At 49.0% G+C, this 57,671-nt stretch carries 55 protein-coding genes and 1 other annotated feature (2 of these 56 cut by a window edge); of the genes, 46 read left to right on the top strand and 9 right to left on the bottom strand.

Annotation, left to right across the window (positions count from 1 at the left end; translation table 11 throughout):
• From P9B68_RS08165 to P9B68_RS08130, 8 genes are all read left to right on the top strand, one after another.
• The coding region annotated (locus tag P9B68_RS08165) for a class II fructose-bisphosphate aldolase (RefSeq protein ID WP_277668826.1) crosses the window boundary (this coding region is incomplete at its 5' end): on the top strand, positions 1–115 show 115 of its 184 nt. 69 nt of the annotated region lie to the left of the window's left edge.
• A 44-nt stretch (positions 116–159) separates the two neighbouring features.
• Positions 160–1,677: a phosphohexomutase domain-containing protein gene (locus P9B68_RS08160; RefSeq protein WP_135660530.1), complete on the top strand. Its 1,518-nt coding sequence runs from the start codon at positions 160–162 to the stop codon at positions 1,675–1,677.
• A gap of 83 nt (positions 1,678–1,760) precedes the next feature.
• Entirely contained in the window at positions 1,761–2,225 is a 465-nt protein-coding gene (gene rpiB, locus P9B68_RS08155; RefSeq protein ID WP_135660363.1) for a ribose 5-phosphate isomerase B, read from the top strand.
• 28 nt (positions 2,226–2,253) lie between these two features.
• Complete coding sequence (gene tpiA / locus P9B68_RS08150) at positions 2,254–3,066, top strand: triose-phosphate isomerase (protein ID WP_277668825.1); 813 nt, start codon at positions 2,254–2,256, stop codon at positions 3,064–3,066.
• The gene (locus P9B68_RS08145) at positions 3,063–4,340 is read left to right on the top strand and encodes a RuBisCO large subunit C-terminal-like domain-containing protein (RefSeq protein ID WP_135660367.1); all 1,278 of its coding nucleotides are present in this window, start codon (positions 3,063–3,065) and stop codon (positions 4,338–4,340) included. Before tpiA ends, P9B68_RS08145 begins: the two co-directional genes overlap by 4 nt.
• A gap of 97 nt (positions 4,341–4,437) precedes the next feature.
• Positions 4,438–5,886: an NAD(P)/FAD-dependent oxidoreductase gene (locus P9B68_RS08140; RefSeq protein ID WP_277668824.1), complete on the top strand. Its 1,449-nt coding sequence runs from the start codon at positions 4,438–4,440 to the stop codon at positions 5,884–5,886.
• Position 5,887: 1 nt separating this feature from the next.
• Positions 5,888–7,156 (top strand): NAD(P)/FAD-dependent oxidoreductase, encoded by a 1,269-nt coding sequence (locus P9B68_RS08135; protein ID WP_135660371.1) that lies wholly within the window; start codon positions 5,888–5,890, stop codon positions 7,154–7,156.
• Positions 7,153–7,518: a DUF1667 domain-containing protein gene (locus P9B68_RS08130; protein ID WP_135660373.1), complete on the top strand. Its 366-nt coding sequence runs from the start codon at positions 7,153–7,155 to the stop codon at positions 7,516–7,518. Before P9B68_RS08135 ends, P9B68_RS08130 begins: the two co-directional genes overlap by 4 nt.
• A 24-nt stretch (positions 7,519–7,542) precedes the next feature.
• Here P9B68_RS08130 and P9B68_RS08125 read toward each other — a convergent pair whose 3' ends face one another.
• Complete coding sequence (locus P9B68_RS08125) at positions 7,543–8,352, bottom strand: DeoR/GlpR family DNA-binding transcription regulator (protein WP_243113017.1); 810 nt, start codon at positions 8,350–8,352, stop codon at positions 7,543–7,545.
• A gap of 340 nt (positions 8,353–8,692) precedes the next feature.
• On the opposite strand from P9B68_RS08125, the gene P9B68_RS08120 reads away from it, so the two are divergent.
• From P9B68_RS08120 to P9B68_RS08025, 20 genes are all read left to right on the top strand, one after another.
• Positions 8,693–9,421, top strand: coding sequence for a class II aldolase/adducin family protein (locus tag P9B68_RS08120; protein WP_135660375.1), 729 nt, complete (start codon positions 8,693–8,695; stop codon positions 9,419–9,421).
• A gap of 53 nt (positions 9,422–9,474) precedes the next feature.
• On the top strand, positions 9,475–9,927 hold the full coding sequence (locus P9B68_RS08115) for a PTS sugar transporter subunit IIA (RefSeq protein ID WP_135660377.1): 453 nt from the start codon (positions 9,475–9,477) through the stop codon (positions 9,925–9,927).
• Between the two features lie 78 nt (positions 9,928–10,005).
• Entirely contained in the window at positions 10,006–10,308 is a 303-nt protein-coding gene (locus tag P9B68_RS08110; RefSeq protein ID WP_135660379.1) for a PTS sugar transporter subunit IIB, read from the top strand.
• Between the two features lie 100 nt (positions 10,309–10,408).
• On the top strand, positions 10,409–11,833 hold the full coding sequence (locus tag P9B68_RS08105) for a PTS transporter subunit IIC (RefSeq protein ID WP_135660381.1): 1,425 nt from the start codon (positions 10,409–10,411) through the stop codon (positions 11,831–11,833).
• A gap of 200 nt (positions 11,834–12,033) precedes the next feature.
• Entirely contained in the window at positions 12,034–13,752 is a 1,719-nt protein-coding gene (gene ptsP / locus P9B68_RS08100) for a phosphoenolpyruvate--protein phosphotransferase (protein WP_243113018.1), read from the top strand.
• A gap of 15 nt (positions 13,753–13,767) precedes the next feature.
• Positions 13,768–14,046, top strand: coding sequence for an HPr family phosphocarrier protein (locus P9B68_RS08095; protein ID WP_135660383.1), 279 nt, complete (start codon positions 13,768–13,770; stop codon positions 14,044–14,046).
• A 48-nt stretch (positions 14,047–14,094) separates the two neighbouring features.
• Positions 14,095–14,673 carry a YcxB family protein gene (locus P9B68_RS08090; protein ID WP_135660385.1) on the top strand — a complete coding sequence of 193 codons (579 nt, stop codon included), beginning with the start codon at positions 14,095–14,097 and terminating at the stop codon, positions 14,671–14,673.
• Positions 14,674–15,098: 425 nt separating this feature from the next.
• Positions 15,099–16,307, top strand: coding sequence for an MBOAT family O-acyltransferase (locus P9B68_RS08085; protein ID WP_330566993.1), 1,209 nt, complete (start codon positions 15,099–15,101; stop codon positions 16,305–16,307).
• A 106-nt stretch (positions 16,308–16,413) separates the two neighbouring features.
• A complete protein-coding gene (locus tag P9B68_RS08080) occupies positions 16,414–17,511 on the top strand; it encodes a DHHW family protein (RefSeq protein WP_167875215.1) in 1,098 nt (365 codons plus the stop codon).
• Between the two features lie 147 nt (positions 17,512–17,658).
• On the top strand, positions 17,659–19,290 hold the full coding sequence (gene ptsP, locus P9B68_RS08075; protein WP_277668823.1) for a phosphoenolpyruvate--protein phosphotransferase: 1,632 nt from the start codon (positions 17,659–17,661) through the stop codon (positions 19,288–19,290).
• 599 nt (positions 19,291–19,889) lie between these two features.
• Positions 19,890–20,807 (top strand): ABC transporter permease, encoded by a 918-nt coding sequence (locus P9B68_RS08070; protein WP_135660393.1) that lies wholly within the window; start codon positions 19,890–19,892, stop codon positions 20,805–20,807.
• Between the two features lie 17 nt (positions 20,808–20,824).
• Positions 20,825–21,883 carry an ABC transporter permease gene (locus tag P9B68_RS08065; RefSeq protein WP_407932273.1) on the top strand — a complete coding sequence of 353 codons (1,059 nt, stop codon included), beginning with the start codon at positions 20,825–20,827 and terminating at the stop codon, positions 21,881–21,883.
• A gap of 11 nt (positions 21,884–21,894) precedes the next feature.
• Positions 21,895–22,905 (top strand): ABC transporter ATP-binding protein, encoded by a 1,011-nt coding sequence (locus P9B68_RS08060; RefSeq protein ID WP_135660395.1) that lies wholly within the window; start codon positions 21,895–21,897, stop codon positions 22,903–22,905.
• Complete coding sequence (locus P9B68_RS08055; protein ID WP_135660397.1) at positions 22,902–23,870, top strand: ABC transporter ATP-binding protein; 969 nt, start codon at positions 22,902–22,904, stop codon at positions 23,868–23,870. Before P9B68_RS08060 ends, P9B68_RS08055 begins: the two co-directional genes overlap by 4 nt.
• Positions 23,871–23,936: 66 nt before the next feature.
• Positions 23,937–25,589, top strand: a complete 1,653-nt coding sequence (locus P9B68_RS08050; protein ID WP_135660399.1) for a peptide ABC transporter substrate-binding protein — start codon at positions 23,937–23,939, stop codon at positions 25,587–25,589.
• A 357-nt stretch (positions 25,590–25,946) separates the two neighbouring features.
• Positions 25,947–27,116 (top strand): ABC transporter substrate-binding protein, encoded by a 1,170-nt coding sequence (locus P9B68_RS08045; protein WP_135660401.1) that lies wholly within the window; start codon positions 25,947–25,949, stop codon positions 27,114–27,116.
• A 106-nt stretch (positions 27,117–27,222) separates the two neighbouring features.
• On the top strand, positions 27,223–28,104 hold the full coding sequence (locus P9B68_RS08040; protein ID WP_135660403.1) for a branched-chain amino acid ABC transporter permease: 882 nt from the start codon (positions 27,223–27,225) through the stop codon (positions 28,102–28,104).
• Positions 28,105–28,107: 3 nt separating this feature from the next.
• Positions 28,108–29,130 carry a branched-chain amino acid ABC transporter permease gene (locus P9B68_RS08035; RefSeq protein ID WP_207669572.1) on the top strand — a complete coding sequence of 341 codons (1,023 nt, stop codon included), beginning with the start codon at positions 28,108–28,110 and terminating at the stop codon, positions 29,128–29,130.
• Between the two features lie 3 nt (positions 29,131–29,133).
• Positions 29,134–29,895, top strand: coding sequence for an ABC transporter ATP-binding protein (locus P9B68_RS08030; RefSeq protein ID WP_135660406.1), 762 nt, complete (start codon positions 29,134–29,136; stop codon positions 29,893–29,895).
• A 1-nt stretch (position 29,896) separates the two neighbouring features.
• The gene (locus P9B68_RS08025; protein ID WP_135660408.1) at positions 29,897–30,610 is read left to right on the top strand and encodes an ABC transporter ATP-binding protein; all 714 of its coding nucleotides are present in this window, start codon (positions 29,897–29,899) and stop codon (positions 30,608–30,610) included.
• Between the two features lie 150 nt (positions 30,611–30,760).
• Here P9B68_RS08025 and spoIID read toward each other — a convergent pair whose 3' ends face one another.
• On the bottom strand, positions 30,761–31,789 hold the full coding sequence (spoIID, locus tag P9B68_RS08020; protein WP_277668822.1) for a stage II sporulation protein D: 1,029 nt from the start codon (positions 31,787–31,789) through the stop codon (positions 30,761–30,763).
• A gap of 432 nt (positions 31,790–32,221) precedes the next feature.
• Between spoIID and P9B68_RS08015 the strand changes: the two genes are divergently transcribed.
• The 10 genes from P9B68_RS08015 (at position 32,222) to P9B68_RS07970 (ending at position 43,376) form a co-directional block, all read left to right on the top strand.
• Positions 32,222–33,595 (top strand): citrate/2-methylcitrate synthase, encoded by a 1,374-nt coding sequence (locus P9B68_RS08015; protein WP_135660412.1) that lies wholly within the window; start codon positions 32,222–32,224, stop codon positions 33,593–33,595.
• Between the two features lie 15 nt (positions 33,596–33,610).
• Positions 33,611–34,612 carry a hypothetical protein gene (locus P9B68_RS08010; RefSeq protein ID WP_135660414.1) on the top strand — a complete coding sequence of 334 codons (1,002 nt, stop codon included), beginning with the start codon at positions 33,611–33,613 and terminating at the stop codon, positions 34,610–34,612.
• Between the two features lie 87 nt (positions 34,613–34,699).
• Entirely contained in the window at positions 34,700–35,719 is a 1,020-nt protein-coding gene (gene gap, locus P9B68_RS08005) for a type I glyceraldehyde-3-phosphate dehydrogenase (RefSeq protein ID WP_277668821.1), read from the top strand.
• A gap of 269 nt (positions 35,720–35,988) precedes the next feature.
• On the top strand, positions 35,989–37,947 hold the full coding sequence (gene glgB, locus P9B68_RS08000; protein WP_277668820.1) for a 1,4-alpha-glucan branching protein GlgB: 1,959 nt from the start codon (positions 35,989–35,991) through the stop codon (positions 37,945–37,947).
• Between the two features lie 21 nt (positions 37,948–37,968).
• Complete coding sequence (locus P9B68_RS07995) at positions 37,969–39,192, top strand: glucose-1-phosphate adenylyltransferase (protein ID WP_135660442.1); 1,224 nt, start codon at positions 37,969–37,971, stop codon at positions 39,190–39,192.
• On the top strand, positions 39,192–40,307 hold the full coding sequence (gene glgD, locus P9B68_RS07990) for a glucose-1-phosphate adenylyltransferase subunit GlgD (protein WP_277668819.1): 1,116 nt from the start codon (positions 39,192–39,194) through the stop codon (positions 40,305–40,307). The genes P9B68_RS07995 and glgD overlap by 1 nt, the downstream gene beginning before the upstream one ends.
• Positions 40,308–40,349: 42 nt before the next feature.
• A complete protein-coding gene (gene glgA, locus P9B68_RS07985; RefSeq protein WP_135660446.1) occupies positions 40,350–41,780 on the top strand; it encodes a glycogen synthase GlgA in 1,431 nt (476 codons plus the stop codon).
• A gap of 42 nt (positions 41,781–41,822) precedes the next feature.
• Complete coding sequence (locus tag P9B68_RS07980) at positions 41,823–42,233, top strand: hypothetical protein (protein ID WP_135660448.1); 411 nt, start codon at positions 41,823–41,825, stop codon at positions 42,231–42,233.
• 252 nt (positions 42,234–42,485) lie between these two features.
• The gene (locus tag P9B68_RS07975) at positions 42,486–42,680 is read left to right on the top strand and encodes a hypothetical protein (protein WP_135660450.1); all 195 of its coding nucleotides are present in this window, start codon (positions 42,486–42,488) and stop codon (positions 42,678–42,680) included.
• Between the two features lie 483 nt (positions 42,681–43,163).
• Positions 43,164–43,376 carry a hypothetical protein gene (locus P9B68_RS07970; protein ID WP_277668818.1) on the top strand — a complete coding sequence of 71 codons (213 nt, stop codon included), beginning with the start codon at positions 43,164–43,166 and terminating at the stop codon, positions 43,374–43,376.
• 61 nt (positions 43,377–43,437) lie between these two features.
• Here P9B68_RS07970 and P9B68_RS07965 read toward each other — a convergent pair whose 3' ends face one another.
• Positions 43,438–44,142 carry a helix-turn-helix domain-containing protein gene (locus tag P9B68_RS07965; protein WP_135660454.1) on the bottom strand — a complete coding sequence of 235 codons (705 nt, stop codon included), beginning with the start codon at positions 44,140–44,142 and terminating at the stop codon, positions 43,438–43,440.
• 167 nt (positions 44,143–44,309) lie between these two features.
• On the opposite strand from P9B68_RS07965, the gene P9B68_RS07960 reads away from it, so the two are divergent.
• The 5 genes from P9B68_RS07960 to P9B68_RS07940 all read left to right on the top strand — a co-directional run bounded on the left by P9B68_RS07960 (position 44,310) and on the right by P9B68_RS07940 (position 49,281).
• Positions 44,310–45,014, top strand: coding sequence for a histidine phosphatase family protein (locus P9B68_RS07960; RefSeq protein ID WP_135660456.1), 705 nt, complete (start codon positions 44,310–44,312; stop codon positions 45,012–45,014).
• 57 nt (positions 45,015–45,071) lie between these two features.
• Positions 45,072–45,313, top strand: a binding site (T-box leader).
• Between the two features lie 92 nt (positions 45,314–45,405).
• Positions 45,406–47,127 (top strand): 2-isopropylmalate synthase, encoded by a 1,722-nt coding sequence (leuA, locus tag P9B68_RS07955; RefSeq protein ID WP_135660458.1) that lies wholly within the window; start codon positions 45,406–45,408, stop codon positions 47,125–47,127.
• The gene (gene leuB / locus P9B68_RS07950; RefSeq protein ID WP_277668817.1) at positions 47,114–48,187 is read left to right on the top strand and encodes a 3-isopropylmalate dehydrogenase; all 1,074 of its coding nucleotides are present in this window, start codon (positions 47,114–47,116) and stop codon (positions 48,185–48,187) included. Before leuA ends, leuB begins: the two co-directional genes overlap by 14 nt.
• 54 nt (positions 48,188–48,241) lie before the next feature.
• Positions 48,242–48,961, top strand: coding sequence for an AzlC family ABC transporter permease (locus tag P9B68_RS07945; RefSeq protein WP_135660462.1), 720 nt, complete (start codon positions 48,242–48,244; stop codon positions 48,959–48,961).
• Positions 48,958–49,281: an AzlD domain-containing protein gene (locus P9B68_RS07940; RefSeq protein WP_135660464.1), complete on the top strand. Its 324-nt coding sequence runs from the start codon at positions 48,958–48,960 to the stop codon at positions 49,279–49,281. The genes P9B68_RS07945 and P9B68_RS07940 overlap by 4 nt, the downstream gene beginning before the upstream one ends.
• 109 nt (positions 49,282–49,390) lie before the next feature.
• On the opposite strand, the gene P9B68_RS07935 is transcribed toward P9B68_RS07940, so the two are convergent.
• Positions 49,391–49,879 carry a deoxycytidylate deaminase gene (locus P9B68_RS07935; RefSeq protein ID WP_135660466.1) on the bottom strand — a complete coding sequence of 163 codons (489 nt, stop codon included), beginning with the start codon at positions 49,877–49,879 and terminating at the stop codon, positions 49,391–49,393.
• Positions 49,880–50,056: 177 nt separating this feature from the next.
• Between P9B68_RS07935 and rsmA the strand changes: the two genes are divergently transcribed.
• Together rsmA and P9B68_RS07925 are read left to right on the top strand one after the other, a co-directional pair.
• Positions 50,057–50,914 carry a 16S rRNA (adenine(1518)-N(6)/adenine(1519)-N(6))-dimethyltransferase RsmA gene (gene rsmA / locus P9B68_RS07930; RefSeq protein ID WP_135660468.1) on the top strand — a complete coding sequence of 286 codons (858 nt, stop codon included), beginning with the start codon at positions 50,057–50,059 and terminating at the stop codon, positions 50,912–50,914.
• 15 nt (positions 50,915–50,929) lie between these two features.
• Positions 50,930–51,160, top strand: coding sequence for a hypothetical protein (locus tag P9B68_RS07925; protein WP_135660470.1), 231 nt, complete (start codon positions 50,930–50,932; stop codon positions 51,158–51,160).
• A gap of 794 nt (positions 51,161–51,954) precedes the next feature.
• Here the strand turns inward: P9B68_RS07925 and P9B68_RS07920 are convergent.
• From P9B68_RS07920 to P9B68_RS07900, 5 genes are read right to left on the bottom strand one after another with little or no spacing between them, the layout of a single operon-like run.
• Positions 51,955–53,181, bottom strand: a complete 1,227-nt coding sequence (locus P9B68_RS07920; protein WP_277668816.1) for a homocysteine S-methyltransferase family protein — start codon at positions 53,179–53,181, stop codon at positions 51,955–51,957.
• A gap of 30 nt (positions 53,182–53,211) precedes the next feature.
• Positions 53,212–54,906 carry an arginine--tRNA ligase gene (argS, locus tag P9B68_RS07915; RefSeq protein ID WP_277668815.1) on the bottom strand — a complete coding sequence of 565 codons (1,695 nt, stop codon included), beginning with the start codon at positions 54,904–54,906 and terminating at the stop codon, positions 53,212–53,214.
• Positions 54,875–55,339 carry a YwiB family protein gene (locus P9B68_RS07910; RefSeq protein WP_135660476.1) on the bottom strand — a complete coding sequence of 155 codons (465 nt, stop codon included), beginning with the start codon at positions 55,337–55,339 and terminating at the stop codon, positions 54,875–54,877. Before P9B68_RS07910 ends, argS begins: the two co-directional genes overlap by 32 nt.
• Positions 55,340–55,374: 35 nt before the next feature.
• On the bottom strand, positions 55,375–56,187 hold the full coding sequence (gene murI / locus P9B68_RS07905) for a glutamate racemase (protein ID WP_277668814.1): 813 nt from the start codon (positions 56,185–56,187) through the stop codon (positions 55,375–55,377).
• A 22-nt stretch (positions 56,188–56,209) separates the two neighbouring features.
• Positions 56,210–57,283, bottom strand: a complete 1,074-nt coding sequence (locus P9B68_RS07900; protein ID WP_135660480.1) for a D-alanine--D-alanine ligase family protein — start codon at positions 57,281–57,283, stop codon at positions 56,210–56,212.
• Between the two features lie 200 nt (positions 57,284–57,483).
• Here P9B68_RS07900 and P9B68_RS07895 point away from each other — a divergent pair, with 200 nt between their 5' ends.
• Positions 57,484–57,671 carry the beginning of a DUF7674 family protein gene (locus P9B68_RS07895; RefSeq protein ID WP_407932272.1) on the top strand. The gene runs 613 nt beyond the window's last position, so the window shows 188 of its 801 coding nt (coding positions 1–188); it begins with the start codon at positions 57,484–57,486; its stop codon lies off the right edge, out of view.

Here is a 57,671-nt window from a genome sequence, read left to right as displayed (position 1 = left end):
GGAAAATCCGAGCCATTTTGACCCAAGGCAGTATCTCGCCCCCGCGCGCACAGCCATTAAAGATATGGTTGCCCATAAAATCCGGTGCGTGCTCGGTTGCGAGGGAAAAGCGTAGGCGGTATTATGCAGCCGCGTACTACGACAGATAAGGAGATTGCGATGCTCACAAAATACTGGAACCAATTCAAAAGTGGAACGGATATCCGCGGTGTTGCAAGCAATGGCGTTGCCGGGGAAGAAATCAATCTAACCGATGAAAATATCGAAAAAATGACGGCTGGATTCGTGCTTTGGCTTTCCGGATTCGTGAAAAAAGATGTTTCAAAGCTTACAGTAGCCGTCGGGCATGATTCGCGGATTTCCGCCGGCCGGATCCAAGCGGCGGTTACGCGCACGTTGACCGCCGCGGGGGTACAGGTGCTGGACTGCGGACTCGCTTCCACTCCGTCCATGTTTATGACCACCATTGATCTTGGCTGTGACGGTTCCGTTCAGATTACCGCCAGCCACCATCCGTTCAACCGGAACGGGTTGAAGTTCTTTACGAAGAACGGCGGGCTGGATTCACCGGATATCGAAGCAATTCTTCTGCATGCCCAGAACGGAGACAAACCCGCACCGGGAAAGGGTAGCGTAAAAGCTGTCGATTATATGTCGCAATACAGTACGCATTTGCGCGAAATCATTCAAAAGGGCGTGAACGCAGCGGATTATACCCACCCGTTGAAAGGGTTCCATATCGTTGTTGACGCCGGGAACGGCGTAGGGGGATTTTACGCCCGCGATGTGCTGGAGCCCCTCGGCGCGGATATATCCGGAAGCCAGTTTCTGGAACCGGACGGGCTGTTCCCGAACCATATCCCAAATCCCGAAAATGAAACGGCAATGAAATCCGTCTGTGCGGCGACTGTCAGGGCAAAGGCAGACTTGGGCGTCATCTTTGATACCGACGTGGACCGCGGCGGCGCGGTGGACGAACACGGGAACGAGATCAACCGCAACCGCCTGGTGGCGATTGCCTCGGCCATAGCTTTGGAGGGATACAGGGGCGGAACGGTTGTGACCGACTCCATTACCTCCAGCGGTTTGAATCAATACATAGAAAAAACGCTTGGCGGAAAGCATCACCGCTTCAAGAGAGGCTATAAAAACGTAATCAACGAGGCGGTACGCCTGAATAGCGAGGGGGTTAATTGTCCGCTGGCTATCGAAACTTCCGGCCATGCTGCCATGCGCGAGAACTATTTTCTGGACGACGGCGCCTACCTTGTGACGAAAATCATCATAAAATCGGCCCAACTCCGCGCGCAGGGGAAAAAGCTGGAAGATTTGCTTGAACCCCTGGCGGAACCGATGGAGGCGGTAGAACTCCGTTTCCCCATTCGGAAAGAAAATTTTAAAGAATACGGCCAAAAGGTGATTGCCGATTTAACGGAATATGCAAAACAACACCCAGCGTGGCGGATCGCGACCGAAAATTACGAAGGTCTGCGCGTGTCATTCGGCAAAGAGGACGGCGACGGTTGGTTCCTCCTCCGTCTGAGCGTTCATGATCCGATTATGCCGCTGAATGTAGAAAGCGATTCCGCAGGAGGAGTTCGGAAAATTCTGAATCAGTTGTGCGGTTTTCTAGATACCTGTGAGGGACTTGATCTAACCTCGCTTAAAAGATATTGATACAAGCGTGATGGGAAGCACCCTTCACTCTGTATATTGCTAACCGTAAGTGGGTTGAACTTAAACATTAGGAGGAAAAAAGAATGGATCGTAATACGATTGTCATCGGCTGCGACAACGCAGCGGTTGATATGAAAAACCTGGTTGCCGAATACCTCAAAAGCAAAGGGTATACCATTGAAAATATGGGATGTGATGATTCGAGCGACCCCACCAATTATCCGACCATTGCAAAACGTCTCTGCCGGAAGATTATCGAGAGCGGATATAACAAGCGCGGGATTTTAATCTGCGGAACCGGGATCGGCATGGCTATGTGTGCAAACAAATTTAAGGGTATCCGCGCCGCCGTCTGTCACGATGCATATTCCGCGGAACGCTCCGCGCTGAGCAACAATGCAAACGTTATTTGCATGGGCGCGCGCGTAATCGGTCCGGAACTTGCAAAAAAAATCGTTGACGAATGGCTTCCGCTGGAATACAAGGGTGGCCGGTCAACCCCGAAGCTTGAGGAAATCGCAGGAATTGAGAAGGAAAATTTTCAATAAAAACGGTATTCAGTAAAAAGGAGGATCCATGGAACGCAGGAAAAAGATTTACTTAGGAACCAATACCAAGATGTACAAAACGACGGAGCAGACAGTTACGTTTCTGGAAAGACTCAATGAACTGACGCAGGATATTTCCCGCGACAGAATGGAGCTGTTTGTCATACCTTCCTATATAACGCTTCCTGCGGCACGTGCAAGCGTGCCGCAGGAAAGCGTCCTCATAGGCGCCCAGAATATGGGATGGGAAGAAGAAGGTCAGTTTACCGGAGAAATTTCGCCGCTCATGCTGCGGGAAGCCGGTGTGAATATCGTCATGGCCGGCCATTCCGAGCGCCGCCATATATTCCGCGAAACGGACGAGGAAGAAAATAAAAAAGTCCTGTGCGCACTGCAGCATGGATTTAAGCCGCTGCTCTGCGTGGGTGAAACCGCGGGGGAAAAGGATTTTGGAATTGCTGAAGAGGTGCTCCGCATGCAATTAAAAGTGGGTTTTCACAACGTAACGCCGGAGCAGGCAAAAGCGGTTTCGGTCGCTTACGAACCCGTTTGGGCGATCGGCGTGAACGGCGTTCCCGCTACCAAGGAGTACGCCGACCATATCCATAAGGTGATCCGCGATACGCTGGTGGAGCTGTTCGGCGCCGAAGTAGGCGGGGATATCCCGGTTCTTTACGGCGGAAGCGTGAATCCGCAGAACGCAGAAGGGTTGATTGGGATGCCTTACATTGACGGTCTGTTCATCGGCCGTAGTGCATGGGACGCGGACAACTTCCATTCCATTATCCGTATGGTTTTGCCGTTGTTTGAAGAAAAACGCAGGAAGGAGGCTGCCCTATGAAACAAACCCAGCTTTATGCGCTGAATGAATCCATCCGCAGCCTCGATTATGTTCTTGCCACCTATTATATTGAGCTTCCGAAAGAGACCAATGTGGTTGAGAAAGCGGTCGGTATGACCATCGGCCAGACGCTCGGCACATGGGTTCCGGTTCCGGGTATCACGGATGAAATGCGCGATAAGCACATGGGCAAGGTGATTAATATCATTGACCTTCCCCCGTGCGACCTTTCCACACAGGTGCAGACGGATACCGTTTCCTACCTGATTCAGCTTGCTTATCCAACCGCGAATTTCAGCGCGCAGTTCCCGCAGATGCTGGTAACCGTTCTTGGTAACGATGCTTCCACTTCCGCGCAGGTCAAGCTGGTGGATATACAGTTTCCGGAGAGCTTCGTGAAAGAATTCCAAGGTCCGAATTTCGGTATTGAAGGGATTCGCAAATTTACCGGGGTGGCGGAACGCCCCCTGCTTCTGAACATGATTAAGCCTTGCACCGGCTTTACCCCGGATATCGGCGCTAAGATTTTTTATGAAACCGCGTTGGGCGGCGTGGACTTCATCAAGGACGACGAGCTGCTCGGCAACCCGGATTTCTGCCCGGTGGAGCAGCGCGTAAAGGCGTATCAGAAGGCTTCCGACGCCGCGTTTGAGAAAACCGGCCACCGTACCGTTTATATTTGCAATATCACCGATCGTGCGGATCGTATGATCGACAATGCAAAGCGTTGCATCGACGCAGGTGCAAAGGCGATTATGGTCAGTTACGCGGCGGTTGGCTACAGCATGGTGTGCGCCCTTGCGCAGAGCGTGAACGTGCCGATTCTGGGACATTACGCGAGCTCCGGCATGTTCTACGAAGGAATTGTCAGCGGCTTTTCCGCTCCGTTTGCCACCGGCCTTTTCCCAAGGATGGCGGGCGCGGATATGATTATGATGAATACGCCTTACGGCGGATATCCTCTGAAATTCCAGAAATATATTCAAACGGCGCACAAAATGTCCTTGCCGTATTATCATCTCAAGCCTTCCATGCCCATCGTTGGGGGCGGCGTGCATCCGGGCATTACGGAGCGCTATGTGAAAGATTTGGGTAGCGATATTATTTTCGCTGCGGGCGGTTCCGTCCAGGGCCATCCGATGGGTGCTGCGGCGGGTGCGCGCGCAATGCGTCAGGCAATAGACGCCGTGATGTCTGGAATACCGCTGAAGGACGCGGCGAAGGAACATGAAGAACTTCGTGTTGCATTGGAGCGCTTTGGTCTCCACAATTAAGCCGCTCTGAAATTCAATGGAAGCGGAATGCACATACTGCCGCAGCTTTTCAGGCGGTTTGGCATTCGAAACACAAAGATTGATAGAGGTGTTTACTTTGCAGCAATATGACATGATTATCATCGGTGGCGGCATCATGGGCTGTTCCATTGCAAGGGAACTTTCAAAATATAAGCTGAATATTGCCGTATGCGAGGCCGCAGCCGACGTTGCGTCCGGTACCACCAAAGCAAACGGCGGGCTGATTCACGCGGGCGACGACCCGGTCCCCGGAACGCTGAAAGCCTTTTTGAACAGCAAGGGCTGTTTAATGTATCCGGTCCTCTCCGAAAAACTGGGATTCCGGTTCCTGAAAAGGGGCTCTATGGTTGTCGGATTTAATGAAGACGACCTCGCCGTTCTGAAAACATTGCTGGAGCGCGGTCGCCTGAACGGCGCACCCGACCTGGAGCTGATCAGCGGTGGTCGGATTTTCGAGCTGGAGCCGGAAACGAACCGGAAGGCAAAATATGCCCTTTACTCCCCGCATACGGGCTTGGTTGATCCATTTGAGGTTGCCATTGCTTTCTCTGAAAATGCGGTTGCAAACGGCGTGCATTTTTATCTCTCTTCTCCGGTGACAGCGATCCAGAAAACAGAGGACGGTTTTGCCGTAACGCTTCCCAAAGGGCAACTCAACGGGAAATACCTCATTAACTGCGCGGGCGTTCATGCGGATGATGTGGCCCGTTTGGCCGGCGCAGATGAGTTTACGATTCAGGCGCGCCATGGGGATCTGCTGGTTATGGATAAAAACTGCGGCATTAAAGACGTTATGACGCTGTATCCGATCCCGAAGCCGGACTCAAAGGGCGTTGTTTTAATGAGCACCGTTTCGGGGAATATTCTGGTGGGTTCGACCGCCGTTATGAAAGAGAAAGACGATGTTGCGAGCTACCGCGAGGGAATCCATGAATTAATCGCCGGGGCGAACAATCTGATTGAAAAGCTGGACATCCACAAGGTGATCCGCACGTTTGCGGGAAACCGTGCTGTGGTTGTGGGAAACAACAATGATTTTTACATCCGTCCTTCCCGAAAGGTTGCCGGACTGTTTCATGTTGCGGGGATTCAGTCCCCGGGTATTGCTTCCGCTCCCGCTGTTGCGGCCTATGTCGTCCAAATGCTGAAGGGCTGCGGTATTCCGATGGAGGAAAAGAAGAACTTTATCGATACCAGAAAGGCGCCTGTTGATTTCAGCACGCTCTCCACAGAAGAACAGGATGAGCTTATACGTAAAAATCCCGCTTACGGCCGGATTGTCTGCCGCTGCGAATGTGTAACGGAAGGTGAGATTATCGACGCGATGCACAGAAATCCGCAGCCTGTGACGGTCGACGCAATCAAACGCCGCACGCGCGCGGGAATGGGTCGCTGCCAGGGCGGTTTCTGCCAGCAGAAGGTTATCAGTATTATGGCGAAAGAGTTAGGATGCAGCCCCACAGAGATTGAACTTGGCGACAAGGGGTCGCAAATAATCTATTCAAAGCTGAAGGAGGGCTGCTGACATGAACGAATTTCAGTTTGACGTAGCCGTGATCGGCGGCGGTCCCGCCGGAATGGCGGCGGCAATCGAGGCGCGTAAAAACGGTGCAAGCGTCGCCCTGGTGGAACGCAACCCGCATTTGGGCGGTATCCTGTTACAGTGCATCCACAGCGGCTTCGGCTTAAAATGCTTTAAGCAGGAGCTGACCGGCCCGGAGTATGCCCAGCGGTTCGTCAATCAACTGGGTGAAACGGATGTGACCGTTTTACTTTCCACCATGGTCTTGCAGATTACAAAGGACAAAAAAGTCGTCTGCATGAATGAAAAAGGAATTTCCGTGTTAAATGCAAAAGCCGTTGTGCTGGCCATGGGATGCCGCGAACGTACCCGCGGCGAAATTAAAATACCTGGCGACCGCTGCGCGGGCGTTCTGACCGCGGGCCTTGCCCAGCACTATATCAATATAGACAACTACTGTCCCGGCCACAGGTTCGTCATTCTCGGCTCCGGAGATATTGGCCTCATTATGGCACGCCGCCTCAGCTTGGAGGGGATGAAGGTAGAGGGTGTTTATGAACTGATGCCCTACCCGAACGGCTTAAAAAGGAATATTAAGAACTGCCTTGAGGATTTTGGAATTCCGCTGCACCTTTCCACCACCGTGACTCGCGTAATCGGAGAAAAGGGTCGCGTTGCTGCTGTTGAAGTTACAAAAGTAGACGAAAAATTGCAGCCTGTCGATGGTACTTCCAAAATTGTACCCTGTGACACGCTGCTTCTATCCGTCGGCCTTGTACCGGAGAACGAACTGTCCGCCGGGGCCGGTGTTAAATTGAACCCGCGCACACATGGCGCGGTGGTGAATGACAGTTTAGAGACAAGCGTTCCCGGCATCTTCGCCTGTGGGAATGTTCTCCATGTGCATGACCTTGCCGATAACGTAACCGTGGAAGCACGGCATGCCGCTGCCTGTGCCGCGGCTTTTGCAAAAGGCGAACAAAAGGAAAGCAATCCGGCAATTACAGTAAACTGTGAAGATCCAATTGGCTACACCGTTCCGTCCGAAATTTATTCGCGGGAGAAGGCCTCCGTGCTTTTCCGTGTACGCCGCCCTGTTGAAAACGCACGCATGGTGGTTACCTCCGAAGGCAGTATTTTGCTGCAGGGGAGACCGCGCAGCTATATCCCGAGCACTATGGAAGAGCTGGTTCTGCCGTCCGCTGTTCTGCAAAAGGCCGACGGCGAAATCACGCTGAAAATCGAATCTGTTTTAGGAGGGGAAAATCCATGAGTACAAAGGAACTTATATGCACGGTTTGCCCGAATAGCTGTAATGTGACCGTTGAACTGAATAAAAAAGGCGAACCCGTTAAGATAGCGGGGAACCGCTGCCCACGTGGCGAAGCTTTCGCTAAGCAGGAAATCACCTGCCCCATGCGGGTAATTACCAGCACGGTTGTGCTTCGCGGGGAGGACGGAAGAGATGCGCTTCTTCCGGTCCGTTCTTCGGATGCTTTCCCATTGAGCAAACATGCACAGACGATGGAACTGCTTCGGCACATAACGGTGCGCGCCCCTGTAAAAATGGGCGACGTTGTAATCCACAACGTGCTGGATACCGGAGTCGATATCATTGCTTCGCGTGATTCCTGATCCCCTGTAATCTTTCCGGCCAGCTTATTTGGTGCTTTTTTCGTTTGCGGTAGTGCTTTTGTTTTCCGGTGGGTCGTCGTAGATACGGCATCCGTATTTGCTCAGGGATGTGTGCCATTCCTGGGAAAGAGGCCGGTCGGTAAAGATTGCGTTCAGACAGTCATAGCCGCATATGTTGATAAAGGAAGCCTGATTGAATTTTGTATAGTCGGCTACGAGGTAACGTTCCTTGCTGCGCCGGATGATGGTTTTCCGTATTTGCGCCAGATCATCGTTTGAGTCGGTTACCCCTTGTTCGATCGACAGCGTGCGGCAGGAAAAAAACGCTTTGTCTACATAATACTCTTCCAGCGCTTTTTGCGCTTTGCTTCCGTAAAATGCAAGCTCTTTAAGCGAGAAAAAGCCCCCTGTGCAAATTAGGCGCATATTTTCCTTTTGAGACAACAGATTAATAATAGGCAAAGAATTCGTGATGAGCGTCAGTCTCATATCCTGAATCGCCTTAGCAATCGCATAGGTGGTCGTCGAGTTGTCGAGAAATATAACATCGCCGTTTTGAATGATTTGCCTGCACTTTTCCGCAATAATTTTCTTTTCTTCCAAATAGACTGTAGAACGAATGCTGTAATCAATCAGGTTTTCAACCCCTGTTTGCACGAAAGCACCGCCGTACGAGCGCATAAGCACCCCTTCCTTCTCCAAGCTGCGCAGGTCGCGCCGGATGGTTTCGTCCGTTACGTCAAACATCTGTGCCAGTTCCGTAACGGTGGCGCTTTTTCGTTCCAGAATCAGATTCTTTATTTTTTGCTTGCGCGTTACTGATAACATTGCCATTGGCTGACATCCTTTCCTTATGTTTCTTTTTTTGCCGTGATTTTTTGAATTTGTTCAAAATTAATATTAAACCAGGTTTAGTAATATGCGAAAAACCAAAATAGTATTGTATCTCAACGCAAAAAATCAACAAGGTTATTTTGAATAAATATCACAATCAACACAAATCAACATACATAAAATTCGATTTGTTCATATTATATAGTAAAAAAGAGTTTATGTAAATAGTTTTAATAAAAAAACCTGTAAAACTCCCTATAGAGCATTGACATTCCAACATAACAATGATATAATTCAACAGAAATCCAAAAATGCAAAAACAAAAGAACGGAGAGATAGAATGGTTGTCCAAGATCACTACCCGACCGATGACGAAGCAAAAGAAGCAATTGTCAAATACGGACGCGGTTTATATGAACACGGATATGTTGTCTCTAATGACGGCAATATAACGGTTAAGGTTTCAGAGAATGAAATCTGGTGTACGCCGACAGACGTATCCAAGGGAGCTATGACGCCGGAAATGATGACTAAACTCGACTTGGACGGCAATATTCTGGCGGGCGCCGGAAACCCTTCATCCGAAGTGAAAATGCACTTGCGTGTCTATAAGGAAAACCCGGATGTTCGCGCGGTTGTGCACGCGCATCCGATTTATGCGACCACGTTCTCTATTGCTGGTATTGCGCTGGACGAGCCCACTTTAATGGAAGCTTTGATGCAAATCGGCTGTGTGCCGGTAGCCAAATATGCAAAACCCGGTGTGGAAGAGGTTCCGGACAGTATCGCACCCTTCTGCAAGGATTATAACGCGGTTCTCCTATCCAACCATGGGGCGCTCACATGGGGCAATTCCCTCAGCGTGGCATACCGCCGGATGGAAGTCCTTGAGGATTATGCAAAGGTTACCTTCAACCTGCATTTGCTCGGCAAAGCGCGGTTTTTGACGAACGAACAGCTTGCCGGTCTTGACGAACGCCGCCGCCTTGGCGGACTTTCACCCGTTCCCATGCCGGTTGGAGTAAGCCAACCCCAGAATACCACCGATGTTCTGCCGAAAAAAGACTGAATTTTTCAACCGAATTCCTTTTTAAACTCGGAATGAAAAGAGGAAATGCTACAATGTTAAGAAAAGATCTGATACGCCTTGACCTTGATGTTGCAAACCGGGAAGAGGCAATCCGCACCTTGGCAGAGGATTTCGTACAAGCCGGTGTTGTAAAGCCCAGCTTTGTAGATGCGGTGCTTGAGCGCGAGCAGCGTTCCCCCACGGCGCTTCCGGCTATCGCTTACGATATTGCGATTCCCCATACGGTTAGTGCACATGTTATTACCCCCGCAATGAACGTCGCCGTTCTGAAGCATCCGGTTGAATTCCGGCAGATGGGTTCCCCGGAAATTACGCTTTATCCGAAGGTGCTGTTCATGCTTGCGATCAGCGATCCGAAGGATCAGCTTTTCCTGCTGCGCCGGATCATGAAAATGCTGCAGAACAAAGAATTATTGAATCAGGTGCGCGGAGCGCAAACAAAGGACGAGATTTACGATTTTCTCAAACCGGTAATCGATGCCTGATGCCTTATCCGATATTAATACCAAGGCTAACCCCATGGTGTTAAATGAAAATATTTATTTTAAAGGGAGTGCGTTTCTATGGCAACAAAAATTAGGATTCTGTCTATTTGCGGTTCGGGTGTGGTGACCTCATCCATGGTTGCAAGCAAGTTGAGAGACATGTTTGCGGAAAGGGGTTATGACGCGGAAACCGTCGAAGCAAATTCCAGCGAGGTGGAAAGCTACTGCACCCGTCAGCATTTTGACATGATCGCATATGCAAGCCCGATTGGCAACAATTTCGGCGTACCTGCTTTCAATGCGATCGGTCTTATCACCGGAATGGGCGAGGAGGAATTTATGGAGGAGGCGATTGAAGCGTTGCATAAAGCTGGAAAATAACCGGATATGGTTTCTTCCGAGGAATTGTATTGGAAATCTATGAGGGAAAAGGAACGCGCGAGTTCCGCGTTCTGAAAATCAGAAATTGGGAGGATTAACAATGTTTTTTACGGCAATAAAAACCTTCTTCGACACATTTGGATCAGTCGTATTTGTGCCGGTTGTAATCTTCATCATGGCATTAGCATTGAAAGTCCCTGCAAAAAAAGCTTTCATGTCGGCTTTGTCCGCCGGTGTTGGTCTGGAAGGATTCAACCTGGTTATTGGAGCTTACAGCCCTATTATTACCCCCATTATCAACCAGCTTGTTAAGGATACCGGTATTAAACTGAATATCCTTGATATGGGCTGGCAGACCACTTCCATTATCGCTTATTCGACAAACATCGGTATGATCTATCTGGTAATTGCCATTGTGCTTCAGATCGTACTGTTTCTTACACGTTATACAAATGTTTTCCAGGCGGGTGACCTCTGGAACAACTATTCCTACATGGCATGGGGTTCCGTACTGTTCCTCCTTACCGGGAATTTTGCGCTGAGCCTGACCTGCATGATTGTTCAGCAGTTGTACACGCTCTGCTTTACGGAAGTCATCGAAGAAAGATGGTCGAAGTTCTATCATTATCCGAACTGCACAATTGCTTCCTTGCATACTGCCACCGTCGGCGTATATGCAGTCGGCATGAACTGGCTGCTCAACCGCTTAGGCCTGTACAAGGTAAAAGCGGATCCGGACAGCTTCCGCAAGCGCTTCGGATTCCTTGGCGAGCCTATGACGCTGGGACTTCTGCTTGGCTTGTTCATTGGTATCGTCGGCAACATTAAGCATCTGGGCGAACTGAAATCATGGGGAACAATTCTTGTCTGCGGCGTTGCTACTGCTTCCGTTATGGCTGTTTTCCCGAAGATTTCCAGCATTTTCGCCGGTTCTTTCGGCCCGATCACAGAAGCTTCCAAGAAGTCCGTTAAGGGGACAAAGGGTGAGTGGTATCTGGCTGTTAACGATGCCTGCGGCTACGGCGAAACCGCAACGCTGATTTCCGGTATCGTTCTTATGCCGATTGTTCTGATCATTTCCTTCATCCTGCCCGGCAATCAGACTCTACCTATGCTTGATCTTGTTGCTATCCCATATTGCATCCAGCCGTGTGTTGCCTGCTCAAACGGCAACATGCTGAAATCCATTATTTCCGGTGGTATCTTCTGCGTCATCTTCCTGTATTGCTGCACAATGACCGGTAGCGCGTTTACGGAAGTTGCGAAGAGTGTCGGTACCGTAAAGCTGGAGGAAGGCGTTATGATGATCACCAGCTTCATCATCCTTGGCCAGCCTGTCGGTGCACTTATCTTCATGGCGTTCCTTTCCCAGAATCCGATCGCCATTGCAGCAGTTATCATTATTTATGTTGTCTGCTACGTCTTCGTACGCAAGAACCGCGCGAAGATTCATGCTTGGATTGAAGAAGAAGCCCTCAATCCCGGCCATGACAAGGCAAACACAGCTCCTGCTGCTGCACAATAACTTTTACATCCTAGAAACAACTTACCACCGTCCCAATCATACATTCCAGATTCGTCCCAGCATAAAATATAACTGAAGAGGAAAAGGTGCCGCACTGTTTCGGCGGTGTGCCGCCTTTTCCTTTTCTCAAATTCGTTGAAGGATTCCGTGCGCGCTGCGCACACGTCCGGAAAGCTTTTCACGTCAAGGAGGAATTCAAATTGGTATATCAGGGAAATCCCGTGTCCGAAGGTATCGCAGTTGGGAAGATTATGCTGTATGAGCCGTTTGTGCCTGTAGTGGACACGACGGCGCTCCCCAAAGAAGAAATACCGGCGGCGCTAAGCCGTTATAAAAATGCGCGGAACAGCGCAAAGAAGGAATTGGAGGCATTGTATTCCCGGCTTCAGCAGGATGACCCCGGGAAGGCCAAGATCATAAAGGCGCATATGGACATTCTGTTTGATGTAGCCATGGAAGAGGAAATTCAGGACGCGATTTCCGACGGAAAGAGTGTGGAAGCGGCGGTGGATAAAATCTTCCGTAAATACATCCGGATTATCGGAAAATCCGCGGATGAACGGATTCGGGAGCGCGCTTCCGATTTGGAAGACGTAAGGTGTCGCCTGTTACGGAATTGTATGGGTGTGAAAGAAAAAAATCTGGCGGTTTTAACAGATCCGGTTGTCGTCGTGGCAAAGGATTTATTTCCGTCCGATACAGCTTCCATGAACCGTAATAAGGTCCTTGCGATTGTTACCGAAGTGGGAGGCCCTACATCCCATACGGCAATTATCGCGCGCAGCTATGAAATTCCGGCCCTCCTTGGCGTGCCGGATATTCTTTTCCAACTTCAAAATGGCCAAGAGGTTATTGTAGATGCTGTTGATGGTGCCCTGATTACCGACCCTACCGATGAGGAAAAAGAGGCTTATCGGGGAAAGAAGGTTCAGTTCCAGGAGCAGACGGCGGAAACCAAGAAGTATCTTGCAAGTGACGGCGTTACAAAGGACGGGGTCAAAATAGAGGTGGAGCTGAATATCGGTTCCGCCAATGCACAGGAAGTCCATGACATTCAATATACAGACGGCGTAGGCCTTTTCCGCTCCGAGTTTTTGTATATGGGAAGGGATACGCTGCCTTCCGAAGAAGAACAGTATAAGATTTACCGCAAGGTTCTGATGCAAGCGGGCAACAACCCGGTCACCCTGCGTACGCTGGATATTGGCGGGGACAAGAAACTGGACTGCCTGGAACTTCCGAAAGAAGACAACCCGTTCCTCGGCAACCGCGCCCTGCGGCTTTGCCTGCAGCACCGCGATATTTTTAAAACCCAGCTCCGCGCCGCGCTTCGCGCGGGAACCATCGGAAATTTGTGGATTATGTTCCCGATGGTGGGAAGCATGGACGACATACGTAATGCCAAAGCGGTTGTTCGCGAAGTGCAGCAGGATTTGGATCGCGAAAACATCAAATACGGCAAAAACGTGAAATTCGGTATTATGATTGAAATTCCGTCCATTGCCATGATTGCGGATCTGGCTGTAAAAGAAGTCGATTTTGCAAGTATTGGAACAAATGACCTTTGCCAGTATACAACCGCGGTTGACCGCCTGAACCAGAATGTTGCAAAATACTACCAAAGCTATCATCCGGCGATGTTCCGCCTCATCCGTTACACGGTTGAACAGTTCAATAAAGCCGGAAAGCCGATTTGTGTCTGCGGCGAATTGGGCGGCGATAAGCTTGCCATGCCGGTGCTGCTTGGTTTTGGCATGCGCCGCATCAGCATGGGTATCGCTTCCGTTGCCCGTGCGAAAAAGATCATTTCCCGTCTGGATCTGCGCTTTGCCAAAGAAATGGCTGACAAGGTGTGTCAGATGGAAACAGCCGGAGAGATTGAAGCGTATCTGAAGGATTCGCTGAAAGATGTTATTTAAGGAGATACTCTAACTATGTATTCTAAAAAAACCGTAATTGCAAACGCTACGGGACTTCATGCCCGCCCGGCGTCCGATTTTATCGCGGCGGCCGGCAAATTTGAATCCAAAATCAAAATCACCCGTGTCGGTGGAGATCCGGAGGAGGACGTGGCAAACGCGAAGAGCATCATCAGTGTGCTTGCACTTGGCCTTGCACAGGGCGAGGAAGTGGAGCTTTCTGCGGATGGCCCGGATGAACAGCAGGCGGTTGACAGCCTAGTCGCGCTTATTGATTCCAAATTCGGAGAGTAATCTGCTTTTTGAGCGATTTTTTGAAAGCAACAGAGAGGATGGCTTATCATGTACCCTATTGTTTATCATTTTAAATCGACATTGGACGATTACAGGGAGATGACTTTTTTCTCCACTTTTTCATTCCGGAAAGGACAGAATATCGCAATTCTGATTAGCTGGATTGCAGGAACCACAGCTTTTATTCTGGATTTGGCAGATGTGATCCAATTGACGCAAACCATCCATCTTTGCGCGCTGATGGTCGCCGTTACGATGCCGATGCTCTTTGTGAGTTATCTAACCAATGTCCGCCGTTTTAAGGTGAACGGCGCCAGTTATCTTAAAAAGGCCCATACGGTGCTGCTGGGCAATGACGATGTACAGTACAAAGAGAGCGGAAACATTCATACCGGGGTGGACAAATGGGACGACATTGCCTATGCATTTGAAACGGACCATTTGTTTCTGCTGTACCGTACGCCAAACAGCGCCGTTCTTCTGCCCAAAAGATGTGTGACAGAAAAGCAGATCGAGGAGACCCGGATTTGCATGAAGGAAAAGCTAGGCGTGCGTTTCAAGATACGCTGCCGAATAAAACAGGGAAAAACACAAAAAAAACACAGGCTTAATAAAAATTACAACTGAAAACCGGAAACGTTCCCTTCAGCAAGGAGCGTCTCAAAGCAATAAAGGAATTATAAGACTCATTTCTATAAATAAGGTAACATCCAATTCATATAGGGCCCCCTGCAGGGCACAACGGCTCTTTTTCGGAATTGCCGTTGTGCCCTGCTGTTTTATAGAAATTCTTTCAGATTCGGGGAATCCCTTGAAAAAAGGAGTGAGATAACGTAAAATAAAATGTATTATGAACGCAAAGGAACGGTAGAATGATTTTCAGCAGCTTATTTTTCGTGTTTGTCTTTTTGCCCGTAGTATTGGCCGTTTATTTTCTTGTTCCCAGAAGATTCAAAAACCTTTGCCTTTTTCTTTTCAGCCTGTTGTTTTACGCTTGGGGAGAACCGGTATATGTTTTTCTGATGTTGTTTACAACGGGATTTGATTATATTATGGGACATTTTATAGAAAAGTACCGGGGTACGGCAACTTCCCGCGTTTTCCTTATTTTCAGCATTTGTGTAAATCTCGTCTTGCTCGGGTTCTTTAAATATTCCAGCTTGCTGGTACAGACGGTGAATTCCCTTTCGGCCTTGGCTCTGCCAGTGCCTGAGGTGGCGTTGCCCATCGGCATTTCTTTTTATACGTTTGAATCCCTTTCCTATAATATCGATATTTACCGCGGGGAAGCGCCCGCGCAGCGGAATATTATTGATTTCGGTACCTATATCGCCTTTTTCCCGCACCTTGTTGCCGGGCCGATTGTCCGTTACGAATATCTGGCGGATCAGCTCCGAAACCGGCAGGAATCGCTTGAGAAATTTACGGCCGGCGGGAAGCGGTTTTTGGTCGGACTATTTAAAAAGGTTCTTCTTGCAAACAATTTGGCGATTCTGGCCGATAAGGTACAGTATATGGGAGACCCCAGCACGCTTTCCGCGTGGCTTGGCGCGATTGCCTTCACGTTCCAGATTTATTTCGATTTTTCCGGTTATTCGGATATGGCCATCGGCCTTGCGGGTATGTTTGGTTTTCAGATTCCGGAAAACTTTAATTATCCCTATATTTCCCACAGCGTTTCGGAATTCTGGCGCCGCTGGCATATTACGCTGGGTTCCTGGTTCCGGGAGTATGTCTACATCCCGATGGGCGGCAACCGCTGTTCCAGATTGAAAAACGTGCGGAACCTCGCCGTTGTCTGGGTACTGACCGGCATTTGGCACGGCGCGAGCTGGAATTTTGCTTTCTGGGGTGCTTATTACGGCTTTTTGATAATCTGTGAAAAACTGTTCCTGCAAAAGTGGCTGGATCGGATCCCACGGTTTTTCCAATGGCTTTACAGCTTTCTTGCCGCGGTTATCGGGTGGGTTTTCTTTTCCTATTTGGACATCCGGAAAGCGTTCGGCGTGGTGCGCGCCATGTTCGGGTTTGCGCCCGGCGCGGACAATCTCGGCGTGTATTCCCTGATAACCTGCGGGCCGCTTTTAATCGTTGCGGCGCTGTGCAGTTCGACATTGGTAAAGTCCTTGGCGGACAAGTTGCGTAAAAGCGGTACGGCTGGAAAAATAATATGGAGCGCAGGCTTTGCGTGCCTGTTGTTCCTGTCCCTGTCGTTTCTTGTGGGCAATGCGTACAATCCATTCTTGTATTTCCGTTTCTAAAAGTGATAGGTGAAAAATGAAAAATCATCTTCTTAATTTAAAAGGCAAATGCAATCCGGAAAATGCATTTGTCACATCTGTTCTTTTCCTTACAATATTGGGGGGGGTGCTCTATCTTCTTTTTGCCCCGAAAATCGATTTCTCCGAAGAGGAAAACCGTGTGCTGGAGTCCCCTCCGCAGTTTACCGCTGCCTCAATAGCGGACGGAAGCTTTATGAAATCAATTGAAAATTATGTTGGCGACCATTTTATGCTGCGCAAAAATTTTGTGGAACTCAATACCCGCGTACAGCTTCTTATGGGGAAACGGGATTTGGGATCCAATTACGGCCGGATCCCGGCGGAAGGCGGCGTTTATTTTGGCAGCGACGGGCACCTTTATGAGGTGCTGCTGCCGAACCGTACGGATATTTTCGCCCGCAACGCCGCGGCGATCCAGCTTTTTGCGAAAAAAACGGGGCTCCCATTTTATTTTGTCCCTGTCCCTTCCGGGGCGCAGATGCAGGGTGACCGGCTTCCTTATGCTGCGCCTAGCCATGACCAGCGCGAAGAGTTCAACGTAATTAAAGCGGGCGCCGGCGCCAATACGACGGTGGTGGATCTGTTTGATACGCTGAGCGACCGGACGGGAAACGATTATTACTATAAAACCGATCATCACTGGAACACATTCGGCGCTTTCAAGGGCTACGAGGCGCTCATGACGGCCATGCATATACAGCCTACTGCGAAGGAGGATTTTTCATTTGAGAAAGTATCGGATTCCTTCCTCGGCACCTTATATTCCAAAGCAATTTGCAGCAGTCAGGAGCCGGATATTCTCTATCTTCCGTTTTATAAGAAACAGGCGGTTATCACACAGCAAACCGGAAAGAGTACGCGCAGCAATCTGTATTGGAAGGAATATCTCGAAAAGAAAGATAAATATTCCGTTTTTCTCGGGGGAAACCACAGTGTGGATGTTGTGAAAAATCCGGACGCTTCCACAAAGAAAAAGCTCCTGCTGATTAAGGATTCTTACGCTAACAGCATGATTCCCTTTTTATCGACAAATTTTTCAGAAATACACATTATCGATTTAAGATATTACAATCAGGATATTTATAAATATATTCAACAGAATGGAATTACGGAAACGGCCGCAGTGTACAGTATCAAACAACTGTGCGAGGTTTCCGTTGCCAATAAATTAAGTGCGCGATAAGTATTGATTTCAAGACGCGTCAGCGCTTAAATTTTCGCCGTTACGGGCCTGTGAGCCAAGCGGAACGATAATCATATTTACCATAAGGAGGAATAGGAACAGCTTGAGGGATTTCCGCAAAAAAATAAGAAAGAATGGTGAAAAAGAATGAAAATACTCCATGGGATTGGTGCGTCAAAAGGAATTGCAATTGGAAAAATTACGTTATGTTTGAATATTGACAACCATATTGAAAAGAAAACGATTATAGATGTGGAAGCGGAGCTTGCCCGGCTGGACGAGGCGAAAAAGACTTCCGTTGAAGCATTGAATGCGATTTACGCTAAAGCGCTTAAGCGTGTCGGCGAGGCGAACTCCATGATCTTTCAGATTCATATTATGATGCTGCAGGATGAAGATTTTTACGGCGCGATACAAACAGCGATCCGGGAGGAAAAGCTGAATGCGGAATACGCCGTATGGCAGGCGGGCCAGCAATTTTCCGAAATGTTTTCACAAATGGACGACGAATACATGCGCGGGCGCGCTTCAGATGTGATTGATATATCCAAGCGCCTAATCCGGAATCTGGACACCCGGCTTGCCAACGGGCTGGACAGCCTTTCGTCGCCGACGATCGTCGCCGCCGCCGACCTGATGCCAAGCGAAACCGTGCAAATGGACAAGGAAATGGTCTATGCTTTTGTGACTCAGGAAGGTTCCAAAAGCTCCCATTCCGCTATTTTGGCGCGTACTATGGGCATCCCTGCGGTAGTAGGCCTTGCGGATCAGTTCAACGAGCTTTCCGATGGGGCAGAAATCATAGTGGACGGTAATACGGGAGATGTTATCCTTGAGCCGGATGAAGCGACACGGACGGATTACCGCGCAAAGCAGGAGGAGTTTATCAAGCACCAGCAGGAGCTGAAGCTTTTAAAGGGCACGAAGGCGATTACCAAAAACGGCGTGGAAATGGAAATTAACGCCAATATCGGCCATCCGGAAGACGTTGATTTGGCGCTGGAAAATGACGCCGACGGCATCGGCCTGTTCCGCAGCGAGTTCCTGTATATGGAGAGCAACCAGTTCCCGAGCGAGGAAGAGCAGTTTATCGCCTATAAAACGGTTTTGGAGCGTATGGGCGGCAAACGAGTCATTATCCGCACGCTGGACCTGGGGGCGGATAAACAGGTGCCTTACCTCAACCTTCCGCACGAGGAAAATCCGGCGCTTGGCTTGCGGGCGATCCGGATTTGCCTGGATCGTCAGGATTTATTCCTTACACAGCTAAGGGCTTTAATCCGCGCTTCGGCTTACGGGAAGCTGGCGATTATGTTCCCGATGATCATTTCGGTGGATGAAGTGCGGCAGATTAAAGGCTTGGTTGAAAAGGTAAAAAATGACCTGACGAAAGAAAAAATTCCATTTGATCCCCATTTTGAAATCGGGATCATGATTGAGACCCCGGCGTCAGTGATGCTGAGCGACGAGCTTGCGAAGGAAGTGGACTTCTTCAGCATCGGCACCAATGACTTAACGCAGTACACACTAGCGGTAGACCGTATGAACCACAGTATCTCGAAGCTGTTTGATTCCAGGCATCCGGCCGTGTTGCGCATGATTGAAATGGCTGCGCGGAGTGCAAAAAAGGCGGGCATTTGGGTTGGAATTTGCGGAGAGTCCGCGGCGGACACAAGCTTAACCGAATTTTATGTGAAAATCGGTGTCCGTGAGCTTTCTGTAACGCCTTCCGCGGTGTTGGAGCTTCGCAGGGCCGTTCAGCAGATTAACATAAAATAAATTGCTTAGCCGGCTGTCTTCCGAAAGGAAGGCAGCCGTTAATCGTTGGCAGTAAGTTTTCGTGGCGAAGTATTTGTTAATTTTTTCCAATTTGCAATTCGGTTGAAAATGCTCTTTGTGAAAAATATTCATTGAATCTTTATTCACCGTTTTAAATATGCAGGAACATTTTTCACAAATTCATTTTATAAAAATATTTTGCGTTTTTTCTATCACGCCTCTTTGAATGGAAAACTAGTGAATTGCAATAGTTTTTTCAAAAAATGTTTGTTAAAAAATGAGATTGCAAATTTTATATCGGGATTATAGAATGCAATGGAAAAATTTTTGTTATGCAAAAAAATTGTCAAAACACAGAACAAATTACTAATTCGGCTTGAACTTTGAATTCAAAATTGATATAATACTGCAATAGTGCATGTTTTGAGGACACACTCAACGAGTGTGTCCTATATAGCGTTTGCGGGGGTTTTAGCGCGTTAAACCGTTACTGTGTTGGCGTTGTCAATGCCTGATTTTCAGCGCGTCAGGCTGCTTTATTTATCAATCGGCGGTTTAACGGGTTGGTGCCCCGGTATCCAATTTAAGGAGTGGCTAAAGTGATAAAATATGTGATAAAGCGCGTGGGCTACGCACTTTTAACAATTTTCCTCATTTCAATCATCACATTTACACTAATGAACATGATCCCAGGCGGCCCTTTTTTAAGTGAAAAGGCTGTGTCGCCCGAAACAACACAGGCGCTGAAGGTGAAGTACGGTTTGGACAAACCGCTTCCGGAGCAGTACATAACCTTTATGAAGAATTTCATTCATGGCGATCTGGGCCTGTCCATCAAGCAGAAGGGACGAACCGCCAATGATATAATTTTTTCAACGTTTCCCGTTTCGGCCAGACTTGCCGGCATGTCGGTTTTGCTGGCGCTGGTCTTGGGTGTGACGATGGGTTCTGTAGCGGCGCTGAACAGAGGGAAATGGGTCGACAGCTTGCTGATGGTGATTTCAACTCTGGGAATAGCCGTGCCAAGCTTTGTTGTTGCATCTTTTCTGCTGATTACGTTTGGTGTCAATCTGCATCTGCTGCCGACGCTCGGTTTAAAGACCCCGCTGCATTACATCATGCCGGTCGCAGCGCTGTCGTTTTACCCAACGGCGTATATAACCCGTTTGATGCGATCCAGTATGCTGGATGCTTTGAATCAGGATTATATCCGCACGGCGAAGGCAAAGGGCGTGAATAAGTTTGTCATGCTGTTTAAACACGCCATGCGCAATGCGATTATCCCAGTCATTACCTATGTCGGCCCGCTGCTTGCTTACACGATGACCGGAAGCTTTGTCGTTGAGAAAATATTTACCATTCCGGGTTTAGGCCGCGAATTCATCAACTGCATTACCGGCCGCGATTACCCGATGGTTATGAGCACCACAATCTTCCTTGCGGTGCTGTTGGTTTTCATGAATGTAGTGGTGGACATTTGTTACAAACTGGTCGACCCCAGAATTAAATTGAAGTAGAAAGGCAGGTAAAAAAATTGGACAATATAAAGCTCAAGAAAAATCCGTTCAGCTTGCAATTGAACACAGAAGATTTTTTGCCTGCCAGTACGGATGAGAAAGCATCTTTGGTTGTCATGCGTGAAAGCACAACCTACTGGAAGGATGCGGTTCGGCGTCTTAGGAAAAATAAAGTGGCGATGGTGGCGCTAGGGGTCATCATTCTGGTTATGATTTTTGCGTTTATAGTCCCGAATTTTTATCCGTATCGTTACGACCAGCAGATTCGCGGCAGCGAAGATCTGCGTCCAATGCAGTACTCCACAATGGAATTGAAAAGCATTTCTCAGGGCAAAAGCGTCTTCCCGCATATTTTCGGTACGGACAGCTTTGGCCGCGACATTGCAATCCGCGTCATGATCGGCGCGCGGATTTCCCTTATGGTTGGTTTGGTTGCCAGCCTGCTTGTTTTGCTGATCGGAAGCATTTACGGCGCGATTGCCGGATACTTTGGCGGCAAGGTTGATATGGTGATGATGCGTATTGTGGATATTATCTACTCTGTGCCAGATATGTTAATTATTATCCTTTTGCAGGTAACCTTGAAAACGCCGCTGACGAGGTTGTTTGACAGTAACCCCGCTTTTGCGGGCCTGCAAAAAGTCGGAGTCGGTTTGATTAGTATCTTTATTACATTCAGCCTGCTGTACTGGGTTGGTATGGCAAGGATTGTGCGCGGCCAGATTATGACGCTGAAAGAACAGGAATTTGTTACAGCGGCAAAGGCGCTGGGCGCTTCAAACCGTCAGATCATTATGAAGCATCTGCTTCCGAACTGTATCGGGACGCTGATCGTTACAACAACGTTGCAGATCCCTTCCGCAATCTTTACGGAAGCGTTCCTCAGCTACCTTGGACTGGGGGTTGCTATCCCCATGGCAAGCCTGGGTTCGCTTGCGTCCGATGCGCTGGGCGGAATCAGCGCTTACCCGTATCGTTTGATTGTTCCGTCTGTTGCAATCAGCTTGATTATTTTGTCATTCAACCTCTTTGGCGACGGCCTGAGGGATGCGTTTGATCCAAAGCTTAAGAAATAGGAGATTTGAAAATGAGTGCGAATTGCCTTCTTGATATAGAAAACCTTCAAGTTTCCTTTTTTACCCCTGCCGGAGAGGTAAAGGCCGTCAGCGGTGTGTCTTACACACTTAACCACGGCGAGGTGCTTGGAATTGTTGGAGAATCCGGAAGCGGAAAAAGTGTTTCCGCATATACCCTGATGGGTTTGATCGCTAATCCGGGTAAAATTGTAGGCGGCACGGTGGACTTTAACGGCCACCAAGTGCATAAGATGACTGAAAAAGAATTCCGCAAAATGCGCGGAAGCGAAGTCAGCATTATTTTCCAGGATCCGATGACTTCTCTCAACCCTGTGTTCACAATTGGCAGCCAGCTGATGGAAATGCTGCGCCTGCACACGAATAAAAATAAGGAGGAGCGCAAGGCGAGGGCGATCGAGCTGTTGAGGTTGGTCGGCATGAACGAACCGGAAAAGCGCTTAAAACAGTATCCGCATGAATTCTCCGGCGGTATGCGCCAGAGGGTCATGATCGCCATGGCGCTTGCTTGTGAGCCGAAGCTGTTGATCGCGGACGAACCGACCACAGCGCTCGACGTAACCATTCAGGCCCAGATACTGGAACTGATGGTTGAACTGAAAAAGAAAATCAATATGTCGATTATCATGATTACCCATGATCTGGGTGTTGTTTCCGATGTTTGCGACCGCATAGCGGTCATGTACGCCGGGAAGATTGTGGAAATCGGCAGTACGGATGATATATTTTATAATCCGAAGCATTGCTATACCGAAGGGTTGCTGCGTTCCATCCCGAAGCTGCATGAAAAGGGACACGAACGCCTGGTTCCGATTGAAGGCGTGCCGGTCGATTTGCTGTCCCCTCCGGCGGGCTGCCCGTTTGCTCCGCGCTGCGACAAGTGCATGAAAATCTGCCTGCGGCAGATGCCGGAGTATACGGAGATATCTCCGGGCCATAAAAGCGCCTGCTGGCAGCTTCAGAAAGAGCAGTTTGAGAATGCCGAGGGGGGAAACAAGGAATGAGCGAAAAGCTATTAGAAGTTGAGCATCTTCAGCAGTATTTCCCGGTAAGCGGCGGTCTGTTTAAAAAAAATTACGTAAAAGCGGTTGATGATGTAAGCTTTTATATCAATAAAGGGGAAACTTTCGGCCTTGTAGGAGAAAGCGGTTGCGGAAAAACGACAACCGGAAGGACAATTTTAAGATTATATGAGCCTACAGGTGGGAAGATTATATATGACGGCGTGGACGTTACCCATGTCCCCTTTGCACCGTACCGCAGAAAAATGCAGATTGTTTTTCAGGATCCGTACGCTTCCCTCGACGCCCGTATGACCGTCGGTGACATTATCGGGGAGCCGATCGATATACACGGTCTCGCTGCCAATAAAAAGGAGCGCGATGAACGGATCCTCTCCCTTTTGGAAAGGGTTGGCCTGAATTCCGAGCATGCAAACCGATACCCGCATGAGTTTTCCGGCGGTCAGCGGCAGAGGGTCGGCATTGCCCGCGCGCTTGCGGTGCAGCCGGAATTCATCGTCTGCGACGAGCCGATTTCCGCCTTGGATGTGTCCATTCAGGCGCAGGTTGTGAATATGTTCGAAGATTTGCAGCAGGAATTGGGTCTCACCTATTTATTTATTGCGCATGATTTAGCAATTGTTAAGCATATCAGTAACCGGATTGGCGTAATGTATTTAGGTAAGATGGTGGAACTGGCCGACAGCGATATGCTTTACGAGCATCCGATCCATCCCTATACGCAGAGCCTGCTTTCCGCTATTCCGATTCCGGATCCGCATACAAGCAGGACAAAGAAGCGGATTGTTCTGGAAGGCGATGTGCCCAGCCCGCTGAATCCGCCGTCTGGGTGTCGGTTCCGGACCCGCTGCCCGTACGCGACGGAGCAGTGTGCCGTCGAGGTGCCGGAATTCAAAGAATATGAAGCAGGGCATTTTGCGGCCTGCCACCGGATTGGAGAAATTTAGAGGTTTTAATTTGCAGAGCAAATTGAAATAAAAGAATTTTTCGAAAAAACTGGAGGGATTTAATTTATGAGAAAAAGAATAGTTTCCTTGTTACTTGCAGTGGCTCTTTTCTCTTCCGCATTTGTGGGATGCGGAGGCGGTGCGAGCACCTCTACAGCAGAAGGCGTAAGCAGCGAAGCAGCCGGTGCAAAATCGCTGAGCGTCAGCCTTGGCTCTGAACCGCTGACGATGGATCCGGCTTTAAACCAGGCGGCCGATGTTACCACCGTGATGAACCATTTGTTTGAAGGCCTGACCAGGTACTCTTCGGACAAGAAGACGGTGAATGCGCAAGCGAAAGATATTCAAGTTAGTAGTGATCGCAAAACGTATACGATTACCCTTCGTGACGACATTAAATGGTCCGACGGCAAGCCGGTAACCGCAGGCGATTTTGAATATGCATGGAAGAGAGCGGTTGATCCGAAAACCGCATCCCAGTATGCTTATATTTTTGATCCGGTCCTCAATGCAAACGAAATTGTAGCCGGTAAAAAAGACAAGGATACGCTTGGCATAAAGGCACAGGACGATAAGACTCTTGTTGTAACTTTAAGAGCTCCGTGTCCGTATTTTAACGAGCTTCTTTCCTTTACGGCTTATTTCCCGCTCCGCAAGGATGTTGTTGAGGGCAACGAACAGTGGACCCAGAGCCCGAAAACCTATATTTCCAACGGTCCTTTTACGATGAAGGAATGGAGCCATAAGGAAAGCATCACTTTAGCGAAGAACCCGAATTATTACGACAAAGATAAAATCAAGCTTGATACCATTAAATTTGTCTTGCTGGAAGATGACAGCGCAAGGCTTGCCGCTTACCAGAACGGCGAAATCAGCTTCTGCTATGCCATTCCGACCGAAGAAATTCCGTCATGGCAGTCGAAGCCGGACTTCCAGAAAGTACCGGATCTTGGAACAAACTTTGTTGATTTCAACTGCAAGAAGAAGCCCTTCGACGATCCGAAGGTAAGAAAAGCTTTATCGCTTGCGATCGACCGCAGCTACCTTGTGGATACGGTTACAAAGAAAACACAGACCGCCGCAGCCGCATTTGTTCCGGTCGGTGTTCGTGACGTTGAGCCTACACAGGAGTTCCGTAAAGCCGGAAAAGACTTCTATTCCGTTAGCACGGAGGATTACGAGAAGAATGTAGCTGAAGCGAAGAAGCTCCTTGCGGAAGCCGGTTATCCGGATGGCAAGGGATTCCCCACCGTTGAATATGCTACAAACCCTGCTTCTTTGAACAACGCAATGGCGGAAGCCATCCAGAATATGTGGAAGACCCAGCTTGGCATTAACTGCACAATTTCCCAGCAGGAGTGGTCCGTATTTATCGACTCCCGTAACAAAGGAAATTACCAGATCGCCCGTGACGCGTTCGGCGTTGATTTCAACGATCCGGTTTCCATGCTTGACCTGTTTGTTACCGATGGCGGCAACAACAGTTCCAAATACTCGAATCCGGAATACGACAAGATCATTGCACAGGTTAAGTCAACGGACGACAACAAGGTCAGAATGCCGCTTTTGCATCAGGCAGAGGAAATCATTATGAGAGATATGCCGGTTGCTCCTCTCACTTACCGTTCACGCGTTTTCCTGTTGAATCCGAATGTAAAAGGCTATTATGAGAATCCGATGGGCTTTGACTACTTCATGTATGCTACTGTAGAAGGCTGATTGGATATCGTTTTCAAGGCGTTCCCGTCTTTTTCGGGAACGCCTTTTTGTACAAATTCAATAAAAGTATATGAATGAACAGAGTGTGAACAACTTCATAAATGCTGTCTTTATTGGTTTAAAGTGATAATATATCGATCATTTTGCAATATTTATAATACGTTATTTCATTTAATAAATCTACAATGTAAAAAAGTAAATAAAAACTAGTAAAATAAACGATTCTATAAAATATAACGCATAATTACAAATATGAGGTTGCAAATATGCGATATCAGTAGTATAATCAGAAACATTAAATATTTAAAAATCGATATTAAAATGTGTGACGATTTCGAATTTGGGAGGTTAAACACAATGAAAAAGCGTTTATTAGCGGCTGCGCTTGCGGCGACGATGGTTGCAGCCTCTGTGACAGGATGTGCGCAATCGGGAGATTCAAAGGGTACCGGTGATGCTGCGAGCGGAGACACCGTTAAAATCGGCGGGCTTGCTCCGCTGACCGGCAATGTATCCGTTTATGGAATTGCTACAAATAACGGAATTAAGCTTGCTGTCGATGAAATCAATAAAGCGGGCGGCGTTCTGGGCAAGAAGATCGAATATGTGCCCTATGATGAAAAGGGGGACGCCATTGAGGCCGTTAATGCTTATAATAAGCTGGTTCAGGATGACAAGGTGGTCGCGCTGATTGGCGACGTAACTTCCAAGCCGACGATTGCCGTTGCGCAAAAAGCGGTGAAAGACGGTTTGCCGATGATTACCGCGACCGGTACCGCTGCGGATATTACCAAGGCCGGCGAAAACGTATTCCGTGCCTGCTTTATCGATCCGTACCAGGGTGAACTGATGGCGGCTTATGCTGCAAGAAAGCTGAATGCGAAGACCGCCGCGATCATCTATGACAACGGCGACGACTATTCCACGGGTGTGGCAAACGCTTTTGAAGCGGCCGCAAAGTCCGAAGGGATTACCATTACCAACAAGGAAGCGTATCAGTCCGGCGCAATGGACTTTAAAACCCAGCTTACGAAGATTAAGGCAAGCAATCCGGATGTTGTTATGATTCCGGTTTATTACTCCGATGTTGCGCTGATTGCCGTACAGGCGAAAGACATCGGCCTGAAAGCAAAGCTGCTTGGCGCGGACGGCTGGGACGGTGTCCTTGAGAAAATCGACAAAAGCAACCAGGATGCTGTTAAGGGCTGCTATTTCTGCAGCCAGTACTCCGCGGAAAGCACGGATCCGAAGCTTCAGGAATTCCTGAAGAAATACAAGGAAACCTATAAAACCGATCCGAACATGTTTGCTGTTCTGGGTTATGATGCCATGGGCATGATGGCGGCGGCCATTAACAAGGCCGGTTCGACAGATTCAGACAAGATTGTTTCCGCGTTAAAAGCGCTGGAATACAAGGGACTTACCGGTAACACCACATTTGATGAAAACCGCAACCCGGTCAGAGAAGCGGTTATTACGACCATTTCCGACGGTAAGTATAAGTTTGTTGAAAACTTTAAAAAGTAATTCGTTCACTCAGTCAGATATTTTTGAATGAAAAAGAGGGTGAAGTAATTCACCCTCTTTTCGGATTTATTTGAAAAAGGCTTAGAATTGCAGGAGGGTGCAGCTTATGGAATTCTTATCCCAGGTAATCAACGGCCTTGGCATCGGCAGCATCTATGCTCTGGTGGCATTGGGCTACAGCATGGTTTACGGTATCGTACAGCTTATTAATTTCGCGCACGGCGATATTATTATGGTGGGAGCGTATACTGTTTTTGTCATTTTGGTCATGATGAATTTACCGCTCTGGCTGGCAGTGCTTGGCTCTATCCTGTTTTGCGGCGTCGCCGGTGTGCTCATTGAGCGTATTGCCTACCGTCGGCTGCTCGTGCACGAAGCGCCCCGGATTTCGCTGCTGATCACCGCAATCGGCGTCAGCATTTTCCTGCAAAATCTTTACCAACTGCTCTTCGGTTCGGATCCGAAGTCCATGCCGAAGATGTTTGCTTTTGCTCCGCTTCAGTTCGGCGGTGTTCAGTTGACATCTTCAACGATTATAAATATTTCGGTTTCGGTCGTTATGATGGCAGGACTTCAGCTTATGGTCAACAAAATGAAAATCGGAAAAGCAATGCGCGCGACTTCCGAGGACGCGGGTGCCGCAAAGCTGATGGGAATTAATACGAATACAACCATCGCGTTTACCTTTGGCATCGGTTCTGCTTTGGCGGCTGTCGGCGCCGTGCTTTACTGCAATACATATCCGCAGATAAAACCGGTTATGGGTGGGCTTCTGGGATTGAAAGCGTTTGTCGCGGCGGTGCTTGGCGGAATCGGGAGTATCCCGGGTGCTATGCTGGGCGGCTATCTTTTAGGCGTTGCGGAGAGCCTGACGAATGCCTATATCAGCAGCAACCTGACCGATGCGGTGGTTTTCGGGATTTTGATTATTGTCCTTCTGGTCAAACCGACTGGGCTTTTGGGCAAAAATACAAGGGAGAAGGTGTAACGGATGCTGGGTATATCAAAAAAGAAAAGGATTTCCTATTTGGTAAATCTGGCGATCGTATTCCTTATATATTTTGGAATCTCCACCCTGATCGCCCAGAGAGTGATTAACAGCTATTATTCCGATATTATCAATATGATGCTTATTAACATTATTCTTGCTGTCAGCTTAAACCTAGTGACCGGCTTGCTTGGACAGCTTGTTCTGGGACATGCCGGCTTCATGCTGGTGGGCGCTTACTCCGCCGCCCTGTTTACGTTGAATGTTAAGCTTCCGTTTACGGTTTCGTTCCCAATTGCTTTGATTATCGGTGGACTTGCCGCCGCGTTGTCCGGCTTTATTATCGGCGTCCCGGCGCTGCGGCTGCGGGGCGATTACCTTGCGATTATTACGCTCGGTTTCGGAGAAATCATCCGCGTTATCGCGAACAACCTGACGATTACGAACGGCGCCAAGGGCCTTTACGGGATGGAGTCTCTCAATACGCGGCATAACCTTACGGGGATGTTTACCTATATATTCTTTATTGCTGTGTTTGTAATCTTTTTGAATTTTACTTTTGGAACCTCACGCCATGGGCGTGCCGTTATTGCCATCCGCGAGGATGAAATTGCGGCGGAGGCGGCTGGCATACACACAACCTATTATAAACTGCTCGCCTTCGTTCTGGCGGCGTTTATCGCCGGTGTGGCGGGCGGACTTTACGCGCACCAGATCGGTTTGATCGACCCGTCAAAATTCGATTTCAACCGCTCAACGGAAATCCTCGTTATGGTTGTACTGGGCGGTATGGGGTCCATTACCGGGTCCATTCTATCCGCTGGGGTTTTGACCATTCTGCCGGAAGCGCTGCGCGGATTTTCCAATTACCGCATGCTTTTGTATTCGGTCGTATTAATCTGCGTCATGCTGTTCCGCCCGACGGGCCTTTTGGGGCGCAGCGAGTTTTCGCTGACGGGAGCCTTTGAAAAAATCCGCAGTACTGTGGGCGGCAATAAAAAGAATGCCGCAAAAAAGGAGGGTTGACCGATGCCTGTGCTCGAAACAAAAAATTTAGGCATTGCCTTTGGAGGCCTTCAGGCCCTTCAGGATGTTCATTTTTCGATTGAGAAGGGCGAAATTTTCGGCCTGATTGGGCCGAACGGCGCGGGAAAAACAACCGTTTTTAACCTGCTGACCAATGTTTATGTGCCGACAGAGGGCGTTATTTCGCTGGATGGCGTGAATATCGTCGGGAAAAAGACTTATCAGATTACGCAGAACGGGATTGCCCGTACCTTTCAGAATATCCGTCTGTTTAAGGATATTTCCGTTATTGATAATGTTAAAATTGCAATGAACTACCAGATGAAGTATTCCGTCTTGTCGGGAATCTTCCGCCTGCCTTCCTACTGGAAGGAGGAAAAAGCGGTTACCGAGCGTGCATATGAGCTTTTAAAGGTCTTTCATCTGGAAGAGCACGCGGATGATCTGGCGAAGAACCTTCCTTACGGGCAGCAGCGCAAGCTGGAAATTGCCCGCGCGCTTGCGGCGAATCCGAAGGTGCTGCTTCTGGATGAACCCGCCGCTGGTATGAACCCGACGGAAACAAAGGAACTAATGGAAACCATTGCGCTAATCCGTGACAAATTCAAGGTTGCGGTTCTGCTTATCGAACACGATATGAACTTTGTTATGGGAATCTGCGAGCATATCGTTGTTTTGGATTACGGCAGAATTATTGCGGAGGGAAGCGCCGAGGAAGTGCGCAGCAACCCGAAAGTCATTGCCGCATATCTTGGGGGTGAGTAAAATGGGAGTTATGCTGTCCGTTAAAAATCTGGATGTTTACTACGGTTCCATCCATGCAATTAAAAATATTTCCTTTGAAGTGGCGGAAGGGGAAATTGTAACACTAATTGGGGCAAACGGCGCCGGAAAAACAACGACGCTTCATTCCATTTCTGGCCTGGTCAAACCGAAAAGCGGGGAGATTACCTTCTGCGGCAACAACCTGATGGCAGTCGAGCCGCATAAAATCATACGGCTGGGTCTTGCGCAGGTTCCGGAGGGCAGAAGAATTTTTGCGAAAATGACGGTGCAGGAAAATCTGGAAATGGGCGCCTATATCCGGAACGACGGGGGCGCAATAAGCGAAGACTATGAAAAGATCTTTGAACGCCTTCCGCGCTTGAAAGAGCGCCGCAGGCAGATTGCCGGAACACTAAGCGGAGGCGAGCAGCAGATGCTGGCGATTGGCCGCGCCCTGATGTGCAATCCGAAGATGCTGCTTCTGGATGAACCGTCTATGGGGCTTTCCCCGCTGCTTGTAGGCGAAATTTTTGAAATTATTAAGGATGTTAACAAAACCGGCGTGACGGTGCTGCTAGTGGAACAGAATGCGAAGAAAGCGCTCGAAATCGCGGATCACGCCTATGTTCTGGAAACCGGTTCAATTGCCATGCAGGGCGACGCGGACGAACTAGCAAACAATGAAAAGGTGCGAAAGGCCTACCTCGGCGGTTAAAAGTCGATATGCCTGGCGTCGGCGCGTTCCGTTCATAGTCTGCAGAAGAGGCGGAAGCACAGCTTCCGCCTCTTTCCGGCCATAAGAGAATATTTTATGTGTGGAAGCCTTCAAGCACTATTCCCCGCTGGATGTGCTGAATCAGCGGAGTTAATGTAAAGTCGTCAGTATGGTAGTCGGATAGTACCATGCCAGAATCTGTTGGTAAGAAGCACCCTGTGACGCCATATAATTCGCACCGACCTGGCTCATCCCCACGCCGTGCCCGTATCCTTTTACAAGGAAGGTAAAGGTTCCGTTTGCATAGGATATGGAGAAATTTGGGGAACGCAGCGCGAACGCGCTGCGGATGTCGCTGCCCTTTATGTTTACGCCGCCGATCTGTATGTTCTTAATTGTTCCGGAAGCCGTCCGCTGGATATTCCCGACCCATGTAGACGGGTCGCCGGACAGGTTCGCTTTTGGCGCGGTTTTCAGCACCGCCGCTTTAAACTGGGCTGTGCTGAACGTCGCCGTTGTCTGGTAGCCGCTTGCAAACACGTCCCCGGGGCTTGCCACCGCGACAAGGTACTTGCGCTTCCCGCCCCAGATATCCTCCGAAGTTTCCGTATTGCCGGAGGATATCGCGTAATAGGTAGCGTCGGCTAGCTCGCCGTCGCTTTTCAGAACCTTTCCGTAAATGGCGTCTACCACTTTGGTGAGTTTGTTGTAGTAGGTATCAAAATTCGCTCCCCACCGCTGTTTCATCTGCTCTTTGGTAACATAAATCTGCCATCCCTGCGTGTCCGCGGCAAAGTCCGCCCCTTTCAGGGATGCGGTCGGGTTGCTTCTTTGCTGTTCGCGCAGGCGGCTATAATAGGTGTATGCGGCAACGCCCTGCGCCTTGAGCGCTTCCGGATGAAAGTCCGGCGACATTTCGGTGACGATCGCGCCGTAAAGAAAGCTTCGGTCGTCTGCGGTAATCACGGTGTTGCTTTTGGTGTCCAGTATTTTAAAGCCGGAAACGGCGCTTTTCGTGCCGGGGGCGACGCTTTGCTGCTGGGGCTTTGCCAGCGGTACGCTGCTTGCCGCTTTTTTCAACTTGTCTGTCTTGTCCGGTATTTTGGCGCCAATGGATAGGAATGGGACGGTAAACATAATCAAAAACAGAAGAAGTCCAAGGAATGCTTTTCCCTTCATTTCAATCCACCGTTTCTCCGTGCTGCACAGTATTTGATGAATAGGCGTCCAGAATTTCCACGGGAAATATCGGCGGCCCCTTTCCCGCTTCCAGTAGGGAAGCGTTTTGAAAATAGGATCTTTTTGCAGGCTGGTGGCTTTCAACCTGTTCACTTCCTTATTCTGATGATCAATACATTTTACATTCGAACACGATGAAATATTCATTATTTTTAAATATATTTCCTATACGCAGAAATATAAGGAAAATATGAAATTTTTCAAAGATTACATTGCAAATGCAGGGATTTTGTAGCCGTATATTTACTTGACTTTAGGCATGCGCTGATATATATTAAGAATATCAGCATAAAAAAGCTCATGGCGCTGTCGGTTCTGCCACACGGAACAGGGCAGTCTTTTTTAAATTTGTGTGGAGAAATGGTGTGTATCATGGCAGAAATTGTTCTTGAGCAAGATGATCCGGGGCTTCGGGGCTTGTGCGACGAATTCAGAGCCAATAATAAGATTCCCCCGGAAAAATTTGAATTGTATCAGGTGAAGCGCGGCCTGCGCAATCCGGACGGAACAGGCGTTATGGCCGGCCTTACCACGATTTGTAATGTACATGGCTACTTAATCGCGGACGGCGAACGGATTCCGGACGAAGGAAAGCTTACATACCGCGGCATCGACGTGAACGATATTGTTAATGGATGCATTGCGGATAACCGTTTTGGTTACGAGGAGGTTGCATGGCTTTTGCTTTTCGGCGAGCTGCCGAGCAAGGAACAGCTCCAGACCTTTGTCCGCACGCTGAACAGTTATCGTGAGCTCCCCGAATACTTCGCCGAGGATATGATTATTAAAGCGCCTTCAAAAAACATTATGAACAAGCTGGCGCGTTCCGTCCTGGCACTTTACTCCTACGATGAAAATCCGGACGACACATCGCTAGAAAACAATATGCGGCAGGCAATCCAACTGATTGCTCGGCTTCCTACGATTATGACGTACGCCTATCAGGTGAAAAGGCGCCACTTTGATAAAAAGAGCATGTATTTCCATCCGATTGACCCGAAGCATTCCACGGCGCAGTCCATTCTGAATGCGATCCGGCCGGACAGGAGTTTTACGGATGAAGAAGCGAAGCTGCTCGACCTTTGCCTGATGCTTCACGCAGAGCACGGCGGCGGCAACAACTCCACCTTTACCGTCCGCGTCCTTTCTTCAACCGGTACGGACACGTATTCCGCGATTGCGGCCGCAATCGGTTCCCTGAAAGGTCCGCGCCATGGCGGCGCCAACCACAGGGTCATGATGATGATGAGGGACATCATGGAGAATGTGCACAATTGGGAGGACGAAACCGAGCTTTCCCGATACCTTGTTAAAATTGTCCGCGGGGAGGCCGCCGACCATTCCGGCTTAATATATGGAATGGGACACGCGGTTTATACGCTTTCTGACCCGAGAGCCGTTATCCTGAAGAACAAGGCCCGCAGGCTGGCGGAAGAAAAGGATATGCTGAAAAAGTTCGAACTGTTTGAGCGGGTGGAAAAGCTGGCTCCCGACGCGTTCGCCAAGGTAAAGGGCGAGCGGAAGGTCATCTCAGCCAACGTGGACTTTTATTCTGGCCTAGTTTACGAGATGCTGGGAATCCCAAGCGACCTGTACACCCCGCTTTTCGCCATTTCCCGTATTGCCGGCTGGTGCGCCCACCGTATGGAGGAAATGGAAACCTGCGGCAGAATTATGCGTCCTGCGTACCGGTCCCTGTCGAAAAGCAGGCCCTACATACCCCTTGAAAAACGCGACGCGCAGTGATAACGGAAGGAAGATATGATGAAAATTAAAAATGCCTGGATTGTCTTTGCTGTTACATTGCTGATTACCCTTCCGCTCCGGCTGTATCAAATCTGCTTCTTAAGCGAAGAAGGCACAGGATTTTATACCGACGGAATTCGGACGACGGCAATGATTTCCTTTGTGCTTGCGGTTGGGGCCGCCCTGATGCTCATAATGTCTGCTATGGACCGCAGAAGCCGTGCACCCTACAGCCCGATTCGCAGCATTCCGGCCGCGGTTTTCGGGATTCTGACCGGCGTGGGCGTGATTGTGGGATGTGTCATAAGCCTTTTCGGAATTGAAAGCCTGCAAAGCCAGCTTGCCTATACTGCTTTAACAGTTCTTGGCGTTTTCGCAGCGATCGTATTGATTCTTGCCGGCTCCAACTTTGCGGCGGGGAAAAACACCTTTGAAAAACAGCCCCTTCTTGCGTTGGTACCTTCCGTGTGGGGTTGCGCATGCCTTGTCGCCATGTTTATCCGTTTTGTGGCCGTTGTGAATGTGGCGGAAAATATTTACGATACTTTTACAGTAATTTTTATTTTGCTGTTCCTGTTCCATCAGGCAAAGCTGCTTGCACGTATAGATGATGAAAAAAGTGGAAAAATGATTTATATGTTTGGCATTCCGGCGGCGCTCATGGCCCTGTTAACCGGCATCACCGGCACCGTGGAGCAGATAATCCATGTTACCCGCCAGGGACTGTTCCCGTCCGGCTTCTACCCGGCCAATATTCTCTTTGCGCTGTATATTCTTTTCTTCCTTGCGGCGGTTTCCAAAAATTCAGTTGTCCGGGTGTCCGCCGATATTCAGGAATTTGCGCGGGATCCGGCGCAAACGGCAGAAAGTGGAACGGAGGAAGGAGAAACAGAGGAAGAGAATGCCGAACCGATCCAGGAGAGCTGTTTAGAGTATCTTACAAGGACCTACGGCAGCGATATCTGCTTTTTTAATCATACAAGCAGCCCTTTTCTGAAGAGAATTGAAAAAAGCTAGTTAAAATTATATCAAATCACTTGTAAAATGGCGTAGAATGCTATAAAATAGGAAAAGAAACAATAAATTTCAGGAGGTATTTGTTTTATGTCTATTAAAGTTGGCATTAACGGGTTTGGCCGCATCGGCCGCTTAGTATTCCGTGCAGCAGTCGCCCAGCCGGAAACATTTGAAATTGTTGGTATTAACGATCCGTTCATTGATGTAGATTACATGGTCTACATGGTAAAATACGATACCATGCATGGTCATTTCCAGGGCGACGTTAAGGCTGAGGACGGCAAGCTGGTCGTCAACGGCAAAAAGATCGAAGTTTTTGCTGAAAAAGAGCCTTCCCAGATTCCGTGGGGCAAGATCGGCGTTGAATATGTTGTAGAATCCACCGGTGTGTTCTGCACAACCGAAAAGGCTTCTGCCCATATCGCAGCCGGCGCAAAGAAGGTTGTTATTTCCGCGCCTGCAAAGGATAAGGAAACCCCGACATTTGTATGCGGCGTAAACCTCGACACTTACAAGAAAGACATGAAGGTTGTTTCGAATGCTTCCTGCACAACAAACTGCCTTGCTCCTCTGGCTAAGGTTATCAACGACAAGTTCGGCATCGTTGAAGGCCTGATGACAACCGTTCACTCCACAACCGCTACCCAGAAGACCGTTGACGGTCCTTCCATGAAAGACTGGAGAGGCGGTCGTGCGGCAGCAGGCAACATCATTCCTTCTTCTACTGGTGCTGCAAAGGCATGTGCGCTTGTTATTCCGGAAGTAAAGGGCAAACTGACCGGTATGTCCATGCGCGTTCCGACTCTGGACGTTTCCGTTGTTGACCTGACCGTAAGACTTGAAAAGGCAACCACTTATGATGAGATCTGCGCAGCCGTTAAGGAAGCTTCCGAAGGCGAAATGAAGGGTATCCTCGGCTACACCGAAGACGCGGTTGTTTCTTCCGACTTCCTCGGCGATCCCCGCACTTCTATCTTTGATAAGAATGCCGGTATCATGCTGAATGATCATTTCGTAAAGCTTGTTTCCTGGTACGACAATGAATGGGGTTACAGCAACAAGGTTCTCGACCTGATTAAGCACATGAACAAAGTTGACCACGAATAAGATTTGATTTTTCAGTCCCCGCGGTGCAAACCGCGGGGACTTTTTTATACTCTCCCGGTACCACAAAAAGCGACATAAAGAGAATGGTATACTTAGAACAGCCCTGTTTGTTACAGGGTCAAAAGGTATGATTTTTATAACAAAATGACTAAAAATATAGAATCAACTCAATAAATATTACAAATAAATCACCAAAGTATTGCTATTTTGCAGATTTGTGATATGATAAAATCATGACAAGGGAATTAAAACCAGGGGAGTTGTTTAACATGCAAATTACTGCTGCATCCAATGACGGAAATCTGCCGCTTTATTTGTTTCACCAAGGCACGAACATAAAAGCATACGAGTTTATGGGCACACATAAGACTGTAGCAGACGGAAAAGAATGCATGGTTTGCCGCGTATGGGCGCCGAATGCCGAAGCGGTTTCTGTTGTAGGCGATTTCAACGACTGGAAACCCGGGGTTTATCCCATGGAAAAAATCAGCGACGGCGTTTGGGAATGCTACCTTCCGTTTGTTATGGAGCAGTACCAGCCTTATAAATTCTGTGTGGAAAGCGCGGATGGAAAACAAACCTTTAAAAGCGACCCCTATGCCTACCATTTTGAAACACGCCCGGGCAACGCTTCCAAGTATTACGACATAGAAGGCTATCCCTGGGGTGACAGCGCATGGATGAAGCATAAGGCTGCGAAAAAGCATTATAACCAGCCGGTTAATATTTACGAAATACACATGGGCTCCTGGCGCCGTTATTCGGACGGAAATACGTTTTCCTACGATAAGCTGGCTGACGAGCTGGTTCCCTATCTGAAGGAGATGGGGTACACGCACATTGAACTGATGCCGATTACCGAATATCCCTACGATGGTTCCTGGGGCTATCAGGTTACCGGATATTTTGCCCCAACTTCCCGTTACGGCGAACCAAAGCAATTCATGAGTTTTGTAGATAAACTCCACAGGGCGGGGATCGGCGTGATTATGGACTGGGTTCCGGCGCATTTCCCGAAGGATGAATCCGGCCTTGCCCGCTTCGATGGCACGCCCTGCTACGAATATTCCGACCCCCGTAAGGGCGAGCATAAGGAATGGGGCACGCTGGTTTTCGACTTCGGCCGCAACGAGGTAATCAGCTTTCTGGTCTCCAGCGCGGTTTTCTGGCTGGAGAAATATCATATCGACGGGATCCGCGTTGACGCGGTCGCTTCCATGCTCTACCTGGATTACAGCCGCAAGGACGGCGAATGGATCCCGAATAAAAACGGTGGAAAAGAAAATTTGGAAGCGGTTGCTTTCCTGCAAAAGCTGAACGAATCCGTGTTCGAGCTTTTCCCGGACGTTATGATGATTGCGGAGGAGTCCACCTCGTGGCCAATGGTTTCCAAACCGACCTACTGCGGCGGGCTGGGCTTTAATTATAAATGGAATATGGGCTGGATGAACGATATGCTCCATTATATGTCACTTGACCCGATATACCGTCCATTCAACCACGACAATGTAACGTTTTCCTTTTTCTATGCCTTTTCGGAAAACTTCATTTTACCGATTTCGCACGACGAGGTCGTATACGGGAAGCGTTCGTTGCTGAATAAGATGCCGGGGGATGAGGATCAAAAATACGCAGGCGTGCGCGCTTTCATGTGTTATATGATGGCACATCCCGGAAAAAAGCTGATTTTCATGGGCACCGAATTCGGGCAGTGGAACGAATGGAATTATCAAACAGAGCTGGACTGGGGGCTTTTAAATGAAGAAAAACATCGGCAATTACAGTATTTTGTGAAAACGCTGAATCGTTTTTATCTGAATACTGCCCCCTTGTGGGAAATTGATTTTACGTGGGAAGGATTTTCCTGGATTTCCAATGATGATTACACACAGAGCGTAATCGCCTTCCGCCGGATGGATGCAAGCGGGCATGAAATCATCGCCGTTTGTAATTTTCTCCCTGTTAAGCGTGAACACTATTCTATTGGGGTACCGTTTGAGGGGACTTATGCGGAAATTTTTTCTTCGGACCGTGCCGAATTTGGGGGGAGCGGGATTACCAACGGGGACGGAATTCATACCGATCGAAAGGCAATGCATGGTTTTCAGCAGTCGGTTGAATTGACCTTGCCGCCGCTGTCCGTCCTTTTTTTGAAATGTAAAAGGCGAAAAGCAAAAAAGACTGCCAAAACTACTGTGCTCAAGGAGAAATCCAAGAAGAGCAAGTGAATTACTAGGGAGGGTATTAAAATGTTGCCAAGACAAGAGGTAGTTGCCATGCTGCTGGCAGGGGGTCAGGGAAGCCGTTTGGGCGTCCTGACTAAGAATCTGGCGAAACCGGCAGTACCCTACGGAGGGAAATATCGCATTATTGATTTCGCGCTTTCCAACTGCGTGAATTCCGGAATTGAAACGGTCGGTGTGCTGACGCAATACCAGCCGCTTGTTCTGAATGAATATATCGGAAGCGGACAGCCGTGGGACTTGGATAGTATGAATGCGGGGGTGCGCGTGCTGCCGCCCTATCAGCGCAGCCGCAAATCCGACTGGTACAAAGGCACGGCGAATGCAATCTATCAGAATATCCAATACATTGAACGGTATAATCCGGAATATGTCGTCGTGCTTTCTGGTGATCATATTTACAAAATGGATTACTCCAAGATGCTTGCCTACCATAAGGAAAAGGGGGCCGACTGCACGATTGCGGTGTTCGAGGTTCCGCTGGACGAGGCTTCCCGCTTCGGAATTCTGAACACGAACCCGGATGGCTCCATCTATCAGTTTGACGAGAAGCCGAAGGTTCCAAAAAGCAACCAGGCTTCCATGGGGATTTATGTGTTTACGTGGAGCAAGCTTCGCAAGTACCTGGAAATGGACGAAGCGAACCCGAAATCCTCTAATGATTTCGGAAAAGACGTCCTTCCCGCTATGCTCAAGGCGGGGGAGCGCATGTTTGCCTACCGTTTTGAGGGCTACTGGAAGGATGTAGGGACCATTGACAGCCTTTGGGAATCCAATATGGATTTGCTGAACCCCAATGTCCCCTTGGATTTGAACGAAGGCGACTGGAAAATTTATTCCCGCAACCCGGTTATGCCGCCGCACTACATAGCAAGCGGCGCCAAGGTGCAGAATTCTCTCGTTGCAGAGGGCTGCAATGTATACGGGGAAATTGATTTCGCTGTATTGTTCGCCGGTGTTACGATTGCGCCGGGCGCGGTTGTGAAGGATTCCATTATTATGCCGGGCTCCCGCGTGGAGGAAGGCGCGGTCGTACAGTATGCCATCGTGTCGGAAAACACGGTGATCGGAAAGGGGGCGGTTGTCGGCGCGCGCCCTGAGGATATTGCCAATAAGGACGAGTGGGGCGTTACTGTGATTGGGGACGGCTGCAACATTGCTCCCGGCGCCGTCATTCCGCCGAAAGCAATGATAGACGCGGAAACACTAGCAGAGGAGGCGGCGAAATAATGCGCGGAAACAATGTTTTGGGATTGATTTTTTCAGACCTTCATGAGGAAAGGATTCGGGAACTGACCGACAAACGCACAATGGGTTCGGTTCCGTTCGGCGGAAGGTACCGTCTGATCGATTTCCCGCTTTCCAACATGGTGAATTCGGGAATTAACAAGGTCGGTGTCATTACCAAGAGCAACTACCAGTCTCTGATGGATCATCTTGGGTCGGGGAAAGCGTGGGATTTGTCCCGCAAAAGGGAGGGGCTTTCCATTCTTCCGCCCTTCACAAGCGAATGTACGGTTTTTAACAGCCGGATTGAATCACTTGCCTCTATTAATACCTTTTTGGCGAACTCCAGGGAAGAGTTTGTACTGTTGAGCGACTCCGATGTTGTTTGCAATATTGACTTTACCGATGTTGTGTCCTTCCATATGAAGCATGACGCGGATATCACCATCATCTACCGGACCGGGAAACTTCCGGAAAAGATTTGCGACCCGACGGTTTACACGATCGATAAGGAGGATCGCGTGAAGGATATGCTGATCAATCCGCACACGGAAGGCGTTTGCCATTACGGCTTGAGCATGCTTCTGATGAAACGTGAGCTTCTGATGAAAATGATAGCGGACTGTGTCAGCCGGAACTTATATAATTTCAAGCGGGATTTCCTGCAAAGGAATATCGGAACCTACAAAATCTGCGCCTATGAATTCAAAGGCTATACGCAGTCAATCTGCTCGATGAACGCCTATTTTGAAGCAAATATGGCGCTGATGCAGCCGGCGGTACGGGCGGAGCTGTTCAACCCCGACCGGCCGATCTTTACGAAGGTGCGCGACGATATGCCTGCCCGCTATGGGCTTGGCTCCAGCGTAAGCAATTCGCTGATCGCCGACGGATGTGTCATCGAGGGCTCCGTGGAAAACTGCGTGCTTTTCCGAGGCGTGCATGTGGGGAAAAATACAAAGCTGGAAAACTGTGTGGTTATGCAGGATACGGAGATTGGGGCGAACTGTCACCTGAATTATGTAATAATTGATAAAGACGCGGTGATAAAAAACGACCGTTCCCTTTTCGGATTTCATTCCTATCCGGTTTTTATCAGTAAGGGAAGCGTCGTCTGACCTTCCCGTTGCAGCCAAAATTTCAGCTAAGGAGGCTTATCAATGAAAGTTTTATATTGTACCAGCGAGGCGAGGCCCTTTGCCGCAACCGGAGGGCTGGCCGAGGTGGCAGGCTCCCTTCCGCAGGCTCTTCGGCTCCGCCTGATTGGCTGCCGGGTTGTTATGCCGCTGTATGAAGATATACCGCAGGAACTGCGCGACAATATGAAGTTTATCACCAGCCTGTCCGTTCCGGTTTCTTGGCGGCGCCAGTACTGCGGCGTGTTCGAAGCAAAAGCCGGCGGTGTGATTTATTATCTGATTGACAACCAGTATTATTTTAAGCGCCATGGGCTGTACGGACATTACGACGACGCGGAGCGTTTCGCGTTTTTATCACGTGCGGCCCTTGAAATGCTTCCTTATATTGATTTTAGGCCGGATATCCTCCACAGCAATGACTGGCAGACCGCGCTGGTTCCGATCTATTTCAGTATTTTTTATGCAAATAACGATTGGTACAAGGGCATAAAAACCGTTCAGACCATACACAATATTCAATATCAGGGCAAGTATGGAAAGGAACTTGTTGAGGATGTGCTTGGCATTCCCCAATCGGCGATTTCCATTCTGGAATACGACGGGTGCATTAATCTGCTCAAGGGTGCGATTGAATGCGCGAACCGCGTAACAACCGTCAGCCCGACCTACGCAACGGAAATTCTCGATCCGTGGTTCTCGCATGACCTAGATAGCATCCTGCGCGAAAGGACATGGAAGCTGTCCGGGATTCTGAACGGGATCGACACGGTGGATTATGACCCCGCGAACGATCCGGATCTTTACGCCCCGTTTACGCCCGAAGACCGTTCTGGCAAGGCGGTAAATAAAAAGGAACTGCAAAAGCGCCTAAACCTGCGCGAGGAGCCGGAAACGCCGCTGATCGGGATGGTTACCAGAATGGTGCCCCACAAAGGGCTTGACCTTGTGAAAGAAGCGCTTGACCGGCTAATGACGGAAAACAATGTCCAGTTTGTCATTTTGGGTTCCGGGGATTGGGAATACGAGAACTTCTTTAAAGAAATGCAGAATAAATATCCCGGAAGGCTTTGCGCCTGTTTCGGTTTTGTTCCGGAGCTTTCCCGCAAAATCTATGCCGCTGCGGATATTTTCCTGATGCCTAGCAAGAGCGAGCCCTGCGGGCTTGCGCAGATGATTGCGCTGCGTTACGGTGCGATTCCGGTTGTCCGGGAAACCGGCGGCTTGAAGGATTCCATACAGGACAGCGGCGACGGGCAGGGCAACGGTTTTACCTTCCGCAGCTACGATTCCGGCGATATGCTTTATGCCCTGCGCCGTGCGCTGGAGGGTTATCAGAACCGGGGAGGATGGGACATTCTGGTAGAGCGTGCCATGAAATGCGATTTCAGCTGGGGACGATCGGCAAACGAGTATATCCGGCTGTACCGCGAGCTGATCAAGGAAAACGCCTGATCTGCGGGGGTCGATCCGAGAAAATGCAGGAGGAATCAGCATTTGAATATTACAAAAGATGAACAGGAAATCCTGCTCGAAATGAAGCGGGCGAAGCGGTATCCGATTGTGCGTTTGGAACTGCACAATTCGGAAGAACTAGAGCTCGTTTCCATTGCATTGAACTATGTGCGGATTACGGACCCGCAGGATTCAATGGAAACGGTCAAGCAGCGCGGTACTGCGCTGCAAAGCCTGATGGAAAAAGGGCTTGTTTTCATTGACTATACGGTTCGTGTCTGGGTTTCGGGGGACTACGACGTTTATTACAAAAGCAAAATTTACGAGCTGTTGTGCCATACCGTTATGGAAGGCGCCCAGCGGCCGGGGGCGGTCTTTAACCTTCCGTATATGCGCAAAGGTTACGCGTCCCTTACGTCAAAGGGCGAACGGCTTGCGGCGCAGATAGAATAAAACAGGGGCGCGGGGTAGCCTGCGCCATGCCCCAAAAGACAAAAGACGAAGCCATGGAGTTTTCCATGGCTTTTTTGCTATTTTCATACTATTTATAAAAACAATTTAAAAAAGTGTTGCAAATTGCCTCCAAAGTTGTCTATATATTATGAAATCGAAAAAAGGTTTCCATTTTAAGAAAAAGGGGGCGGTACCAATGGGCATATTAACGCAAGTAATATTCAAATCGGAAAAATAAAAGGAGAGTAAAAAATGAAAAACTCTGCAAAAAACGTTATTAGCTTATTTCTAACATTTGCAATTTCTTTGGCGGTTGCAGTACCTGCGTTAGCAGTTGAGAGGGATAAAAACAATCAATTGCTTCAGAATGATAACTCCAAGTTTTCTGTAAGTAGAGTATTAACCTTCAATGAAATCGTGGAGGAAATCGCAAAAGACCATTTCTAAATCGCAAGCGGAAAATCAAGTAATCTCAAGTCTTGAAACTCCAAATAAGAATTCTTATACTTCTGCTAAAGTGTTGGCAGCAAGTTCTACTTATCGTACATTTACGGAGTCATTTACGGTAACAAAAGAATATAAACCGCAATTAAAATTTTACTGTGAAACGTCGGAAGGTGATTATCACTTTTGAATACTTAAGATCCTTAATATAAATATGAACAGGAAATACGGCAATATGTCCAAACAATTTTCCGGTACTGTATATGCCAATTTAGAAGATGCTAGTACAATATTTTATACTGTAGAAGGATTTTTTTTTAATAACGGTACGACAACTGGTGGCGGCGGAGTATCTATTGGAGTAGGCCAATCTGCATCAGTGAATTTTAGTGTATCAGGGTCAACTAATCACTATAGCTATTGCTATGTGGAGGATCGCGCCAGATTCTACTAGGTTCGTTATCAATAATCTTTTCGGAGGTATGAATGAATACAAAAACATCTCGTGCGGTAATTTTAATAACCGGCCTAATTATCGGCATTTTTATCGTTTTTTTGCCCTACATATTAACAAGAAGCTGGTTTCCGAATGATGATTTTCTAGCCGAACTGTATATTACCGATTATATTTTGAAAACGTTGTCACCAGCTATGGGTCTTTTCGTAATTTACGATGCCGTAAAATTCTATTTTAAATAAAGCAACCGGCCTGCTGAATTTCAGCGGGCCGGTTGTAATTTGTTTCATCTATGTTATAATTTTATTTAGTTTGTTTCTTTGCTCCCATGCGCGTTTCGGCGTTTTGAATCAGATTAAAGAGGGACGAAGCGAACAGCGGGTAATCCGCAGAAATTTTTTCGGGGGAAAGCTCCGGGAGCTTGTCCTTATCCAACCCTTTCATGTCTTCAACGCTTTCGCCGTCCGCAACACAACTGGCGTTTGAAAGCGCAATATCCTGCGCTGCGCTGGAGCGCCCGTCGCTCAGCTTCTGCGGGACCGCGAACATCCCCTGCGGGTTTTTCGGATTCGCGGAATAAAGCAGGCGGAAGCTCTTGTAAATGGCGAGATTCAGGTAGGCGGAAATCTCGGTGGTCAGCGATTTGTTCCCCGCCTTCTGCAAAATTCCAAATATTATATTCAATGAATTGGCAATCAGCTTTTTATTCAATACCGGAAGAAGGCTGCCTTTCAATACATTTTCCTTGCCGATAGCGTCCGGCTCCGGAATATCTTCCACCTTAATGGTTGCTCCGCTGCGGTGCGGGGACCTTCCGAGCAGGTAATCGCAGGAGACATCATAAAAGTCCGCCGCCTTTACGACGAAATCCAGTCCGCATTCACGGATTCCCTTTTCATAATGCGAAAGCAATGCCTGGGAAACACCCAATTCCTCGGCGGCTTTTTTCTGGCTGAGTCCGCGTTCCTTACGCAGTAGAGTTATAATTCTCGGAAAGCTGTTATTCATATCTAATTATCCCCTGTCGAATTGTGGAAAAAATTAACACCTTGTAAAGTATATACCTAATATAACGCTTTGTAAAGCCGCTAGATATCGTGTCTAGTTTGAAAATCCCTCCATTATCTTGATCCTGAAGCTATAAATCGATTTTATCATATAAAAGGAGACTTGTTATGAAGTCCTATACAATCCATTTTATCCGTCATGGCCTTACAGAAGGAAACCTTCTGGGACAGTATATCGGCAGTACGGATCTGCCGCTTGCAGACGAAGGAGTCGCGCAGCTTGAAAATTTGAAGCGGCTCTATACGTATCCCAAAGCGCAGCTTTACTATTGCAGCCCGATGCTGCGCTGCATTCAGACCCTCCGCATTTTGTACCCGGAGGCGCAGCCGATGCTGGTGGACGATTTGCGCGAATGTGATTTTGGTGATTGGGAAGGAAAGACCGCGGAGGAAATCGCCGCGCAGGACGAGCACTTTTCCGAATGGATGGAAGGCGGAAAGGCGGTGACTCCGCCGAACGGTGAGTCCGGGGGCGCTTTTATGCAGCGTGTGTGCGCTTCGTTCGAAAGGATTGTGGAAAGCATGCTGCGTTCCGGAATGGACAGCGCTGTTATTGTGACCCACGGCGGCACAATTATGTCAATCCTTTCTACATACGGCCTTCCGAAGGCCAATTTCTACGACTGGATGACGGAGAGCGGATGCGGCTATTCCCTGCGCATTACGCCGGGCCTGTGGATGCGTTCCATGGTTGCCGAAGTGTACGACACCATTCCTCCAAGGGAAGTGCCCACGCCGGACGACGGCAGGATGGTGATTGACCTGGCCCGTGAAGCTGCCGACAGGGCATACGGCAAAAAAGAGGGAAAATAAAAAAGTCCTTGACAACCGGCAAAGCATAAAATATAATAATAAATAATTTAACATGCTACAAAGGCAAAGAAGGGAATAAGACACAGGCGGAAGCATTGCAGAGAACCGGCGGAAAGGTGCGAGCCGGTGCGGAATCTTGTGTGTATAGCTCATCCCGGAGCCTCCGTCTTCGAAAGGAAAGCATTAGAAGCGGACGCAGCGGCAGCGTTACAGGCCGGAGCCTTGTTGGAGGCTTACAGAGGGTTCCTTTTCGGAACTGAATTTGGGTGGTACCGCGGATAAGTTTATTCGCCCCGAGCACAGCTAGAGCTGTGTTCGGGGCTTTTGTTTTCCTGGTTCCCGTTGTTTTTTGTGGTAAACGCGAAGAAAACGAACAAAGGAGTGTTTGACGATGTATGAAGGCTGCAAAAAGTATATTCCGTTCCAGCCGATCCACCTGCCGGACCGCCAATGGCCCGACAAAATTATCCGGGAAGCGCCGGTTTGGTGTAGTGTGGACCTGCGCGACGGCAATCAGGCGCTGATCGATCCAATGAATTTAGAGGAAAAGCTGCTGTTTTTCCAGACGCTTGTTGACATCGGTTTTAAGGAAATTGAAGTCGGATTCCCTTCCGCTTCGGAAACGGAATATGAAATCCTGCGGACGCTGATCGAGCGCGATCTCATCCCGGACGATGTGACCATACAGGTGCTTGTCCAGGCAAGACCGCATCTGATTCAGAAAACCTTTGAGGCGATTCAAGGCGCAAAGAATGTCATTGTGCATTTTTACAATTCCACGTCGACCCTCCAGCGCAAGGTCGTTTTCAAAACGGATATGCAGGGCGTTATTGACATAGCTGTGGAGGGCGCCAAGCTGATTAAGGAACTAACCGAGGCGGAAATCCGGAAAAGCGGGGCGAATATCCGCTTTGAATATTCACCGGAGAGCTTTTCCGGAACGGAAATCGAAAATTCGGTCCTGATCTGTGAAAAGGTGATGGAAGCGCTTGGCTCGACGCCGGAAAACAAGCTGATTTTAAATCTTCCTAATACGGTGGAAATGGCGACCCCGAACTGCTATGCCGACCAGATTGAATATTTCTGCCGCCATCTGAAAAACCGGGAGAGCGCGATCATCAGCATCCATCCGCACAACGACCGCGGAACGGCTACGGCGGCTACCGAGCTCGGAATCATGGCCGGGGCGGAGCGGGTGGAAGGTACGCTGTTCGGCAACGGGGAACGCACCGGAAACGCGGATATCATGGTCGTTGCCATGAACATGTATTCACAGGGCGTTGACCCGAAGCTTGATTTTTTCCATATACATGACATTCGTGAAATATACGAGAAATGCACGAAGATGAAAGTGCATGAGCGCCACCCCTACGCAGGCGACCTGGTGTTTACGGCGTTTTCCGGTTCGCATCAGGACGCGATCAAAAAAGGCGTGGACTATATGACGAAAAGCGGGACGCCATACTGGGAAGTGCCGTACCTTCCGATCAATCCGGCGGATGTGGGCCGCGAATACGAGCCGATTATCCGCATCAACAGCCAGTCCGGAAAGGGCGGGGCGGCGTTCGTTATGCAGCAGTATTTTGGCTACGAGTTGCCGAAAGCAATGCATCCGGAATTCGGCGCGATGGTCAAGACCGCCTGCGACGAAACGGGACGCGAGCTTCGCCCGCAGGAAATTTTCGATATTTTCCGCCGCGCGTATCTGGAAGTCGACTACCCCTATAATCTGAAAAAATATAAGCTGTATGAAGAAAACGATATTAGTGGCAACACTCAGGTGCATTTTGAAGGCGTCATCCGCTTTAAGCATGCGGACCATCCTATCAGCGCCGCGGGAAACGGCCCCATCAGCGCTTTCTTCCACGCGCTGGAAACGGTCGGCATCAAGAATTATCAATTTGTTTCCTACCGTGAGCATGCTATTTCCAGCGGCGCCGACTCGAAAGCGGTTTCCTATATCCATTTGACCGGTCCGGACGGCGAGCCGTTGTTCGGCGTCGGTATCGACAACAATATTAGCCTTGCTTCCATTAAGGGGATTATCTGTGCAATTAACCGCGCAAAGAACGCAGCAAACAATTCTGGAGGGGATACCAATGAAAACGTATAAAATTGTACTGTTAAAAGGGGACGGAATCGGGCCGGAAATCGTAACGCAGGCGGTAAAGGTTTTAAACCGGGCTGCGGAAAAATTCGGCTTTGTGATATCCTACGACGAAGCGCTGCTGGGTGGCTGCGCAATTGATGCGACCGGCGTTCCGCTTCCGCAGGAAACCATTGATAAATGCAAAGCGGCGGATTCCACGCTGCTGGGGGCGGTCGGCGGGCCGAAATGGGATGGCATGCCTGGCAATTTAAGGCCGGAAGCGGGTCTTTTAGGCATCCGCGGCGCGCTGGGCTTGTACGCAAATCTTCGCCCGGCTGTCATTTTCAAGCCGCTTCGAGAGGCTTCGCCGCTGAAAACGGAGATTATCGGGGATAACCTTGACATCCTGGTCGTGCGCGAGCTGACCGGCGGGATTTACTTTGGGGAACACGGCAAAAAGACGGTAAACGGCGCGGAGGCCGCCTACGATACGGAAATATACTCTGTTCCGGAAATTGAGCGTATTGCGCGCGTAGGCTTTGAAATGGCTTCGAAACGCGACGGTAGGCTTTGCAGCGTAGATAAGGCAAATGTGCTGGAATCTTCCCGTCTTTGGAGAAAAACGGTTGCACGGATCGGCAAAGAGGAGTATCCTAATATAGAGTTGTCCAATCTTTATGTGGACAATTGCGCGATGCAACTTGTTCGCAATCCGAAGCAGTTCGATGTGATTGTGACTTCGAATATCTTCGGCGATATTCTATCCGACGAGGCTTCGATGATCAGCGGTTCCATCGGGATGCTGCCTTCCGCAAGCCTTGGCGCCGGAAAGGCGGGGCTGTATGAGCCTGTGCACGGTTCCGCGCCCGACATCGCCGGAACGGGAACGGCAAATCCGCTCGCGACCATTCTTTCCGCCGCAATGATGCTCCGCTATTCGCTGGAAGAATACGAAGCCGCCGACGCCATTGAAAATGCCGTTTGCGAAATTCTGAAAACAGCTCGCACGCCGGACATTTATACCGAAGGCATGCAGAAGGTAACCTGTGAAGAAATGGGCGATCTTGTCTGCAAAATACTTTAATATCTGTATATTATAGCAATAATTATACAAATAGTATTACATTTGGAGAGAAAGATGCAGCAAAATGAGACACTCACCTTTCAAAAAGGGCTGAAAGACGGTTTACCCATCTGCCTTGGCTATATCAGCGTTTCGTTCGCGTTTGGCATGATGGCGACGCAGGGAGGGCTGCCTGTTTGGGTCGCGCTCCTGATATCCATGACCAATCTGACCAGCGCCGGGCAGTTTGCGGGAACGCAGTTGATCCTGACAGGGGGGCTGTACATAGAAATTGCGGTAACAACTTTTGTCATTAATATCCGCTATATGTTGATGTCGCTTTCCTTATCGCAAAAGGTGGACGAAACCATGACGTCCTTACAGCGGTTTGTGCTTTCCTTCGGCGTTACCGACGAGGTTTTTGCGGTTGCCATGCAGCAGAAGGGGAATATCAACGCGCGGTACTTTTCCGGGTTGATCGCTGCACCTTATGCCGGCTGGACGCTCGGGACGTTTTTGGGCGCTGCCGCAACCGGCCTTTTGCCAGGATGCGTGCGCACCGCGCTTGGAATCGCCATTTACGGCATGTTCATCGCCATTATTATCCCGCCCGCAAAAAAGGCGAAGCCGATTGCAAAGGTGATTCTGTTTACCATCGTACTGAGCTGCATTTTCAAGTGGGCTCCGTATTTAAACCGGATTTCCAGCGGCTGGGTAATCATTGTGTGTGCGGTGATCGCTTCGGCCTTTGCCGCTTTGCGCTATCCGGTTCATGAGGCGGAGGTGCAGGAATGAATTATACGAGGATTTTAACCTGCATTTTTATCATGGCGTTTGTAACGTATATCATCCGCATGCTGCCGCTTGCCATTTTTAAGAAGAAAATTAATAACCGTTTTGTGAAGTCCTTCCTGGCGTATGTCCCTTATTCGGTGCTTGCGGCAATGACTTTCCCCGAAATTCTGTATTCCACCGCGAATTTGTATTCGGCATGTATCGGGCTTGCCGCCGCGCTTTTTCTTGCTTACCATGGCCGGGGGCTATTAACGGTTGCGCTGGGCTCCGCCGGTGCGGTTTTTGTTGCGGAACAGATTCTTCATGTTATCGTGAAATAAGCAATAAAATAATTCACGCCGCTGCAAATGCAGCGGCGTTTTTTCAACAGACGGCAAAGTTGTAGGTGCTTTGCATTGACAATAATAATTTCAGCAATTTCTCTATGCACTAATAACCGAATTTTCCAGTCAGCGATTCATCGTTTTCAATCCATTCCTCCACATAGACCGAGGAAAAAGTATTTTTCGTGTTCCGCGCAACAACCCGCGTAATTCCCGCGTTGATAATCATTCGTTTGCACATGGAACAGGGGGAAGCATTTTCTACGTAATTGCCGGTTTTCATGTCGCGGCCCACCAGATAGAGCGTACTGCCGATCATATCGCGCCGGGAAGCGCTGATGATGGCATTGGCTTCCGCGTGGACGGAGCGGCAAAGCTCGTAGCGCTCGCCGCGGGGAATGTTCAATGATTCACGCACGCAGACTCCCGTGTCGATGCAGTTGCGGCGGCCGCGCGGCGCACCGGTGTAGCCGGAAGAAACGATTTCGTCGTGTTGTACGATAATCGCGCCGAAATTCCGACGCAGGCAGGTTCCGCGTTCCAGTACAGTTTCCGCAATATCAAGATAATAATTTTCTTTATCAGTACGAGTCATTCTGATACCTCCCGCTCTTTTATAACCAATTCTATCATATTGTATTTTCAATGGATAATCAATGGAATTGTGCGAATTTATATGATATAATCTTAAATCGAGATAAAAGAGATTTCCTTTCGGAACAGTCAGTAGCTGGCGGGAAGTTTCCGAACTGATAGATACGGAGAAATAAAAATGAATTTATGGGATATGAATACAATAAAGGGTGTGCTGTCGCGCCACGGGTTTCATTTTTCCAAATCACTAGGACAGAATTTTCTCATTAACCCGGATGTTTGTCCGCATATGGCTGCCGAATGCCGTGCGGACGGCGGTGGGGTACTGGAAATTGGCCCGGGGTTGGGCATCCTGACTGTGGAACTGGCAAAAAGAGCTGCCAAAGTCGTGACCGTCGAACTGGATAAGCGTCTGCTCCCGGTTTTGGAAGAAACGCTGGCGGGTTTCAGCAATATAAAAATTATTCTTGATGATATATTAAAAACCGACCTGAAAAGGCTGATAGAAACCGAATTCCCGGGGCAGGAGATCGCCGTCTGTGCCAATCTTCCTTATTATATTACCTCGCCCGTCATTATGCGGCTTTTGGAGGAACGGCTGCCCATTCATTCCATTACGGTAATGGTGCAAAAGGAAGCGGCTCAGCGCTTTTGCGCACAGCCCGGCAGCCGCTCCTGTGGTGCGGTTAGCGCGGCTGTGCGGTATTTTGCGGAACCGGAAATCCTTTTCCAAGTGGGGCGCGAAAATTTTCACCCTCAGCCGAATGTGGATTCCACGGTGATCCGCCTGAATGTCTTGAAGGAACCGCCCGTACACATTGATGATGAAAAGGATTTCTTCCGGGTGGTGAAGGCGGCTTTCGGCCAGCGCCGGAAAACGATCCTCAATTCGTTGTCCTCCGGGCTTGCATTTCAACGGGAGACAATCGCTTTGGCGCTGGAACGGGCGGGAATTGCCCCCAATGCGCGGGCAGAGCAGCTTACAATGGAACAGCTTGCGGCTTTGAGTAATGAATTGTCGTCGGAAAATGAGTGAAACGGAGGAATACGAATGAGCGACGGGAAACTGGCAGTCCTGTTTTTTGAAGTCGGCATGGTGCTGACGCTGATTTCCATGGTGCTTGGCCCGTTCGAAATTACCGGGTGGGCGCTGGCTACGGCCGCGGTTGCCTGTGTTGTAGCCTTTAGTGGGATGTTCCTCGCGTTTGAAAGCTGGAAAGAGCCGCTCGAGGAAGAAAGGCCAAGGGAAATGAAGCAGCCGGAAAACCAGCAAAGAGAATAAAAAAGACCGGTCGGAGCGATAAAACTTCCGATCGATCTTTTTTATAGTAATTTCTCAATTGAAAAAGTATTGCATTATATTCAAAAAAATATGTCATTTTATAATAAATTACAATTTTCCAATTTATCGAGGGGACATACTTAAAATGTCATGAAAAACCATCACCCTTGTATCTTTAATGCTAAGTATGGCTATGATGATAAGCGCTAAGAAAAATAAAAATTTGTCACAAAAAAATGGCATTAGTAGTGCTAAAGCAAGACTGATTGATAAGGCTACTGAAGAAATTATAAACTTAAGAATAAAAAAGATATATGAGACCGTTCTGGCCTTTCTTGATCGGATTCATCAACTGCAACTGCCACTTATGAAGTAGTCGCAAGCATACCAACAGGCATTAAAATGTCGGCTACTAGTACAACTGAAAAAAAGAGGATGTTACCGGAAGACTAAGCATGCTGGAAATAGTGCACGGGCTTTTTCTTCAGCGACAATTCTCTTTAGTAAGAATATCCAGTATAGTATTATATTCTTGTGAATGGGATTTCCTTACTTGGTTTATTGGGGAAGTTTTTTGAAGTTCTTTGCATTCAAATGTCGGTTAATTTTACCTTAATATCAATTTCTGTTATTACATATTGTTTGCTTTTCATTGTTGTGATTCATCACTCAAGAAAGCAGACCGAAAAATGATAGAAATTAATTAGGATATAATTACCTCTCGTTGAAATTTAGTGTGTTCCAATTAAGAATATTTTAAAAGCAGCAGGGCTTTTTCTCTGCTGCTTTCTTAATTAATAAATGATCGCGCCGTATTTTGCGGCGAGCGGTTCCATTAGTTCGGTTTCAATAGAACACGTTGAGTCAATGATGAGCCGCCCTTGGAAGTAACGCAGCGCTGCATCGAGCACCGGAAGGCTGTCACAGTGCACGGCAATCGGCAGGCGCGTCATGGTGCTGTTTTCGCAAAGGAGCATGGCGTCGTCCAGGCTGTTTATTTTCACCAAAGCGGCGTTTGACCGCTCGTCGTCCAAATCAATCAGGTCGTCGCCCAGAGAGCTGGTGCACGAAAGCGGTTCGCTGAACAAAATGTCGTCACCGAGGAAGAACGCTTCGCGCTCATTTGCGGCGGCATAGCAGTCGGGCTCCGGGGACTCGGGCAAAGGTCCGAATTCCTTAACCACTGCGGCAAGGGCTTTGATGTGCTCCGGCGTAGCGCCGCAGCAGCCGCCCACAATCCTCGCGCCCGCCTCCATCATTTTGCGCATGGCACCGGCAAAATCCTCTGGCGTAAGAGGATTCCCGCCGAGAAGGTTCCGCATGGCAGCGCCGGTATTCGGTTTTGCAATCACCGGAACGCTTGCATGGGGAAGGATTTCTTCAATATATTCCAACATGGATTGCGGCCCGAAGGAGCAGTTCAGCCCAATGGCATCGACCCCCATTGCCTGCAGGGTAATTACTGTGGGTAGGAGGCTGCCGCCTGTCAACGTGTGGCCGCTTTCGTCAATCGTGATGGTAACAAATACAGGCAGATTGGTGGTTCGCGCCGCTAAGACGGCCGCGCGCATATCCGCAAGCGAGGTCTGCGTTTCAATAATCAGAAAATCGACGCCTGCTTCGTCCAAAGCACGGATCTGTTCCCGGTAAATATCGTAAATGTCGTCAAAATCCGCATCCCCGAACGGCGGCACGAACAGCCCAGTAGGGCATAAATCCCCGCCAACCAGCACACCGGTTGGTTTTGCTATGCTCAACGAGAGCCCGGCCAGCTTTTTATTCAGTTCAACCGCTTCGTTTTCAAATCCGTAAGCGGAAAGGCAGGCACGGTTCGCGCCGAAGGTGGGCGCGTAAATAGCCTGCGCCCCAGCGGCAATAAAGTCGCTTTGCAGCTTTAACAGCTTCTGCGGGTTTTCCGAAATCCATTTTTCCAGACAAACGCCGCTGGGCATGCCGGCAGCGGTCAGGTTGGTGGCGGTCGCACCGTCCAGCAGCATTGGCAATTTAAAAGGGAAGCTCATTAATTTTCATTGCTCCTATCAATATAACCGTTACATGCTTTCCGGCGCCGATATTTTAAACATAGAAAGCACGTTGCGGATCACAATGGCCACCGCATTACATAAGTACAGCCTTGCGGCGGTTAGGCTTTCGTTTTCGCCCTTTACGCGGCAGGCATTGTAAAATTTGTGGAATAGTGTTGCCAGCGTAATAACGTAACGTGTAATTCGGGCGGGATCATAATCCTGCGCGGCGGCAATAATTTCGCTCGTAAAGGCGGAAAGATGGCGGATGAGCTCGATTTCTTCCGGCGCGGTCAGAAGCGCCAGTTCTTCATCGGTGCAGTCGCGCAGGTGGATTCCCTCGGCAGCGAGCGTTTTGAAGATGCTGCAGATTCTGGCATGGGCATACTGCACGTAATACACAGGGTTCTGGGAATCCTGCTGTACCGCAAGGTCAAGGTCGAAATCCATTTGGGAGGTTGCCTCGCGCATATTAAAGTAGAATCTTGCCGCGTCCACCGGAACTTCGTCCAATAAATCGGCAAGCTGGATTGCCTTTCCGGTGCGCTTGCTCATACGGACCACTTCGCCGGATTTTACCAGACGGACGAGCTGGATTAAAACGATGTCCAGTTTGCTTCCGTCCAGTCCGATTGCGTCCATCGCACCCTTCATACGGGCCACGTGTCCGTGGTGGTCTGCGCCCCAGACGTCGATGCAGCGGTTGAATCCGCGCTTTTGGAATTTATTACGATGATACGCGATATCTGCCGCAAAATAGGTCGGATTTCCGTTCTGGCGGACAAGAACCTCGTCTTTTTCTGCGCCGAACTCAGTCGCTTTGTACCAGATGGCACCGTCTTTTTCGTAGGTAAGCCCCTTATCCTTTAAAATCTGGATGGTTTCCGTTAGCTCGCCGTCGTTGTGAAGGCGGCTTTCCAAAAACCATTCGTCGTATTCGATCCCGTATTTTTTCAGGTCGGATTCCATTTTTTTAATATTTTTCGGCAAAGCAAATTCAACCAGCGCTTTTTCCCGCTCCTTTTGCTCCGCATTTACGTATTTGTCTCCGTAAATTTCCGCAAATTCAGAAGCGCGCTCTTTGATATCGTCGCCCTGGTAGCCGTCCTCCGGGAATTCCACCGCGTTTTCGCCCTTGAAAATCTGAAGATAGCGCGCGGAAAGGGAACTGCCGAATTTTTCAATCTGGTTGCCCGCGTCGTTAACATAAAACTCACGCCATACATCGTAGCCCGCCGCGTCGAGTACGGAGGCAAGGCAGTCACCCAGTGCGCCGCCGCGCGCATTTCCCATGTGCATGGGGCCGGTCGGATTGGCGGACACAAACTCAACCATGATCTTTTCCTTTTTGCCATAATCGCTGCGCCCGTAATTGCTGCCGCTTACCGTAATATCCTTTAACACCTGTGTATAAAAATTTTGGCTCAGAAAGAAATTGATAAATCCCGGGCCGGCAATTTCAAATCGGTCGAAAAAAGTGCCCTCCAGCGCGATGTTGTCCGTAATCACCTGTGCAATTTTTCTCGGCGCAAGGCGGAACGCCTTGGCGGAAACCATGGCGGCGTTTGTGGCCCAATCGCCGTGCGTTCGGTTAGCCGGAACTTCAATGGTAAACTGCGGGATTTCCGTTTCCGGTAAGCTGCCGTCGGCTTGCGCCTTCTCAATCGCGCGCTGAATGGCAGTTTTCAGATCATTGGTTGCCTGCAACACTATTTTTGACATCTTTTTGATTTGCCTCCTTGACCGTTATAAGCAGCTCGTTCGAGCTGGATAAATTTGAGTTAATATCTAAGGTATAATAGATTTCGAGTTTTCCGCCCAGATCGCCCAGCTCGGATTTTACCCTGCTGGTAAAAACGCCGATCATCATATTTCCAAAGCCTGTGTTATACTGGCAGAGATGGCGTTTTCCGCATTCCAGTATAAGGCGGGTACTGTCCGCGCCTCCACGCATCAGCGTAACCTTTTTATTGCCATCTATCTTTAAAACGGAGGTTTTGGGGGCATTGCGGTTTTCCGCGTCGTATTCCTTATAAACAATGTATTTGCTGTTGCCCTTTCGGACATAGGAACCCAAGGTGGTCAGTTCAACCTCGCCGGTTTCGTTGTCTATTTTTTGCCGGCCCTTAATGGAAATAAGGTAATTTTCCAGCATTCGTTACTCCTTGCTTTCAATACGTATTTTGTCTTTTAATACAGGTCAATATCCACATGGCTGACTTCGTGCTTGATATTGCGCCCCAAAAAGATCCCCGCAATCTGCGAAAACCCTTCAACCCGGTCGCTTACAAAGAAGGAACAGTCGCCTTCCTCGGGCCGGCTGCTTAACAGCCCCTTGGCTTTCAGGGTTTCCGCACAGAAAAGCGCGGTTTCACGGCCGCTGTCGATCAGGGTTACGCCGCTTCCCAAAACGCCCGAAATAATGCTGCGGATAATGGGGTAGTGCGTGCAGCCCATGATCAGCGTGTCGATCTCCGCTTCCTTAAGTGGGGTAAGGTAGCGCTCCGCAACCAGGCGGGTTACCTCTTCGCCGTCGTTAATAAAGCCGTTTTCCACTAGTGGAACGAACAGCGGGCAATCTTTTTCGAATACCTCGATCCGGGGATCGACCGCCTGTAATTCCCTTCGGTAAGAACCGCTTCGGATTGTCGCGGTGGTTCCGATAATGCCAATCCGTTTATTTTTGGTGACCGCCGCCGCTGCTGCCGCGGTCGGCTTGAGCACTCCGGTGAACGGCAGGCTGAGGTTGTCGCCAATACCGCTTGCAACGGAGCTGACCGTTCCGCACGCGGCAATTATCATTTTTACATTTTTGGATTGCAAAAATGCCATGTCCTGTTTCGCGTATTTCATAATGGTTTCACGGCTGCGCGATCCGTAAGGGACGCGGCCGGTGTCGCCGAAATAGACGATGTTTTCTTTCGGCAAGATCCGCAAAAGCTCTTTTACGGCGGTCAATCCGCCCAGGCCCGAATCAAAAACGCCGATCGGTCTGTTATCCATTCTTTTTTATCGCTCCAAAAAACTAGTACTTTGTCTTTACTTCAAAAGCCAGTTTGATTAATCGATCCAGCAAATCGCCGTAAGAGAGACCGCTTGCCTCCCAAAGCTTCGGATACATGCTGATTGATGTAAAGCCGGGCATGGTATTTAACTCGTTTAAAATGACCTCCCGCCCTTCGCGGACGAAAAAGTCCACGCGGGCAAGGCCGGTGCATCCCAGCATACGGTAGGCTCGGACTGCGTTTGCGCGGATTTCTTCGGCAACCGTTTCATCAAGGCGCGCGGGGATATATAGCTTTGAAGTCCCCGATTTATACTTGTCGTCATAATCGTAAAACTCGGCGGAAGCGGAAATTTCGCCGACGATGGATGCCTCCGGCTCCGCGTTTCCGAGGACGGCGCATTCCACCTCCTGGCCGACGATGGCTTCCTCCACAACGATTTTGTCATCTTCATTCGCGGCTTTTGCAACCGCTGCGTCCAACTCCGCTTCGCCCATTACCTTGCTGACGCCTACGGAGGAACCTGCGTTGGCGGGTTTTACGAAGATCGGGTAGCCAAGCCGCGCGTCAATCTTTACTTTGATCTTTGCGGCGCCGGTCTTGTATTTTTCAGCGTAGAACCAAAGGTATTTTGCCTGATGGATCCCCGCGGCGGTAAGAAGTGTATGGGTAACAGCCTTATCCATGCAATCGGCGGAAGCAAGCGCCCGGCAGCCCACAAAAGGAATGCCGCTTAGCTGCAGAAGGCCTTGGATCGTTCCGTCTTCCCCGTTCCTGCCGTGAAGTACGGGAAAGACGCAGTCGACCTTGATCACATCAAAGCCCATTTTGCCGTCCACCACAATTCCGCCGATATCCCGGTCAGGGGACAGGAACGCGGGCACGTTCAGCGCGTTGTGTTCCCAGCGCCCGTCGGCAATTTCCTCCGTCGGGCCGGAGAACAGGTACCATCGGCCTTTTTTCGTAATGCCGAGGCATACGGGTTCGTATTTATCCTTAGGCAGATTGTCGATTACGGAAGCTGCGGAAATGCATGAGATTTCATGTTCGGATGAGCAGCCGCCGAAAACGACGGCGATTTTCTTTTTGCCCATTATGTTAACCTCCAAAGATTCGCTCTTTTCCTTACTATATATTTTTTCAAATATATATCATACCACAAGGCAGGAATAGGCGCAATCAGAATTTTATTAAATTGTATGGTGACAAAAAAATGTTTATGTAGTATAATTTATAAGCGTGTAAACATAATCAAAAAAGATAATTCTTACTTACGATAAATTTGGATTCAGGAGTGATATTTTTGGAGCAGAAGGCATTTGACCTGATTGCTGAAAAAGTCGGCGCGGTGTTAAACGAACAAGGGTTTACAAGGGTTGCCGGCGAACAGCAGGAAGAGAGCGAAAGCTATGTGCTGTTTAAGGGAGGCAATACTGCTTACAGTATCCTTTACAATCAGGGCAAAAAGCGCTTTGAACTCAG

The sequence above is a fragment of the Caproiciproducens galactitolivorans genome (assembly GCF_029266045.1).
Classification (GTDB): Bacteria; Bacillota; Clostridia; order Oscillospirales; family Acutalibacteraceae; genus Caproiciproducens; species Caproiciproducens galactitolivorans.
Note: the sequence above shows the minus strand (reverse complement) of the source record. Positions and strands in the feature narration are given on the sequence as shown.

What these genes read in the sequence shown, in the direction of transcription:
- P9B68_RS07920 (WP_277668816.1), bottom strand. Translation starts at nt 53,181, where the DNA reads ATGAGCTTCCCTTTTAAATTGCCAATGCTGCTGGACGGTGCGACCGCC.
- P9B68_RS08060 (WP_135660395.1), top strand. Translation starts at nt 21,895, where the DNA reads ATGAGTGCGAATTGCCTTCTTGATATAGAAAACCTTCAAGTTTCCTTT.
- spoIID (WP_277668822.1), bottom strand. Translation starts at nt 31,789, where the DNA reads ATGAAGGGAAAAGCATTCCTTGGACTTCTTCTGTTTTTGATTATGTTT.
- leuB (WP_277668817.1), top strand. Translation starts at nt 47,114, where the DNA reads ATGAAAACGTATAAAATTGTACTGTTAAAAGGGGACGGAATCGGGCCG.
- P9B68_RS07995 (WP_135660442.1), top strand. Translation starts at nt 37,969, where the DNA reads ATGTTGCCAAGACAAGAGGTAGTTGCCATGCTGCTGGCAGGGGGTCAG.
- P9B68_RS08040 (WP_135660403.1), top strand. Translation starts at nt 27,223, where the DNA reads ATGGAATTCTTATCCCAGGTAATCAACGGCCTTGGCATCGGCAGCATC.
- P9B68_RS07935 (WP_135660466.1), bottom strand. Translation starts at nt 49,879, where the DNA reads ATGACTCGTACTGATAAAGAAAATTATTATCTTGATATTGCGGAAACT.
- P9B68_RS08025 (WP_135660408.1), top strand. Translation starts at nt 29,897, where the DNA reads ATGGGAGTTATGCTGTCCGTTAAAAATCTGGATGTTTACTACGGTTCC.
- P9B68_RS07945 (WP_135660462.1), top strand. Translation starts at nt 48,242, where the DNA reads ATGCAGCAAAATGAGACACTCACCTTTCAAAAAGGGCTGAAAGACGGT.
- P9B68_RS08125 (WP_243113017.1), bottom strand. Translation starts at nt 8,352, where the DNA reads ATGGCAATGTTATCAGTAACGCGCAAGCAAAAAATAAAGAATCTGATT.
- P9B68_RS08035 (WP_207669572.1), top strand. Translation starts at nt 28,108, where the DNA reads ATGCTGGGTATATCAAAAAAGAAAAGGATTTCCTATTTGGTAAATCTG.
- P9B68_RS08105 (WP_135660381.1), top strand. Translation starts at nt 10,409, where the DNA reads ATGTTTTTTACGGCAATAAAAACCTTCTTCGACACATTTGGATCAGTC.
- murI (WP_277668814.1), bottom strand. Translation starts at nt 56,187, where the DNA reads ATGGATAACAGACCGATCGGCGTTTTTGATTCGGGCCTGGGCGGATTG.
- P9B68_RS08030 (WP_135660406.1), top strand. Translation starts at nt 29,134, where the DNA reads ATGCCTGTGCTCGAAACAAAAAATTTAGGCATTGCCTTTGGAGGCCTT.
- glgB (WP_277668820.1), top strand. Translation starts at nt 35,989, where the DNA reads ATGCAAATTACTGCTGCATCCAATGACGGAAATCTGCCGCTTTATTTG.
- P9B68_RS08145 (WP_135660367.1), top strand. Translation starts at nt 3,063, where the DNA reads ATGAAACAAACCCAGCTTTATGCGCTGAATGAATCCATCCGCAGCCTC.
- P9B68_RS07965 (WP_135660454.1), bottom strand. Translation starts at nt 44,142, where the DNA reads ATGAATAACAGCTTTCCGAGAATTATAACTCTACTGCGTAAGGAACGC.
- P9B68_RS08120 (WP_135660375.1), top strand. Translation starts at nt 8,693, where the DNA reads ATGGTTGTCCAAGATCACTACCCGACCGATGACGAAGCAAAAGAAGCA.
- P9B68_RS08010 (WP_135660414.1), top strand. Translation starts at nt 33,611, where the DNA reads ATGATGAAAATTAAAAATGCCTGGATTGTCTTTGCTGTTACATTGCTG.
- rsmA (WP_135660468.1), top strand. Translation starts at nt 50,057, where the DNA reads ATGAATTTATGGGATATGAATACAATAAAGGGTGTGCTGTCGCGCCAC.
- tpiA (WP_277668825.1), top strand. Translation starts at nt 2,254, where the DNA reads ATGGAACGCAGGAAAAAGATTTACTTAGGAACCAATACCAAGATGTAC.
- P9B68_RS08015 (WP_135660412.1), top strand. Translation starts at nt 32,222, where the DNA reads ATGGCAGAAATTGTTCTTGAGCAAGATGATCCGGGGCTTCGGGGCTTG.
- ptsP (WP_277668823.1), top strand. Translation starts at nt 17,659, where the DNA reads ATGAAAATACTCCATGGGATTGGTGCGTCAAAAGGAATTGCAATTGGA.
- P9B68_RS08160 (WP_135660530.1), top strand. Translation starts at nt 160, where the DNA reads ATGCTCACAAAATACTGGAACCAATTCAAAAGTGGAACGGATATCCGC.
- P9B68_RS08095 (WP_135660383.1), top strand. Translation starts at nt 13,768, where the DNA reads ATGTATTCTAAAAAAACCGTAATTGCAAACGCTACGGGACTTCATGCC.
- P9B68_RS08130 (WP_135660373.1), top strand. Translation starts at nt 7,153, where the DNA reads ATGAGTACAAAGGAACTTATATGCACGGTTTGCCCGAATAGCTGTAAT.
- gap (WP_277668821.1), top strand. Translation starts at nt 34,700, where the DNA reads ATGTCTATTAAAGTTGGCATTAACGGGTTTGGCCGCATCGGCCGCTTA.
- argS (WP_277668815.1), bottom strand. Translation starts at nt 54,906, where the DNA reads ATGTCAAAAATAGTGTTGCAGGCAACCAATGATCTGAAAACTGCCATT.
- leuA (WP_135660458.1), top strand. Translation starts at nt 45,406, where the DNA reads ATGTATGAAGGCTGCAAAAAGTATATTCCGTTCCAGCCGATCCACCTG.
- P9B68_RS07925 (WP_135660470.1), top strand. Translation starts at nt 50,930, where the DNA reads ATGAGCGACGGGAAACTGGCAGTCCTGTTTTTTGAAGTCGGCATGGTG.
- P9B68_RS08055 (WP_135660397.1), top strand. Translation starts at nt 22,902, where the DNA reads ATGAGCGAAAAGCTATTAGAAGTTGAGCATCTTCAGCAGTATTTCCCG.
- P9B68_RS08050 (WP_135660399.1), top strand. Translation starts at nt 23,937, where the DNA reads ATGAGAAAAAGAATAGTTTCCTTGTTACTTGCAGTGGCTCTTTTCTCT.
- glgA (WP_135660446.1), top strand. Translation starts at nt 40,350, where the DNA reads ATGAAAGTTTTATATTGTACCAGCGAGGCGAGGCCCTTTGCCGCAACC.
- P9B68_RS07940 (WP_135660464.1), top strand. Translation starts at nt 48,958, where the DNA reads ATGAATTATACGAGGATTTTAACCTGCATTTTTATCATGGCGTTTGTA.
- P9B68_RS07900 (WP_135660480.1), bottom strand. Translation starts at nt 57,283, where the DNA reads ATGGGCAAAAAGAAAATCGCCGTCGTTTTCGGCGGCTGCTCATCCGAA.
- rpiB (WP_135660363.1), top strand. Translation starts at nt 1,761, where the DNA reads ATGGATCGTAATACGATTGTCATCGGCTGCGACAACGCAGCGGTTGAT.
- P9B68_RS08135 (WP_135660371.1), top strand. Translation starts at nt 5,888, where the DNA reads ATGAACGAATTTCAGTTTGACGTAGCCGTGATCGGCGGCGGTCCCGCC.
- P9B68_RS08045 (WP_135660401.1), top strand. Translation starts at nt 25,947, where the DNA reads ATGAAAAAGCGTTTATTAGCGGCTGCGCTTGCGGCGACGATGGTTGCA.
- P9B68_RS07910 (WP_135660476.1), bottom strand. Translation starts at nt 55,339, where the DNA reads ATGCTGGAAAATTACCTTATTTCCATTAAGGGCCGGCAAAAAATAGAC.
- glgD (WP_277668819.1), top strand. Translation starts at nt 39,192, where the DNA reads ATGCGCGGAAACAATGTTTTGGGATTGATTTTTTCAGACCTTCATGAG.
- P9B68_RS08090 (WP_135660385.1), top strand. Translation starts at nt 14,095, where the DNA reads ATGTACCCTATTGTTTATCATTTTAAATCGACATTGGACGATTACAGG.
- P9B68_RS07975 (WP_135660450.1), top strand. Translation starts at nt 42,486, where the DNA reads ATGAAAAACTCTGCAAAAAACGTTATTAGCTTATTTCTAACATTTGCA.
- P9B68_RS07960 (WP_135660456.1), top strand. Translation starts at nt 44,310, where the DNA reads ATGAAGTCCTATACAATCCATTTTATCCGTCATGGCCTTACAGAAGGA.
- P9B68_RS07970 (WP_277668818.1), top strand. Translation starts at nt 43,164, where the DNA reads ATGAATACAAAAACATCTCGTGCGGTAATTTTAATAACCGGCCTAATT.
- P9B68_RS08110 (WP_135660379.1), top strand. Translation starts at nt 10,006, where the DNA reads ATGGCAACAAAAATTAGGATTCTGTCTATTTGCGGTTCGGGTGTGGTG.
- P9B68_RS08115 (WP_135660377.1), top strand. Translation starts at nt 9,475, where the DNA reads ATGTTAAGAAAAGATCTGATACGCCTTGACCTTGATGTTGCAAACCGG.
- P9B68_RS08085 (WP_330566993.1), top strand. Translation starts at nt 15,099, where the DNA reads ATGGGACATTTTATAGAAAAGTACCGGGGTACGGCAACTTCCCGCGTT.